Origin of the sequence: Nocardia sp. NPDC050713, assembly GCF_040654315.1 — a bacterium.
In the GTDB taxonomy this organism is placed as follows: domain Bacteria; phylum Actinomycetota; class Actinomycetes; order Mycobacteriales; family Mycobacteriaceae; genus Nocardia.
Window position 1 is genome coordinate 115,344 of the sequence record NZ_JBFAHS010000010.1, and the last position, 56,026, is coordinate 171,369.

Below are 56,026 nucleotides of genomic sequence, written 5' to 3' on the forward strand. Positions count from 1 at the left end.
CACGGCCGCCGACCCGGCAAGGTCGTATTGATCGTCGGGTGAGCCGGTTGTCACTAGGCTGGAACGATGCGACTGCCTCGGATTCGCACACCGATGCCACCGCCAGGATTGGCCAGCAGTCTCGACGTCTGGCTGGTCGGCCGGAGCGCGCGGGTCCGCCCGACGCCCGCCGACCGGGTGCTGCGCAATCTCAGCATGAGCGCCAACCACAACCGGCTCTGGATCGGGGTCGGCGCCGGGCTGGTCCTGCTCGGCAACCGGCCGCTGCGCCGCGCGGGCGCGCGCGGACTGCTCGCGCTCGGACTGGCCAGCGGTATCGCCAACGGCATCGCCAAGCCGCTGTTCCCGCGCCGCCGTCCGCCCGACGAATCGGTGCCGTTCGTCCGTCGGCTGGTCCGGCCGCCGGTGTCCTCGTCGTTTCCCTCCGGCCACGCCGCCTCGGCGGCCGCCTTCGCCGCCGGCGTCGCGCTGGAGAGCCCGGCGGCGGCCGCCGCGATTGCGCCGGTCGCCGCGGCCGTCGCCTACTCCCGGGTGCACATCGGCGTGCACTGGCCCTCCGACGTGGTCGCGGGCGCGCTGCTCGGCACGGGGGTCGCGCTGGTCACGCATCGGTGGTGGGCGGTGCGCGCCGACGAACCCGCGCTGCTCGGTCACGCCGAGCAGGTCGACCCGGTGCACCACGGGCGCGGCTTGCTGCTGGTGACCAACCCGCTCGCGGGAAGCGGCAACGGTGCGCTCGCCTCGGCGCAGCTGCGCGCCGGGCTGCCCGCGGCGCACATCGTGCGGATCGATCCCGAGCGCGACCTCGACGCCCAGCTCGGCGAACGGCTCGACCGCGCGGACGTGACCGCGCTCGGCGTCTCCGGCGGCGACGGCACGGTCTCCTCGGTGGCCGAGATCGCGGTCCGGCGCGGGGTGCCGCTGGCCGTCTTCGCCGACGGCACCCTCAACCACTTCGCCAGGGACGCGGGCGTCGACCAGGCCGAGCACACGCTCGCCGCGCTCGACCAGGGCACGGTCGTCCGGGTCGACGCCGCGGACGTGCGGTTCGACGAGGACGGGTCCCGCGTCTTCGTGAACACCGCCAGCCTCGGCGGCTACCCCGACTTCGTCCGGCTGCGGGAGCGGTGGGAGCCGCGGCTGGGCAAATGGCCCGCGGCGGGCATCGCGATGATCCGGGTCCTGCTCGGCGCGCAGCCGCTGCACACCGTGATCGACGGCGCACCGATGGCCATCTGGATGTTGTTCGTCGGCAACGGCCGCTACCACCCGGCCGACCAGATCCCGATGTCGCGGCCCGAGTTGCACCGTGGCACCCTCGACGTCCGCTACCTGCGCGCCGACGTCCACTTCTCCCGCACCCGGCTGATCTGGGCCACCCTCACCGGCACCCTCGGCAACTCGGCCACCTACGTCCGCAAAGAAGTTCCCCGCCTCGAGGTCCGCGTCACCGAGGCCTCTGTCTCCCTCGCCACGGACGGCGAAGTGGATTCGCGCGGAAAGGATTTCGTCTTCACCAGCCGCCCGGCCGCGTTGGCCCTCTTCCGTCCGCCGGAGGAGTAGCCGCGCCCCTGCGTTTGCGTGTCCCTGCCACGCGCGGTCGGTTTTTGATCTAGCGTGGGCACGGTCGACGCCGAGAGGGGCCGTGGGATGCGAACGGGGATGCTGGGGCTGGCGGAGTTGCGGGAGCGGGTCGAGTCCGGTGAGCTCGACACGGTGCTGGTCGCGATGACCGACATGCAGGGCCGGTTGCAGGGGAAACGTTGCGCGGCACGATATTTCGTGGACGAGGTGATCGACCACGCGACCGAGGCATGCAACTATCTGCTCGCGGTCGACGTCGAGATGACGACCGTGGACGGGTACGCGATGTCGTCCTGGGACAACGGCTACGGAGACTTCGTGCTGCGCCCGGACCTGAGCACGCTGCGGTTGGTGCCGTGGCTGCCGGGGACCGCGCTGGTGCTCTGCGATGTCGAGCAGGTGCATCCGGAGGGCGCGCCGGTGGCCGCCTCGCCGCGCCAAGTGCTGCGCAAGCAGCTGGACCGGCTCGCCGAACACGGGCTGCGCGCCTATGTCGGCACCGAACTCGAATTCTTGGTCTTCGACGACAGCTACGAATCCGCCTGGGAGCGCGGCTATCGCGACCTGCGCCCCGCCAACCAGTACAACGTCGACTACTCGATGCTCGGCACCTCCAGGATCGAGCCGCTGCTACGTCGCATCCGCAACGAGATGGCCGGGGCCGGAATGTATGTCGAGTCGGCCAAGGGCGAATGCAATCCGGGCCAGCACGAGATCGCCTTCCGCTTCGACGAAGCCATGGTGACCTGCGACAACCACAGCATCTACAAGACGGGCGCCAAGGAGATCGCGGCGCAGGACGGCCGCAGCCTCACCTTCATGGCGAAATACAACGAGCGCGAGGGCAACTCGTGCCACATTCACCTGAGCCTGCGGAACGAGGCGGGCGAGCCGGTGTTCGCGGGTGACGGCGAGGGCGGCGCCTCCGCGCTGATGCGGCACTTCCTGGCGGGCCAGCTCGATTGCCTGCGCGAGTTCACCTACTTCCTCGCCCCGAACATCAACTCCTACAAGCGTTTCGTCTCGGGCAGCTTCGCGCCCACCGCCCTGGCCTGGGGCAGGGACAATCGCACCTGCGCGCTACGAGTGGTCGGCACGGGCGCCTCGCTGCGGGTGGAGAACCGAATTCCCGGTGGCGACGTGAATCCCTATCTCGCCGTCGCGGCTTCGATCGCGGCCGGGTTGCACGGCATCGAGCGGCGGCTGCCGCTGGAGCCGGAGTTCCACGGCAACGCCTATCGCTCGCAGCGTCCTCGAGTGCCGACGACCCTGCGGGAGGCGGCGCGGCTGTTCGGCGAAAGCACCGTGGCCCGCACCGCGTTCGGCGCGGAAGTGGTGGAACACTATCGGAACGCGGCGCAGGTGGAGCTGGACGCCTTCGACGCCGCTGTCACCGATTGGGAGCGAACCCGTGGATTCGAACGACTCTGACCCCGCTGCCCCGCGCCCCGTCATCGGGCTGCCGACCTACGTGGAGCAGGCGCGTTTCAGCACCTGGGATACCCGAAGCGCGGTGCTGCAATACGACTACCTCGACATGGTCGACCGGGCGGGCGGCATCCCCGTGCTGCTGCCACCCGTCGGAGCCCCGCGACCCGAACTGATCGCCCGGCTCGACGGCCTGGTGCTCACCGGCGGGGCGGACATCAACCCGGCCCGCTACGGCGCGCGCCTGAACGACGCCGCCCTCGGCTACACGCGGCCGGACCGCGACGAATCCGAGTTCGGCCTGTTCACGCTGGCTCGCGCGGCAGGGGTGCCGATTCTGGCGGTGTGCCGCGGGCTGCAACTGGTGAACGTGGCGCTCGGCGGCACCTTGATCCAGCACCTGCCCGACGTGGTCGGACACGAGGGGCACTCGGGCGGGAGCGGCTCGTTCGACGTCAACGAGGTGCTGACCGAACCGGGCACCCAGCTGGCCGCGCTGGCCGGTCCGCGGCTGGAGGCGCACTGCCATCATCACCAGGCGATCGACCACCTCGCGCCCGGACTCGTGGTGAGCGCGCGCTCGGGCGACGGGTCGATCGAGGCCGCGGAACTGCCCGGCGAGCCGTTCCTGATCGGCGTGCAGTGGCATCCCGAGGCCAATCGGGCAGATGATCGTCTGATGCGGGCGCTGGTGGCCGCGGCCGCGGCCTATCGGCGGAAACGAGTCGGGTGAGAGGAGCGGACGACATGGCGGCGACCCAGGTGGTGAACCCCGCGACCGAGCAGGTCGTGGCGACGGTGGAACCGACGGACGCGGCGGCGACCGACGCCGCCATCGAGCGCGCGCGGCGGGCGGCTGAGCAGTGGCGAGAGGTCGCGCCCGGCGGCCGGGCCCGGCTGCTGCGCCGCTTCGCCGAAGCGGTCGACGCCGATCTGGAGCGGCTGGCGCGGCTGGAGGTCGACAACGCCGGGCACACCATCGGCAATGCCCGCTGGGAGGCCGGAAACGTCCGCGACGTACTGCATTTCGCGGCCGGCATGCCGGAGCGTCTGTCCGGCAAGCAGATTCCGGTGGCGGGCGGCCTGAACGTCACGTTTCAGGAGCCGCTCGGCGTGGTCGGTGTCATCGTGCCGTGGAACTTCCCGATGCCCATCGCGGCATGGGGATTCGCGCCCGCGCTCGCCGCGGGGAACGCGGTGGTGATCAAGCCCGCCGAGCTGACGCCGCTGACCGCGTTGCGGCTGGGGGAGCTGGCCAGGGAAGCGGGCCTGCCCGAGCACGTGTTCCAGGTGCTGCCCGGCAAGGGTTCGGTGGTCGGGCAGCGGTTCGTCACCCATCCGGCGGTGCGCAAGGTGGTGTTCACCGGGTCGACGGAGGTCGGCAAGCAGATCATGGCGGGCTGCGCCGAGCAGGTGAAGCGGGTGACGCTCGAGCTGGGCGGCAAGAGCGCGAACATCGTGTTCGCCGACGCCGACCTGGAGCGGGCGGCCGCCACCGCGCCGTACGGCGTGTTCGACAACGCGGGGCAGGACTGTTGCGCGCGCTCGCGAATCCTGGTGCAGCGGAGCGTGTTCGATCGGTTCCTCGAACTGCTGGAGCCCGCGGTGCGCGGCGTGCGGGTCGGCGATCCCGGTGCGGAGGACACCGAGATGGGCCCGCTCATCTCGGCCGCGCATCGCGAGCGGGTCGCCGGGTTCGTGGAGCCGTCGACGAAAGTGGCCTTCACCGGCCACCGTCCGGAGGGACCGGGGTTCTGGTATCCGCCGACGGTCGTGCTGCCCACCGCGCCGACCGATCGGGTGCTCACCGAGGAGGTGTTCGGTCCGGTGGTCGCGGTGCTTCCGTTCGACGACGAGGCCGAGGCGGTGCGCATCGCCAACGACACCGAATACGGCCTGTCCGGTTCCATCTGGACCAACGACCTCGGCAGGGCGCTGCGGGTCTCCCGTGGTGTCGAGGCCGGAAACCTGTCGGTGAACTCGCACTCCTCGGTGCGGTACTGGACACCGTTCGGCGGATTCAAGCAGTCCGGCCTCGGTCGCGAACTCGGACCGGACGCCGCGCTGGCCTTCACCGAGACCAAGAACGTCTTCATCGCCACCCAGTGATTCATCGAACCAAGTGATTCACCGCACCGAGAAGGAGATGCGTTGCAGCGCTTACAGGATCGAGTAGCCGTCGTCACCGGCGGCGGCAGCGGGATCGGACTCGCCACGGTGCGCCGGTTCGCGGCCGAGGGCGCCAAAGTCGTCGTCGCCGACATCGATGCCGCCGCGGGCGAGGCCGCCGCGGCGGAGGTCGATGGACTGTTCGTGAAGGTGGACGTCACCGACGAGACGCAGGTCCGGGACATGTTCGAGGCCGCGGTCGCGGCGTACGGCGGGCTCGACATCGCCTTCAACAACGCGGGAATCTCACCGCCGGAAGACGATTCGATCCTGACCACCGGCATCGAGGCGTGGCGCCGGGTGCAGGAGGTGAACCTGACCTCGGTGTACCTGTGCAGCAAGTACGCCATCGAGCACATGCTGGTGCGCGGCAAGGGCTCGATCATCAACACCGCCTCCTTCGTCGCGGTGCTCGGCGCGGCCACCTCGCAGATCTCCTATACCGCCTCCAAGGGCGGCGTGCTGTCCATGAGCCGGGAGCTCGGCGTGCAGTTCGCCAGGCAGGGCATCCGGGTGAACGCGCTGTGCCCGGGGCCGGTGAACACCCCGCTGCTTCAGGAGTTGTTCGCCAAGGACCCGGAGCGGGCCGCGCGCCGCCTGGTGCACATCCCGCTGGGTCGCTTCGCCGAGCCGGAGGAGATCGCGGCCGCCGTCGCCTTCCTCGCCAGCGATGACGCCTCGTTCGTCACCGCCTCGCAGTTCCTCGTCGACGGCGGCATCTCCGGGGCCTACGTCACGCCGATCTGAGGCGTTCCAGCCACCCGGACGGGTCGTGCGAGCCCGTCCGGGCAATCCGTCGATCTCGAATCTCTGTGACGACAATCACATTCGCTGATTGTCGTGCAGGTAGCCGGGTGTGCGCTGTCCCGTGGTGCGGGTCCGCCGCTGTTTGGTCGTCGTGAAACCTGGGTATCGGTTTGTTCCGTGCCCGGCCCCCGTTTTCGAGTGGGGCCGGACAGACGAATCGAGGCCCGTGGGGACGGGCCGGTGAGGAGGCGGGCGTGACCACCGATCGTGGACAGGACCCGACGCGACTACGGCGTTCGGTGGCCGCGTCGGCCATGGGCAACGCCACCGAATGGTTCGACTACGGCGTGTACGCGGCGACGGCGACCTATCTCACCGACGCGTTCTTTCCCGGCGAACTCGGCACGCTCGGCACCATGCTCGGCTTCGCCATCTCGTTCGTGCTTCGCCCGCTCGGCGGCATGGTGTGGGGTCCGCTCGGCGACCGCCTCGGCCGAAAGGTCGTGCTGGCCACCACGATCCTGCTGATGTCGGCCGCGACCGGTGCGATCGGCCTGTTGCCGACGCACGCCTCCGTCGGCGTGCTCGCTCCGGTGCTGCTCATCGCGCTCCGTGTGCTGCAAGGCTTCTCGACCGGTGGCGAATACGGCGGCGCGGCAACGTATTTGGCGGAATGCGCGACTGATCGTCGGCGTGGCTTCCTCGGCAGCTTCCTGGAGTTCGGCACGCTGGCCGGTTTCGTCGGCGGTTCGGCCGTGGTGCTCGCCTGTCAGCTGGCGCTCGGTTCGGACGCCATGCACGACTGGGGCTGGCGCATTCCGTTCCTGCTCGCCGTCCCGCTCGGTCTGACCGGCTGGTACCTGCGCGCCAGGCTCGACGAGTCGCCGGTGTTCCAGGAGGTCGCCGAGAACCCGCACCCGCCGACCGGGTTGCGCGAGCTGCTGACCGGCTACCGGCGCGAGATCCTCACCCTCGGCGGCCTGGTGATCGCGCTCAACGTGGTGAACTACACGCTGCTCACCTATCAGCCGACCTACCTGCAGAAGACCATCGGAATGTCGGAGTCGGCCACCACCGCCATGATGCTGACCGGTCAGCTGGTGATGATGCTGGTGCTGCCGCTGTTCGGCATGTTCTCCGATCGGGTCGGCAGGCGGCCGATGTGGCTGTTCTCGCTGATCGGTCTCGCGGTGCTCGCGGTGCCGATGTACTGGCTGATGGGGCAGGGCACCGCGTGGGCGATCATCGGCTTCATCGTGCTCGGCCTGCTGTACGTGCCGCAGTTGTCCACCATCAGCTCCACGTTCCCGGCGATCTTCCCGACGCACGTGCGCTACGCCGGCTTCGCCTTCGCCTACAACGTCTCCACCGCGATGTTCGGCGGCACCGCGCCGCTGGTGAACGAAGCCGTGATCGACTCGACCGGGTGGACGCTGTTTCCCGCCGCGTACATGGTCGGCGCCTCCCTCATCGGCCTGGTCGCCTGGGCCTACCTGCGCGAGACCGCGGGCACCTCGCTGCGCGGTACCAAGGTGCCCGACGCCGACGGTGCACCGCTCCCCGGGGTGGCGCAACCCGCGATCTGACTCGGCCGGTTCACGCCTTCCACGGACGCTGTCACGCGGCAGAAGCGTCCGGGGTTTGCGTCTGTGGCGCACCGCGATGGCGTCGGCTCACTGCCGCAGCGCCCGGGGGAGGTCGGTCGAAGCGGCGGTGCTCTCGGTCCGAGCGTGGCAGGGAAGACGGGAACGTCGGCTCGACGCCGGAACCCGTAGCGGGGAGCTATTCCTCCTCGAGCTCGTCTTCGGTCGGCCAGTCGTCGGCGACGATCAGCCGACCGGTGCGCAACATCTCGTCGTACTGCTCGGCGATCAGCGCGGCCGGGTAGGTCGGCCAGTACGAGACGGCTCCGGTGGCCTTGTCGATGACGCCGACCGAACCGCCGATCACCGGCGGCGGTAGTGGCGAATCGCCTTCCGGCACCGGCCCGCGGACCGCGACGACGACGAAGCCGCCATCGAATTCGGTGACCAGTTGTGCGATTCCGCCGTCGAGTTGGTCCGTGACGGACAAGTACCGCGCGGCGATCTGTTGCGCCGCAGCGAGATCCACCGGCGTGGTCGCCGAGGTGGGGTAGGCGTGGACTTCCATGGTGCGTTGGCGGGATCGACCGGCGATCGACCGCCTGCTCCTTTCGTCGTTGCTGTGCAAGAAGATACGCCGCACGCGGTGTGGTGACTGTCTCAGTCGAACTGGACCGTGGCCAGCATGGCGCGGGCCAGTTCTTCCGGGTCCGTCGTGTCGGCCAGCGCCGAATCCGTCAGCGCCCCCTCTCGCCACAGGGCAGCGAAGCCGTGCACCAGCGACCAAGCGGCCAGCTGGGTGGCGCGTTCCCGTCGGTCGGTGCGTTCGAGGCGCAGGTCGGCGACGCCGGCGCGCAGCGCGGCTCCGGAGCGCGTCCGCGCGGCGCGCAGGTCCGCGTCGTCGGCGTGCAGCAGGTCGCGACGGAACATCACGTCGAAGTGTCCGGGATGGTTCAGCGCGAAGCGGACATAGGCGACCGCGACGTCGCGGAAGTCCGGTCCCGCGCTGTCGAGTTCCGCGCCGAGCAGGTCGTAGCCCTCGATGGCCAGCGCGGTGAGGAGACCGGCGCGATCGCCGAAATGGTGGGCGGGCGCCGCGTGGGAGACGCCCGCGCGCCGCGCGAGCCCGCGCAGGGAGATCGCGTCGACGCCGTCGGCGGCGATCTGCTCGGCCGCCGCGGTCAGCATCGCGGTGCGTAGATCGCCGTGGTGGTAACCGCTCTTCGCCATGCCTCCGATAGTGGCCGAGAATCTTGTCATTGACAAGTTCGCGGGGCTGTCCCTAATCTTTCCAGTGTCAAGATTGGTTCGTGCCACACCTCGGGAGATAGTCATGGCCCCCTTCGTCATCCTCGCCGCCGTCACCGCGCTCGCCCGCCTGCTCGGCTGGTTCGTCGATCTGTCCTGGCTCGATTCGTGGTCGGACGCAATTCGTTTCGGCCTCGCCGCCATGTTCGCGTCGACCGCGAGCGCGCATTTCCTCCAACCACGACGCTCGGCGCTGATCGAGATGGTGCCGCCGCGACTGCCCGCCGCACCCGCACTGGTCGCGCTGACCGGCGTGCTCGAAGTCGCGGGCGCGGTCGGCCTGTTGATTCCGGCCACCGCGGCCCTCGCGGCGGCGGGCCTCGCCGCACTGCTCGTCGTGATGTTCCCCGCCAACGTCTGGGCGGTGCGAAAAGGCGTGGGCATCAAGACGATGCCGCTCCCGCTGCGCACCGTGTTGCAGGTGGTGTTCCTCGGCGCGACCGCCCTGGTGATCGCCGGCTAGCGCGCATGCGCTGCTGCGCCACGGCGCCGGTCGCCGCGGATTCGTCGGAACCGGCCGGACGAGGTTCGAGCGACACCGGAGAGGATGTAGCGATGTCCTTCACGGTTCCCGACGGTGTCGCCTGGGCGATCGTCGGCGCACTGTCGCTGGTGCTCGCCGGAAGATTCCTCCTCGTCCGGGAGACCGTCGTCGACTACCTGGTGAATCGGTTGCTGCTGTGCAGCCTGTTCGGACTGCTGCTGTACCGCTGGCCGGAGGCGGGCCCGTTCGCCGGTGTGGTGGAACTGCTCGCGATCGGCTGTGTGGTGCTGTCGACCACCTATTTCCTCGGCATCGCTCGCGTCGAAGGGCCGCACGAGGAGATGGGGCGGGTCCGGCGACGTGAACGGCGCCACTGCTCGATCGCACTCGCGTCGACGGCGGTGATTCTCTTCGCCGGGTGGTCGGCCGACGCGAAGGGACTGCCGTTGGATTTCGGAATCGGTTGGCAGGGCTGGCTTCTCGCTCTCGCCATCGGTGGTCCGGTCGCCGTCATCATGGCCCTGTTCGCGATGCGCGGGTTGCGGGAGCTGCGGAGCTCGAGAGCAGTCGAGAAGCTGGTCGCTTTCGGGCTGCTTGCGGTGAACCTCTTCATCTGGACGAACCAGCTGCTGTCGGCCTCGGAGCTGATGTTCGGGCGACCCGAGCTGGGGCCCCATCTGCCACGGATCGAATGGATCTTCACCGTCTGCGTCGCCGCCGACGGTCTGCTGGTGACACTGCCCCTCGCCGCCGCGTTGATCGACGCGGCCGGGTTGGATTCCGCGAGCCGCTCTTGTCGGCGGCTGCACGTGCTGTGGCGCGACTTGACCGAAGCGGTACCGGAAATCGTGATGACCCCGGACGCCGACAGCGGCAGCGACGGCCGGTTGTTCCGGATGACCGTGGAGATCCGGGATGCCATCCTTCACCTCGGGCCGTACTTGCCGCCGGTTTACGACAGGCTGGGCGAAGGTCCGGGCGAAATCGATCGATTCGCGCACCGGCTCGCACTGGCCACCGCGGCGCGCAAGGCGGGAGCGCCACCGGAAAATCGCAGGAGCGCAGAGCCGCTCGGGCTGTCCGCGCGGGACTTCGATGCCGATCTGCGGCAACTACGTGAGCTGTCTCGCGCGTGGGTGCGGATGCGGTCCGCGGTGATGCCAGCTATCGAAAGCGCCCGGCCGACCCTGTCCCCCCCTCCTGGGACAGGCCCGGCCGGGCTGAAATAAACAATGCCTTGGGGGTCTTGACAGGGGCTTAAGGAGGGCTTAAAGGCGATCAGGGGTGTGGTTTGGGGAGCTGGGTGAGGAATTCGGCGTTGGTCGCGGTCTGGCGCAAGCCCTCCAGGAGGAGTTCGGTGGCGTGCTGGGCGTCGACGGCGGTGAGGGTGCGGCGCAGGTGGTGGGTCGCGGCGAGTTCGGCGGAGGTGAGCAGGAGTTCGTCCTTGCGGGTGCTGGATTGGGCGATGTCGACGGCGGGGAAGACGCGGCGGGCGGCGGTGGCGCGGTCGAGTTTGAGTTCGGCGTTGCCGGTGCCCTTGTACTCCTCGAAGATCACCGTGTCGGCCAGCGAGCCGGTTTCGACCAGGGTGGTGGCGACGATGGTGAGCGAGCCGCCGTTCTCGAAGTTGCGCGCGGCGCCGAGGAAGCGCTTGGGCGAGGCGAGTGCCGCGGCGTCGACGCCGCCGGAGAGAACGCGGCCCGAGGTGGGCGCGGCGTTGTTGTAGGCGCGGGCGAGGCGGGTCAGCGAGTCGAGCAGGACCACCACGTCGCGGCCGGTTTCGGCCAGGCGTTTGGCGCGTTCGATGGCGAGTTCGGCGAGCGCGATCTGATCGCGCGGTGAGCGGTCGAAGGTGGCGGCGGCGACGTCGGCGGGGACACTGCGCGTCAGGTCGGTGACCTCTTCGGGGCGCTCGCCGACGAGCACGAGCATCAGCTCGCATTCGGGGTGGTTCTTGGCGATGCCGTGCGCGATGGCTTGCAGCACAGAGGTTTTGCCCGCTTTGGGTGGGGCGACGACCAGTGCACGCTGGCCCTTGCCGATCGGCATGACGAGGTCGGTGACGCGGGTGGTCAGCTCGTGCGGCTCGGTTTCCAGACGCAGGCGCTGGTTGGGGTAGAGGGGGATGAGGTTCTCGAAGATGGGTCGTTTGCCCGCGTGCTCCGGGGGCTGGCCGTTGACAGTGTCGACGCGGAGGAGCGAGTCGAGTTTCGCGCCGCGCTGGGGTGATCGCGCGTCGCGCCGGGTCGATTGGGCGTTACGCCGGGTCGATTGCGCTGTGGGTTCGGTCGATTGCGCATCTCGCTCCGTCGGTTGCGCGTCGCGCTGCGCGGATCGTGCCACGCCGGTGACGAAATCACCTCGGCGCAAATGGTTCTCGCGGACCAAGCGGGGCGCGACGTGCAGGTCGTTGTCGCCGGAAAAGTATCCATCGACGCGCAAGCTCGCGGTGTTGCCGACGATATCGAGGATGCCGGAGACCGGCCGTTCGACCTGGTCGTCGTGCGCTTCCGAATGCTGAGAATTGTTGTCTTTCATGATGTTTCCTTACTGAAGGCAGTGTGTGGGAGATGGCGAGGGCCATGCGGTAGAGATCTCGTGACCGCGACCCGGAATCGGCGCGATGCGTCGCGGGTGCGGGTGAGCGGGTCCCATTCATCGCGAATCCGATATCGCGGAAAAGGGGGGATCCGAGTCTGTCCGTGGGAGACGTCGTCTACAACCACCGACAGCACCGAGGCTACCCGCCGCGAATCGATTCGCGCAAGGGTGAAACCTGTCGAGCGTGCGCCGCGTCGCAGTTCGGGCTGGTTACTCGGCCCCTCGACGGTGCCGATCGACATCGGCTACCGTCGCAGCACGGACAACGAGCGAGCCGCAGCCGATAGACGTCGATTACTGTTGCGGCGCAATGATTTCCGCGCGGCGGACTACTGATGGCGGTGCCACAGTGCGGGAGTCGGGCTGACGCCCAGCGCGGCACGCGGCGTTTCGTCGATCGTTCCAATCGAAAGCCGTCGCCGCGGATCGGATGCTTGCAGACGATCGCCTGCCACTGCCTCAACGACCCGCGCCGGAACAATATTCCCCCCGCGCTACCCGAAGTACCCGACCGACCGTGCGACGCGGTTCCGAGGCAGGCACGCTGACGTCGTGCGACGCACGACGGGTGAAGCCGGTCTCAGAGCACGGCCTGCGTCTGGGTGACCTTCGCGACGAGCTTGTCGGCGTCGTCGCGAATCTCGGTCTCGACGACGATGAACGAGCGTCCCGCGTGCAAGGGCCGGGCGCTGGCGACGGCGTGGCCGGAGCGCACGGCGCGCAGGAAGTTGGACTTCGACTCCACCGTCGTGGTGCCCTGCTTGCCCTCGGGCAGATTGAGGAAGGCGCACACCGCGCCGGTCGCGTCGGCGAGCGACATCAGGACGCCGCCGTGCAGCATGCCGCCGAGCGTGCACAGCGACTCGTCCCAGGCGATCCGGCTGCGCACCAGCTCGGGGCCGTGCTCGAGCACCTCGACGCCGAGCCGCTCGGTGAACGGCATGGACTGGTGGAAGAGCTTGGTGCCGGTCTCGTCGATCATGCCGACCATGCTGCCGTCCGGTGGCGCGCCGGTCGATTACCCCGGAGGTAATCGGCGTCGATCAGCGTGCGGTTGGCGGGAATCCGCGCGTCACCGGGTGAGGTCGCCGCGCCCGGAGGCGGACGGCGCGAACTCGGCCCGATCGGGTGGCCACCGCGCTCCACAGACGCGGCGGCACACGGCTGATCAGAAGCCGGACGAACCGGTGGGTGGCGTCGACCCCACCATCCGCCACGCGCCGCAGTTCACGGTCTTGAAGGCGACGTCGGTCGGCTTGATCTCCACGCGGACCGGGCCGAGCCGGGTGAAGTTGTTGCCGATGATGTACTGCATGTTCGTATTGTCGCCCTCCACTTTCCACAGCCTGCGCCAGTCGCAGCCGTAAAGAGGGTCGGGAGTTCCCGGCGCTTCCCAGATACCGGGGTGGATGTCGACGCCGACCATGTAGAGGCCGTCGCCCGGCATGAAATTCGCGGGCTCGGCGGCCGCGGTTCCGCCTCCGAACAAGGTCGCGGCGGACGCCATCGCCCCCGCGATCACGAGCATGCGCATGCGCTCTGTCTCCTCGATGTTCGCGCCCATAACTGGGCGGATGACCTGCGGAGATCCCCACATCTCCGCGGCCCAGATCTACCAGAGTCGTCCGCGGAAGTGGGGGTATTCGAGAGATTTCTGTCACATGCACACCGCGTTCGCACGAATTCGCCGTTGTCGCGGGTCGGTGGTGTCATCGTCCTGAGTCGCCGCGATATCGATGGTGTGAGAGGTATTCGGCCATTGGGTGCGCTCACGGAGCAGCGGCGTACGTGTAGTGCCCACTGCGCAGGCTTGTGCACCGAAGAGGGTTTGGCCCGAGTACTGGCCGCCGATGGGGGTTTGCTGCACTGGCGCGCGCGACGCGGCCTCGGGGACGCGGGCCTGGCCGAGCACGCGGTGCAGGAGACGTTGCTACGGGCCTGGCGCTCCTGTTGCCTGTTCGACCCGCGCCGCGGCAGCGTGCGCACCTGGCTGCTCGCCATCGAGCGCAACGTCATCATCGACATCGCGCGCGCCCGCGCGGCGCGGCCGTTCGACACGGCATGGGACGAGATCGGCGACGCCGCCGACGAGAGCCCGATCGCCCACCCCGACTTCGCCGACAGGCTGATCGACGGCCTGCTGGTCGCCGAATTGCTGTCCCGGCTGCCCTCGGCCCAGCGCGAGGCGGTCGTCGAGGTGATCCTGCGCGACCGCGCCTACCGCGAGGTGGCTGCGGACTTCGGTGTCCCGGTCGGCACCGTGAAAACCCGCGTGCACTACGCGCTGCGCTCGCTGCGGCAACTGCCGTCCGGCGCCTGATCCCGGCGATCCGGTTCGCGATCGAGCGAGAGGCCCCCTTACCGTGGTCGGCAGTGTCCGAACCAAGCCGGAGTTGACCGATGCCGACCGAAGACCGCGGTGACCTGCGAATCGACCGACGGACCGCGCTGGCGGGCGCCGGGGTGGCCGCCGCTGCGGTGACGGTGGCCGCCTGCGCGTCCGCCGAACCGTCCGCGCGCGAGGTCGCGCCGGGCACCGAGGTCGCGAAGGTGGCCGACGTGCCGGTCGGCGGCGCCGTGATCGCCGGTGGCACCGTCGTGACCCAACCGCAAGCCGGTGTCTTCCAAGGCTTTTCGGCCGCCTGCACGCACCTCGGCTGCACGGTGTCGAAGATCCAGCGCGAGACCATCGTCTGCCGCTGCCACGGCAGCGCGTTCCGATTCGACGGCACGGTAGCCACCGGGCCCGCCGAACGACCGCTCGCGCCGCGGGCCGTGCGGGTCGACGGCGACCGCATCGTGACCGCCTGACGGGCGCTGCCCGCTGTAAGCCACTCCCGCTCAACGCCCCTTTCTCGTGGTGGTTTCAGTGCCTCTGACCAGCCGCTATGTCGCCGACTGTGTTGGTAACAGTTCGGTAACTGGACTTGCTTCGCCGTGCGCTGCGTTGCAAGAGTGAACCACTGGGTTTGGTGTTACTAGTGGGAAGGGAGGGGTGCTCCGTCCCGGGGCGCCGACCGAACATGAAGCCAAGCATCATCAAGGCCGGTATCTCCACCACCGTCACGGCCGCGGTGACCGCCACTCTCGCCGGGCTGTTCCCGGTCGCCGCGACGGCCGCCCCGGTCGCGCCGGAGATGGCGGGCAAGCTCGCAGGCAAAACGGTTTTCCTCGACCCCGGCCACCAGGGGTCGAACCACTCCGAGAACCTGGGCAGACAGGTGAACAACGGCCGGGGCGGCACCAAGGACTGCCAGACCACCGGCATGACCTCCGTCAACGGCGTACCCGAACACACCATCAACTGGAACGTCGCCCAGCTGATCAAGACCTCGCTGGAAAGCATCGGCGCGCGGGTCGTGCTCAGTCGCCAGGACGACAGCGGCTGGGGCGGCTGCGTCGACGAACGGGCGCGAGCGGCCAACGAATCCGGCGCCGACGTGGCGGTGAGCATCCACGCCGACAGCGCGCCGCCCAATCTCCGCGGCTTCCACCTGATCGTCCCGGCGCTGCCCGTGTCCGACGCCAAGGTCGGCCAGGTCCAGTCCGGGCCCGGCCTGACCGTGACGAAGGCGGTGCGCGACGCATACCTGCAAGCCGGATTCCCGGCCGCCACGTACGCCGGGGTGCAGGACGGTTTGCAGACGCGCTCCGACATCGCGGGCCCCGCGCTGACCGCGGTGCCGAACGTGTTCCTCGAGATGGGCAACGGCGCCAACGCGGAGGACGCCGCGCTGCTGGAGAGTCCCGAAGGTCAGCTGAAACACGCCATCGCGGTCACCACTGGACTGGTGAGCTACCTGCTCGGCACTTCGCCCGCGACGAACGGATCGGCCACCGACCTACCCGCCTCGGCGCCCGCGCAGTCAGAGCAGGCGATTCCAGCGGAGGCGCCCGCGCAGGCGGTGCCAGCGCAATCGGTCCCCGCGCAGTTCGATCCGAACGGCTCGACACCGGCCAACGGTGCGACGCAGGACGGCGCGGCGCCGCAGTCGCAGACCCTGCCGGGCACGACGCCGGGCAGCCAGCCGATCCCGGGCTCCGGCCAGGACACCATCCAGACGAACCCCAGCCGGTTGACACCGAACAGCCCGTCGACACCCGGAACCTACGCACTGCCCGGTAGCCCGTCGACCCCCGGCAGCCAGTCGACACCCGGCACTCAGTCGACGCCGGACTACCGGTCGAATTCGGAAACCGGCACCCTCGGCATCCTCGCGAACGACGTGCTGGAGCTGCTCATGCCACTGGCACGGACGCTCGGCATGGACGACACGATGATCACCGCGGAGCTGATCAACCTGGCCTACACCCTGGCCAGCACCCTGTTCGGACCCGCGAAGTAATCGCATCCGCCACCGAACGCCACCCGATCCGTCGGGTGGCGTTCGGCCGTTCCGACGGCCTTCGCGCGCCGACTATGGTGGTCCGGGTGGCTGACCGGATTCCTGTGCTGATCGTCGCCGGCTTTCTCGGCTCGGGGAAGACCACCCTGCTCAACCACCTGCTACGCAACAATCGGGGCACCCGAATCGGCGTGGTCGTCAACGACTTCGGGGCGATCAACATCGATTCCATGCTGGTCGCCGGGCAGGTGGACGCGATGGTCTCGCTCGGCAACGGCTGCGTCTGCTGCGCGGTCGACGTCACCGAGCTGGACGACCTGTTCACCCGGCTGGCGCAGCCGAGGGCGAACATCGATGTGATCGTGGTGGAGGCCAGCGGTCTCGCCGAGCCGCGCAATCTCATCCGCATGGTGGTCGGCAGCGACAACCCGCGCATCCGCTACGGCGGTCTGGTGGAAGTGGTCGACGCAGAACAGTTCCCGGCCACCCGCGAGCGCCACCCCGAACTGCTGACCCACCTGCGGCTGGCGGATCTGGTGGTGGTCAACAAGGCCGACCGGGTCGGTGCGGACGAACTGGAGACGCTGCGCGGCGAGATCGCCGACCTGGTCGGCACGGTCCCGGTCTACGCGACCACCCGCGGACGCATCGATCCAGGCCTGCTGTTCGACGAGCCGCTGCGGGCGACCCGGCGCGTCGCCGAGCAGCTCAGTTTCGACGAACTGCTCGCCGAGCACGACCACGAGCACCACGACGACCACCGGCACCTGCACGACGACTACACCAGCGTCTCCTTCACCAGCGAACGAGAACTGGATCCGCGCAGGCTGATCGACTTCCTGGAGGACCCGCCGCCCGGGCTGTTCCGCGCCAAGGGCTTCGCGGCGTTCGGCGTCGCGGCCGAGCGCCGGAAGTTCTTGCTGCACATGGTCGGCAGGCACATCGTCTTCGAGCCCGGCGCGTGGCGGCGCGGCGAACCGCGCACCAGCCAGCTGGTGCTGATCGGTGCGGGCATGCCGTCCGAGCCCACGCTCTCCCGCTTGCGCGAAACCGTGCACAACGCCGACGATTTCCTGGACGAGCAAGCGATGCTCGGCGTGTGGCGCTACACCCCGCACTGAGCGCGTCAGGGATTGGCGCGTTTTACCGCGAGCTGGCGCGTTCGGCGCTTCCCACGCGGCCGAGTTGTGGTGACACTGGCTGCACGCCCGCCGTGTTCGGGGACGGCGCTCTGCGCCGCGCGCGGCGTCGGTCGATGACCGTGATCGACCGTATCGATGTTGTGCGACCGATGGGAGAGTTCGGTGTCCGAGACGTGGGAGAGCGCCACCGCTTACGTGATCAACGCGCTGGAGGCCAAGGGGACCGCCACCCGCGATGATTTCGACGTACCCGCGATCGTCGCCGCCACCAGAGACATCGCCGAAGGCTGGGATTTCCGGGCCATCGAGGACGCCACCTTCTGGCGCATCGCGGCCAGCTTCCTGCGGGTGTGAGGTGTCAGTCGAACCGCTCACATCGGTGCGCGTGTTCGGCGATGCTCCAGCGCCGCGCCGCACGGCGCATCGAACCGGCGTCGGCGTAACCGAGCAGCTGCGCCTGCCGTGCCCGGGTCAGCGAGCCCGCCGACGCCGCCTGCCGCAAACGGGCATCGCGCGCCCGGTCCAGTTCCTTGCGCCACGTCGTGCCCGCCTCCATCAGCCTGCGCTGCAAGGTGCGCGGGCTGGTCGTCAATCGCCGGGCGACGCGGTGCAGCGAGGCGTCGCCCGCGTCCAGCGCCTCCGCCAGCGCCTCGGCGACGCGCCGCGGCCACGCCGAGGGCAGCGGCGGTGGCGGCGGCAGAGCGTCGGCCAAGGGGCGCAAGATCTTCGCCAGCACCGGGTCGGCGGTGGTCAGCGGGATATCCATATCGGTGGCGCGGAAGGTCATCGAGTCGGCCGACGCGCCGAATTCGATGGCGGCCGTGCCGAACACCTCGACGAAGGCGCGGTGATCGGCGGGCGCCTGCTGGCGCAGCGTGACACGGAGCGGCACGAGCGGTTCGCTGACCACGCGTCGGGCCCGGCTCAGCACCGCGCTCAATCCCCAGAGCTGGGTCAGGTCCCGTCCCACGCCCTCGCCGTCGATGATCTCGAGGTAGAGCGTCGTCTCCCGTTCGTTCTCGGCGATCAGGTCGAAGCGGTGATTGGTGGTGACCGCGGCGACATACGGTCCGCAGGTCGCCAAACCGGCGCCGAGGGTGGGCGCGGTCGAGAACAGGTAGTCGTACAACCCGAGACTCGTCAGCTCGTAGCGGCTGGCCACCTGCAACGCGACGGCGGGGTCGCCGAGCGCGTGCGCGCCGATTTCCCAGAGCCGGGAGAAAGTGTGGCTCGGCAGGTGCATGTCGTCGCCCGCCATCGTCCACTCCGGTAACCCGGTCTCCCGTATCAGCTTGTCCCGATCCGCTCCCGCAGCGGTGAGCTGCGAGATGACGAAACGGTGCAGCAAAACCTGGTCGGTACCCACGCGTCCTCCCTGCCCCACATCCGGATGAACACTCTGGGCGAGAACGCTAACGGCGCGGTGATTGATCCGTCATCCGATTCACATCACGAGATGGTCAACCGCAGGCGTTGACCCACTCCGACATGCCGTCGGCGAAGAGCTGCCGTTTCCAGATCGGCACCTCGTGTTTGATCCGGTCCACCAATTCCGCGCAGGCAGTGAAGGCTTCGGCTCGGTGCGGGGCGGCCACCGCGACCACGATGGCGAGATCGCCGATGGTCAGCGCGCCGATCCGGTGCACCGCTGCCACCGGAAGCCCGGTTGACGCGGTGGCTGCGGCGCAGCACTCGCGCAGGAAGCGTTCGGCCTGCGGATGGGCCGAGTACTCCAGCGCGGAAACGGCCTGACCGCCGTCGTGGTTGCGGACTTTGCCGGTGAAGACCACCACCGCGCCGTGTTCGGGACCGGTGACCGCTGCCTCTACTTCGGCGGGGTCGAGCGGTTGGTCGCTGATGCGGGCTACCCGCACCGTGGTCTCAGGTGTTGTCATGAGCGCCGCCTCCGGCTACTTGCGCGAGCAGATGATCGAGGAGCGGTTCGAGCACCGCGATACCGTCCTTCACCCCGCCCGGCGAACCGGGCAGGTTCACGATGACCGACCGACCGGCGAGTCCGGCGACCCCGCGGCTGAGCACCGCCAGCGGGAACTTCGCGGTGCCGCGCTGCCGGATCGCCTCGGCCACGCCGGGCAGCTCGCGGTCCAACACGGCCAGCGTCGCCTCGGGCGTGGCGTCGGTGGGTGACGCGCCGGTGCCGCCGGTGCTGATCACCAGCGCGGGCGCGAACCGCAGGGCGTCGGCCAAGCCGACAGCGATCTCGGCGTCGGCGTAGACGAGCGGGCCGCGCACCGAGAAGCCGAGTCCGGCCAGCCATTCGACGAGCACGGGACCGGTGGTGTCCACCCTGGTGCCCGCGGCCACGCCCGTCGAGGCGACGAGCACGACCGCGGATCGATCCGCGTCATCGGGGTTTTCGTCCTGTTCCACCACGGGAACGGTGGTCTCGGCGTCCGCTGTCGATTCGCCGGGCCGCTGCCAGTGACCGCGTTTGCCGCCCTCCTTGGTGAGCAGCCGGACACCGTCGAGCGTGGCCGCCGGGTCGACCGCCTTGACCATGTCGTGCAGGGTGAGTCCGGCGACGGCGACCGCGGTAAGCGCCTCCATCTCCACACCCGTCGGTCCCTTCGTCTTGGCGGTCGCCTCGATGGTGATGGCCGTTTCGGTGAAGCCGAATTCGACCTTCACCGAGGACAGCGCCAGCTGATGGCACAGCGGAATCAGCTCGGAGGTCTTCTTGGCGCCCGCGATCCCGGCGATCCGCGCGGTGGACAGCACATCGGCCTTGGGCAGGTCGTCGGCGCGGACCAGCGCGACGACCTCCGCGGTGGTGTGCAGCGCACCGGCCGCCACGGCGACGCGGGTGGTGTCGGCCTTCGCGCTCACATCGACCATGCGGGCGCGACCTTCCTGGTCGACATGGGACAACTCGGTCATGAGAACCAGCCTGGCACAGTGTCGCGGCGCGGCGCGCATCCGCTCACAGTTCGTGGACGAGCACCGGTGTGCCCGCGGTCAGCTCGGTCGTGTCGGCGGGAATGTCGATCAGCACGTCGGCCCACGCCATCCCCGCGATCAGGTGCGAACCCGCACCGGAGAACGGTTCGACGCCGTTCTCGGTGAGTCGTCCGCGCAGGAACTGCCGCCGCCCCGCGGGGGACCGCACCGCCTCGAGCAACGGAACCTCGCTGGTGCGCACCGGCGGCAACCCGGACAGGTGGCGCAGGATCGGCCTGGCGAACACCTCGAACGACACCATCGTGCTCACCGGGTTGCCCGGGAAGCTGAGCACCGGGACGCCGTCCAGCACCGTCAGCCCCTGCGGCCCGCCGGGCTGCACCGCGACCGAGCCGAACACCCCGCCCTGCGCGGCGAGCACGTCCTTGACCACCTCGAAATCGCCCTTGGACACGCCGCCGGAGGTGAACACCAGATCCGCCGAACGCGTTGCGGAGGAGAGCAGTCGGCGGAACACCGCGGGATCGTCGGTGCTGTGCTCGACCGAGACGACCGTCGCGCCGTTGGCCGCCAGCGCGGCCGCGAGGGCGATGCCGTTGGAGTTGTAGATCTGTCCGGGGCGCAGCGGTCGGCCCGCGGGGACCAGTTCGTCGCCGGTGGTGATCACCGCCGCCCGCACCGGGTGGAAGACCGGCACCGTCGGCACCCCGACGGCAGCGAGCGCGGCGATGTGCCGCGGCGTCAGCGCGACGCCCGCGGGCACGAGCAGCGCGCCCGCGCGCACGTCGGTGCCCGGCTCGCGCACGAATTCGCCTGCGGCACGGCCGCGTTCGACGATCACGGCGCGGCCGTCGGCGCGCGTGTCCTCCACCGGGACGACGCAGTCCGCGCCCGGCGGGATCGGCGCGCCGGTCATCACCTTCAGCGCCGCTCCGACGGGCAAGGGGGCCCGGCCCGGCTGTCCCGCGGCGACCACACCGGCCAGCGGCAGCGTCACCGGGGCGACCGCCACATCGTCGGCGCGCACCGCGTAGCCGTCCATCGCCGAGTTGCGGAACACCGGCAGATCGATCGGCGAGCGGACGTCGGCGGCCAGCTTGCGGCCCAGCGCGGCGGGCACCGCGACGGACTCGACCGGGCGTGCCGCGAGGGGGCGCAGCAGCTGTTCGATGCTGTCGCGGTAGTCGTCGACGGTCCTGGCCGTAGCGCCGGCTGGCCGAGAATTCATAGCGGAAAGCATAGTGGTCGAGCCTGATCTCACGGCCTGACATGGGTGTTTGTGAGATCGACCGAACCGGGCGCTGCCCGTGATGCGGGGTAGACGACGCGTCATACTGGAAGGGTGACGTTGGTCGAGATGGGCATACCCGCCGTGCGATCAGGGCGCCCCTCGCTCGACGGACGCCCCGACACGCCTCTGCTGGTCGACCGCTTCGGGCGGGTGGCCCGCGATCTGCGGGTCTCGATCACCGAGAAGTGTTCGCTGCGCTGCACGTACTGCATGCCGGAAGAGGGGCTGCCGCCGATTCCGAAGGACGAGCTGCTGACCGTCGCCGAGATCGTGCGGCTGGTGGCGCTCGCCGTCGAGCAGCTCGGTGTGCGCGAGGTCCGGTTCACCGGCGGCGAACCGCTGATGCGCCGGGACCTGGAGCAGATCATCGCGGGCTGCCACGAACGACTGCCCGGCATTCCGCTGGCCATGACCACCAACGGCGTCGGCCTCGAGCATCGCGCCCGCGGGCTCGCCGCCGCCGGGCTGAGCCGGGTGAACGTCTCGCTGGACACCGTGGACCGCAACGGTTTCGCCAAGCTCACCCGCCGCGACCGCCTCGAATCGGTGCTCGCCGGTATCCGCGCCGCCCGCGCCGCGGGCCTGGCGCCGCTCAAGGTGAACGCGGTGCTGATGCGCGAAACCCTCTCCGGCGCGGCTGATCTGCTCCAGTGGTGCCTCGCCGAGGAGTGCGAGCTGCGGTTCATCGAGGAGATGCCGCTGGACGCCGACCACGAGTGGGCGCGCGCCAACATGGTGACCGCCGCCGAACTGCTCGACGTGCTCGGCGCCCGGTTCACCCTCACCGAAGCCGGTCGCTCCGACCCGTCCGCGCCCGCCGAGAAGTGGCTCGTCGACGGTGGCCCGGCCACGGTCGGCATCATCGCCACGGTGACGCGCAAGTTCTGCGACACCTGCGACCGCACCCGGCTGACCGCCGACGGCATGCTGCGCTCTTGCCTGTTCAGCGATCAGGAGTTCGATCTGCGCCAGGCCATCCGATCCGGCGCCGACGACGACGAACTGGCCACCATCTGGCGCGGCGCGATGTGGAACAAGTGGGCGGGACACGGCATCGACGCCGCGGACTTCGTGCCGCCGGAACGCACGATGGGAGCCATCGGTGGTTGAGGTCCGCTATTTCGCCGCCATCGCGGACGCCGTCGGCAAGGACTCCGAGCGCCTCGACCTGCCCGCCGACGCCACGGTCGCTGATCTGCGCACCAGCCTGGCCGCCGCGTACGGTCCCGACCTGGACAAGATGCTGGCGGTCTGCGCCTACCTCATCGGTGACGAACTCACCCGCGACCCGTCCGCGGCACTCAGCGGGCGCGTCGACGTGCTTCCGCCGTTCGCGGGGGGATAGGCGCCGCCGCTCCGGTCGTGCGCGGGGCTGTGGACGGACTACCTCAGGCGGCGCCGCCCGACGCCGTGTCCGGCTACAGTCGAGCCGTGGTGCGGAGCAAGGCGAGCGATGTGGACGGCTACCTGGCCGAGGTGCCGGAGGCCCGCCGCGCGGCGGTGACCCGGATGCGCGACCTGTGCCGGGCGGAATTGACGGGTTTCACCGAGGTCATGGCCTACGGTATGCCCTGCTACGAACGCGACGGCGTCGGCGAGATCGCGTTCGCCAACCAGAAGCAGTACATCTCCTTCTATCTACTGCGCACCGACGTGCGCGCGGCGTTCGCCGAGCGGCTGGCGGACCACGACATGGGCAAGGGCTGCCTGCGCTTCCGCAAGCCGGAGCTGATCGACTTCGACTTGGTCCGCGATCTGCTGCGGGCGACGGCGGCCACGGAAGGCGGACTCGTCTACTGAGCGCGCCGAAAGATCTCGCCGCGGCGATGTAGAGAAACCGGCGCGCCGTTCGTCGTCCGAGTAGCAGGGGTATCGGGCCCCTCGAGACGAGGAAGGATGACGCGATGCACTATCTGGCGACATTGGTGGGACGCGAGGAGCCGGGCGTCGATCCCGGGACGCCCGAGTTCGACGCCGAAGTGGCGAAGTACGCGGCGTTCGAGGAGCGGGCGGCCGACGCGGTGGCGGGCGGGGTCGCGCTGTTCCCCTCCGCCGAGGCGATGCACGTCCGGCGTGATGGCGGACGGACTCTGGTCACCGACGGCCCGTTCGCCGAGCAGGCGGAGGTCGTCGGCGGGTTCTACGTGTTCGACGCGCCCGATCTGGACGCGGCGATCGAGCTCGCGCGCCAGCTGCCCGCCGCGCAGGACGGCACGATCGAACTGCGGCCGATGGTCATGTGGTCGCCGCACGAGACGCCACGCGCGGACTGGTGGCTCGCGCTGTTGTGGGAAGCGCCGGACGCGGTGATCGCGCCTGGCACGCCCGAGTGGGACGCGGGGCTGGCCGAGCACGAGCGCTTCGGCGCGAAGTACGCGTCGGCTATCCGGGGCGGCGGCGCGCTGCAACCGCCGTCGTCGGCGACCACGCTGCGGGTCCGTGACGGCGAACTGCTGCTCACCGACGGACCGTTCACGGAGTTCGCGGAGGTGGTCGACGGTTTGTACCTGTTCGCGGCGGCGAGCCGGGCGGAGGCGGCGGAGATCGCGGCCGCGATTCCCCTCGGCGAGCGCGGGCGCACCGAGGTGCGTCAGGTCGTCGACCTGGGCGCCTGACGGTGACCACCGGCCCGGCCGCGGGAATCGACGCTGTCTATCGCGCCGAGTTCGGCCGGGCCGTCGCGACCGTGGCCGGGATGGTCGGCGACATCGCCCTCGCCGAGGACGCGGTGCAGGAGGCGTTCGCCGACGCGTTGCGCACTTGGCCCGAGCGCGGCGAGCCCGCGAATCCGGGCGCCTGGATCACCACCGCGGCCCGGCACCGGGCCCTGGACCGGCTGCGGCGCGAATCGGCAAGAGCGGTCAAGGAATACGACGCCGTCGTGGCGCGTGCGCCGATCGAGGAGGTCGAGGTGTCGCCGGTGGCGGACGACCAGCTGCGGATGATCTTCACCTGCTGCCACCCGGCGCTGTCGCCGCAGTCGCAGGTCGCGTTGACGCTGCGGCTGGTGTGCGGCATGCGAACGGTGGAGATCGCCAGAGCCTTTCTGCAACCGGAACACACCGTGGCGCAACGTCTCTCCCGCGCCAAGGCGAAGATCCGGCAGGCCGGTATTCCGTTGCGGGTGCCTCCGGCGCACCTGCTGCCGGAGCGGTTGCCGGTCGTGCTGGCGTGTGTGTATCTGGTGTTCACCGAAGGGTATTTCGCGACCTCCGGACCGTCGGCCATGCGGGACGAGTTGTGCGACGAGGCGATTCGGCTCGGTCGGCTGCTGTGCGGGTTGCTGCCGGAGGAGCCGGAGGCGCGGGCGCTGCTGGCGTTGATGCTGTTGCAGGACAGCAGGCGCGGGCAACGGCGCGGCGCCGCAAGGAGTTCCGATGCGGAAGGGACGCACGGCGCCGAACGGGGCCGGTCTGCCGAAGGCGACTTGATTCCGTTGGAGGAGCAGGACCGGTCGGCCTGGAATCGCGAGGCCATCCGGGCCGGTCTGGCGTGCCTCGAGTCCGCTGCGGCCGACGGCGACGGGCCGTATCTGGCGCAGGCCCGCATCGCAGCGGCGCACGCGACGGCCCCTAGTTGGGACGAGACCGATTGGCATGCCATCGTCGCGAGCTACGACGAGCTGCTGCGCTACTCCGCCTCGCCCGCTGTCCGAGTGAATCGTGCCGTCGCCGTGGGCTTCTCGCGCGGATTCGACGCCGGGCTCGCCGCACTGGACGAGGTGGCCGACGAGCCGCGCTTGGCCGGGACCCACCTGGTCCCGGCCACCCGCGCCGATCTCTTGCGCCGAGCCGGACGGAAACCCGAGGCCGCCGAGAGCTACCGGGCCGCCCTCGACATCGCGGAAAACGAGCAGGTCCGGCGGTTTCTGGCGCGGCGGCTCGCCGAAGTCGAGGCGGCCGAGTAAACCCCGGCCGCGTGACCCGTATCTTCAGCGCCACCAAGTATCGAGCGGCGTCACCGGGACGGTGCGCTTGTGCCTGGTGTTGCGGAAGATGCTCTCCACTCGGTCGGCCACCTCGGGTGTGACGTCCTTGCCCTCGAGGTAGTCGTCGATCTCGCTGTAGCGCAGGCCGAGCGCCTCTTCGTCGGGCAGCGCGGGCCGGTCGTCCTCGAGATCCGCGGTCGGTACCTTCGACCAGACGCTGGCGGGCGCGCCGAGTTCCTGGAGCAGCGCCGCGCCTTGGCGCTTGGTGAGACCGGTGAGCGGGGTCATGTCGACGCCGCCGTCGCCGTACTTGGTGAAGAACCCGGTGACCGCCTCGGCGGCATGGTCGGTGCCGACCACGAGCAGGTTCTCCTGACCGGCGATGGCGTACTGGATCACCATGCGCTCGCGGGCCTTGATGTTGCCGCGGACGAAATCGCTCAGCTTGCTCACCTTCAGCCCGGACGCGGTCTCGGCGGCCACCGCGTTGGCGCCGGGGCGTACGTTGACCACGACGGAACGGTCCGGTGCGACGAAGGTCATCGAGATCCTGGCGTCGGCCTCGTCGGACTGCACGCCGTAGGGGAGACGCACCGCGACGAAGATCGCTTCGAAGCCCTCCGCCCGCAGCTCCTCCGCGGCGAGCTGGCACAACCGCCCCGCCAGCGCGCTGTCCTGGCCGCCGCTGATGCCGAGCACGAAACCCTTTGCGGGCGTTGCGCGCAGATACTCCTTGAGGAAATCGACCCGGCGGCGCACCTCGAGCTTCGGCTCGATCGTCGGCTGGACACCCAATTCGCTGATGATCTGTTCGCGCAGACTAGCCATGGCTCCTCACTCTACTGGCGCGGTGGCCGGGACCACCCGGCGAACGAAGGCTTCCCAGTTGTCCCCGATCCGCTTCCCGTCGTATCGGAGGACATTCAGCTGGTACATCACCAGGGGCGCGGCGAGTGCGGCGAGCAGACCGTCGGCGAGCAAGGGAATCTCGCCCGGCGTGCCCGCCTGCCGCAACAGCATCGCCACGTGCGTCTTGAGCAGGCTGTACGGCCTGCCGGTATAGCGATTCTCGGCTTCGCTGACCTCGGCGGCCCGGTACAGCTCGCCCTCGACCTCGATGTCGAGTATCCGTGCGCGCCCGAACGCGACGAGCCGGTCCACCGGAGGCGCGCCGGGTCCGAGCGGTGGCGGCCCGAACATGAAGGCCCCTTGATACTTCTGCTCGGAGTGGTCGAGCAGCGCGCGCATCAGGCCGGAGCGGTTGCCGAAGCGGCGGAACACGGTGCCTTTGCCGACGCCGGCCCGCTTGGCGAGTTCGTCCATCGTCAGGCTGTCGACGCCGTGTTCGCGGACCAGATCCTGCGCCGCGTCCAGCAGCAGCTGTCGATTGCGCGCCGCGTCGGCGCGCTCGGTGGGCTCGGCGATGCCGGGCAGAGAGGCGCCGATGCGCAGCACGGGTCGCTCGCGCGGCGGTTCGCCTGCCGGCGGTGTGGGGTAGTTCACAGCCCTCTCACGGTCTCGTGGGAAGTAATCGGACCGCAGTCCGGTTAGTGTCTTGTGTCAGTCGGACACCATCTTCAGTACACCAGGGAGTTGCCATGAGCGAGCGTAGTGAGCGAATCATCAACACAGTGCCCCTGGCGAATGCCGAAGGCAGGAGCCAGACCCAGATCCTCGCTCTCGTGGGAAGCCTGCGTGTTGCCTCGATCAACCGCCAGCTCGCCGAAGCGGCTGTGCAGACCGCGCCGGACGGTGTCGAGGTGACCATTTACGAGGGCCTCGCCGACATCCCGTTCTACAACGAGGACATCGACGTCCCCGGCGCCGTGCCCGCCGCCGCGCAGCGGTTGCGCGACGCTGTCGCCGCCGCCGACGGTGTCCTCCTGGTGACCCCGGAATACAACGGCACCCTGTCCGCCGTGCTGAAGAACGCCATCGACTGGACCTCGCGGCCCTACGGTGCGGGCGCGTTGAAGGACAAGTCCGTCGCCGTCATCAGCGCCTCGATCAGCCCGAACGCGGCGCGGTGGGCGCACGGCGACGCGGTCAAGGCCATTGGCGTCGCGGGCGGCAAGGTCGTCGAGGCGGCGCACGCGCACTTCGGTGTGATCGGCGAGCGCTTCGGCGCCGCGCATCCGCGCCAGGACGCCGAGGCGCTCACCCAGCTCGGCGCGACGCTGCACGAGCTGGTGGACGCCGCGCGCGGTCAGCTGGTATCCGCCTGAGCCGTCCGGCGTCCGACGCAGCGCCGGCCCTCGGTGCCGCCCCCGCTCTCTTCGAGGCGGGGGCGGACTTGTGTTTCCGATGTGTCGGGGTAGTGCACAAGGGGTAGACGATGCGGCGGTGACAGGTGTGACACAAGAGTTTGCTGAGAGAGCGCTACGGTACGGAATTGTGATCTGCACCACGGACGTGTCGGGTTGCGAATCGAGCGTCCTGGTACTTCTCGCGGTGGAATTACACCTATGCGACTCGCAACATGTCGTGTCGTTTCTTTCTGTCGGCCACTAGGTGTAGTGTCTTCGGTGCTGGAAGGCGGTGCGAGACCCACCGCGAGGAGCTATCGTCCGCAGCGGCGCTAGCAGGGGTTTCGAGACCGGATCCAGGAGTTTGCGCAGCGTACGTCGGATCACGCACTGCATACGGATCACCGGCTGTGGATCAGGCTCGCGATGTGAGCTCGGGCCCGGAGGCGGAAGCCCGCGTAACCAGGCCGCGAACATCGCGGATTAGGCACAGGAGAGAGGGACATCAATGACCATCACCGTGTACACCAAGCCCGCTTGCGTCCAGTGCAATGCCACCTACAAGGCCCTCGACAAGGCCGGGGTGGACTACGAGGTCATCGACATCTCCGAGAACGACGAGGCGCGTGACTACGTCATGGCCCTCGGTTACCTCCAGGCTCCGGTCGTCGTCGCGGGTGAGGACCACTGGTCCGGCTTCCGCCCCGACCGCATCAAGGCCCTGGCGGTCGCGGCGGCCTGATCGGCGCCACATCTTCGGCGTTCGTCCGATGGGAGAGGAGAAGCGATGTCCACGGGGACCGCGCTGGTCTACTTCTCCAGTGCCTCGGAGAACACACATCGTTTCGTCGAGAAGCTGGGACTCCCAGCCACTCGCATACCACTGCACACCGCCGATTCGCTGCGCGTCGACGAACCCTACGTGCTGATCGTCCCCACCTACGGGGGCGGTCGGCACGTTCTGGGGGGTAACAGGTCCGACAAGGACTTCGTGCCGCGGCAGGTCGCCAAGTTCCTCAACGATCCGCACAACCGCGCCCTGCTGCGCGGCGTCGTCGCGGCGGGAAACACGAACTTCGGCGATACCTATTGCTTTGCGGGAGAGGTGATCTCGCGCAAGTGCGGGGTGCCGTATCTGTATCGCTTCGAACTCATGGGAACCGCTGAGGACGTCGACCGCGTCCGAGAGGGATTGGGATTGTTTTGGCAACAGCAACGACAGCGCCCGCCGGAAAGACAGCTCGCTTAGAGCAGCCCCCGGTGCGCGGCGCCGACGCCGCGGGCGAGGTACTCGACTACCACGCCCTCAACGCGATGCTGAACTTGTACGGACCGAATGGCGAGATTCAGTTCGACAAGGACCGCGAGGCCGCCCACCAGTACTTCCTGCAGCACGTCAACCAGAACACCGTCTTCTTCCACAACCTGGACGAGAAGCTGGACTACCTGGTCGACGAGAACTACTACGAGGCAGAGGTTCTCGACCAGTACAGCAGGGCGTTCATCAAGAGTCTGTTCAAGCAGGCCTACGCGCACAAGTTCCGGTTCCCGACCTTCCTCGGCGCGTTCAAGTACTACACCTCGTACACGCTCAAGACCTTCGACGGAAAGCGCTACCTGGAGCGCTTCGAGGACCGTGTGTGCATGGTGGCGCTCACCCTGGCCGCCGGCGACGAGACCCTGGCGCGTCAGCTGGTCGACGAGATCATCGGCGGCCGCTTCCAGCCGGCCACCCCGACCTTCCTGAACTCGGGCAAGAAGCAGCGCGGCGAGCCGGTGTCGTGCTTCCTGCTGCGCATCGAGGACAACATGGAGTCCATCGGGCGCTCCATCAACTCGGCGCTGCAACTGTCCAAGCGCGGCGGCGGTGTCGCCCTGCTGCTCAGTAACATTCGCGAGCACGGCGCGCCGATCAAGAAGATCGAGAACCAGAGCTCCGGCGTCATCCCGATCATGAAGCTGCTCGAGGACTCGTTCTCCTACGCCAACCAGCTCGGCGCGCGGCAGGGCGCGGGCGCGGTGTACCTGCACGCGCACCACCCGGACATCTACCGCTTCCTGGACACCAAGCGGGAGAACGCGGACGAGAAGATCCGCATCAAGACGCTCTCGCTCGGCGTGGTGATCCCCGACATCACCTTCGAACTGGCGAAGAAGAACGAGGACATGTACCTGTTCTCGCCGTACGACGTGGAGCGCATCTACGGCAAGCCGTTCGCCGACATCGACGTCACCGAGAAGTACTACGAGATGGTCGACGACAAGCGGATCCGCAAGTCGAAGATCAAGGCGCGCGAGTTCTTCCAGACCATCGCCGAGCTGCAGTTCGAATCGGGCTACCCGTACATCATGTTCGAGGACACGGTGAACAGGGCCAACCCGATCGCGGGCAAGATCACCCACTCCAACCTGTGCTCGGAGATTCTGCAGGTCTCCACCGCGTCGGAGTTCAACGACGACCTGTCCTACAAGAAGGTCGGCAAGGACATCTCCTGCAACCTGGGTTCGCTGAACATCGCCAAGGCGATGGACTCGCCGGACTTCGCGCAGACCATCGAGGTGGCCATCCGCGCGTTGACCGCGGTGTCGGACCAGACGCACATCTACTCGGTGCCGTCGATCGAGCAGGGCAACAACGAGTCCCACGCGATCGGGCTCGGGCAGATGAACCTGCACGGGTACCTGGCGCGCGAGCGGGTCCACTACGGATCCGAAGAGGGCATCGATTTCACCAACATCTACTTCTACACCGTGGTCTACCACGCGATCCGGGCGTCGAACCGGATCGCCATCGAGCGCGGCGCCTGGTTCGGCGGCTTCCCGGAATCCAAGTACGCCAGCGGCGAGTACTTCGACAAGTACACCGACCAGGCGTGGGAGCCGAAGACCGACCGGGTGCGTCAGCTGTTCGACGACGCGGGCGTGCACATCCCGACCCAGGACGACTGGCGCGAGCTGAAGGCCTCGGTCATGGAGCACGGCATCTACAACCAGAACCTGCAGGCGGTGCCGCCGACCGGCTCGATCTCCTACATCAACCACTCCACCAGCTCGATCCACCCGGTGGCGTCGAAGATCGAGATCCGCAAGGAAGGCAAGATCGGGCGCGTCTACTACCCGGCGCCCTACATGGACAACGACAACCTCGAGTACTACGAGGACGCCTACGAGATCGGCTACGAGAAGATCATCGACACCTACGCCGCGGCCACCCAGCATGTGGACCAGGGCCTGTCGCTGACCCTCTTCTTCAAGGACACGGCCACCACTCGTGACCTGAACAAGGCGCAGATCTACGCCTGGCGCAAGGGAATCAAGACGCTGTACTACATCCGGCTGCGGCAGATGGCGCTGGAGGGGACAGAGGTCGAGGGCTGCGTGAGCTGCATGTTGTGAGGCTTATGGCTCGATGAAAGGGGCGGCTTCCGTTGGGAGGCCGCCCCTTTCGTGTGCGGGTTGCGCTGGGGGCCGGGTGAGCCGACGTCGTGACGGGACTCGGTCCGCAGTCGAATCAGGACAGCGCCGGGATGACCTCGCGCTCGAAGAGCTCGATGCCCGAGGTGTCGTAGGCGGACTCGGGGAAGTTGAGGATCGTGTAGCCCAAGCCGAGATCGCGGATCTTGGAGAGGTTTTCGACGATCTGCTCCGGGGTGCCGACGGCGGCGGTGCCGCGGAACAGGTCGTCGACCTGCTTGGCGGCCTGTTCGGCGCCCACGAACGGGATCAGCCGATCGCGCAGGGCGGCGAGGCGGTCCTCCACCTCGGACTCGGTGGCGCCGATCGCGACGTTGAAGTTCGAGGAGCGGACGATGGCGTCGAAGTCGGTGCCGACCTCGGCGCAGTGTCCGCGCAGGATCTCCGACTTGCGCGCGAACTCGTCGGGATTGCCGCTGAAGTTGGTGTAGTTCGCGAACTTCGCCGCGATGCGCAGCGTCTTCTGCTCACCGCCGCCCGCGATCCACAGCGGAATCCCGCCCTCCTGCAACGGAAGCGGACGGACGATCGCGCCGTCGACCTGGTAGTGCTTGCCGTCCAGGGTGGCCTTGCCCGCGGTCCACGCCTGCCGGAAGATCTGCACGCCCTCGTCGAGGCGGCCAAGGCGCACGCCCGCCGAGGGGAAGCCGTAGCCGTAGGCGCGCCACTCGTGCTCGTACCACCCGCCGCCGATGCCCATCTCGACCCGGCCGCCCGAGATCACGTCCACCGTCGCGGCGACCTTCGCCAGGTAGGCCGGATTGCGGTAGCTGATCGCGGTACACATCTGGCCGAGCCGCACCCGCGAGGTGCTCGCCGCGAACGCCGACATCAGTGTCCACGCCTCGTGCGTGGCCTCCTCGGTGGGGACCGGGACCGTGTGGAAATGGTCGTAGACCCAGATCGACTCCCACGCGTCGTTCGCGTCGGCGCGCTGCGCCAGATTCCGCATCACCTCCCACTGCGCGGCGGGCTCGATCCTCACCAGATCCAACCGCCAGCCCTGTGGGACGAACAATCCGAAGCGCACAGACTTCTCCTTCGCATATCCGAGCGAGACCTGTCCCGGCCATCCTGCCGCGAACCCGCCCCACCCTGCCCACTCCCCACCTCGACATCAACCATTCCACGCGCCCCGCGCCGAACTCCCGCCGAGCGGGAGCCGAGGTCCGCCGATTCGCGGCGCGTTCTACCGGCTCAGCCGGTCTGCTTGGGATGGCCCGAGCGGGCCGGCACCACCCAGACGATTCGTCGTTCCGAGTCGGGGCAGTACCAGATGCGGCCGCTCGCGCTCACTTCGTACTGCCACTGCCGCGGTGGGGCGACTATCTGGGGAGGAGGCCGAGGGTGGCTAGCTCGCCGGTGAGGTCGGTGGGGGAGGAGGTGACGGTGCGGGCGCCTGCGGCGATGGCCTGGTCGCTGGTGTCGCAGCAGGCGGTGTGGGCGCTGGTGAAGACGAGGACGGGGGTGGTGAGGCCGCGGGCACGGACGGTTTCGGTGAGGCGCAGGCCCGCGTCGGGGACGGCGGAGCCATTTTCGGTGCGGTTCATGTCGGTGATGATCGCGCCGTAGCGGCGGGTGGACAGCAGGTCGGTGGCGGCGGCGGTGGTCAGTGCGGTGTCGACGCGAATTCCGTTGCGTTCCAATCGGTCGATGAGGAAGGCGTTGTTGGAAGGGTGGTCGTCCACCCACAGGATCGCGCTCGCGACAGGGGACTCCGGATGAGGCGGGGCCGTGCCGAGGTCCAAGGAGCTGCCGACGTCCTCCGCGGCGCCGGATCGGGTGTCGTCTCCGGTGCCGGGCAGGCCGCGGACCTGTCCCGCGCCGGGGTCGAGCGCACGTTCGGCGGTGAGCTGATCGACCTGCTCGCGCAGTCTGCGGACCTGGACCTGAAGATCCTCGATCATGTTTTCCTGCTGCTCGCTGACCTGCTTCATGTCCAGCTCTTGCCCGCCGATGCGCAAGGTGAACTGCCTGCGCGCCGCCGAGCTGATCACCCGCGCCAACGGACCGCGGAACATACACAGCGCGGCCGCCGCGAGCAACGGCCACAGCAGCGCCGCGACAGCATCGATCGTCTCGTTCACAGCTCCCCCTTGTGACGTGTCCCCAACGAGCACAACGTGTTTCGCCAGAACCCCGCCCGACTATAAGGTCCCCCCGGGTCCCCCACAACCCGGACCACCGCGAATACCACTGTCCACGGCGCGGAAATTCGGCCTACGATTCGAAGAGGGGCCGATTTGTGGGAGGTGCGCATGTCGCAGACATCGATCGATGTGGATGATGCCGCCCTGGCGGTGGTCGGTGTGCTGCTCGGCACGACGGACACCGAGGAAACGGTGAACGCGGCACTGCACGAGGTGATCGCGCAACGTAAGCGGCTGGCGATGCTGGAGCGGATGATGGTCCGTTCCCGCGAGAAGGTCGACCAGGCGCCTGACCCGTGGCGCAAGACCGTCTCCTGGTAACGGGGAACGTGGGAAAGCCCGGCGCTGGAACGAAATTCGGTGGCCGGTCAGCTCGGCCGAGGTCATGCTTGGTGCGATGAACAACGAACGACAGTATCGACTCGGCGTGGACTTCGGCCGGGTCATCCAGGGCGCCGCGCTGCCTTCCGGCGACGCCGACACCGTCTTCCTCGGCGGCGGCGACACGGACGCCATGCGAACTCCACCGAGCCCCAACGCTTTCGAGGTCCTCGCGCGCTTGGTCGCGCTGTTCGAGCGGCGCGCCTGGATCATCTCCAAATGCGGTCCGCGCGTGGAAGAACGCACCCAGCGGTGGCTCGACCACCACGACTTCTACGAGCGGACCGGACTTCCGCGCGGCAACCTCCGCTTCTGCCGGGAACGCGCCGACAAGGCGATTCACTGCGCCGAGCTCGGCATCACGCACATGATCGACGACCGTCTGGACGTGCACCGGGCGCTGCGCGGTCTGGTGCCGCATCTCTATCTTTTCGGCGTGCAATCCGGCCCGATCCCGGAGTGGGTCGAACATGTGCTGACCTGGGACGATGCGGAACCCGCTGTGGTGGCTTCGATCACGCCGCGACCCGCGGAAGGGTGACGACACGCCGCTCGCCGTGAAACATGGGGTTGAAACATGTATCCTTCACGGGGACGCATTCGCGTTCGAATTCTGTTGACCAGGTAAACGGCGCGCGACCGATCGGTCGCGGCGGGGACGATCAGGAGGTGGGTTGCCATGCGCAGTGAACCTCCCAGTCGAAGGCCGCGCGGCGCCGCCCCTTCGCATACCTGGTAGGTCTGCGTCGCCCGGGTGGGCGCCTCGCGGTGTGAAACTTCGTGCACTTTTCACCCCACGCTGTGCTGAGGACCTCCCATGTCGCAGATCGATCTCATCGAAGCACGCCCGGTTACGACCGAGTCCCTGCCGGACTTCGTCGCCGAGCACCGTGTCGACGCCGCCCTCGACTGGCTCGACAACCACCCGCCGCACTTCATCGCCGACCAGCTGGCCAGGATGGACGCCGTCCAGGCTGGCATGGCGTTCCGGCTGCTGGACAAGGATCTGGCGCTGGCCGTCTTCGAGGAGCTCGAGCCGGTCGACCAGCAGCAGATCCTGCAGGGCCTGCGTGATCAGAGCTTCCGTGAGCTGGTCGAGGGCATGGCCCCGGACGACCGTGCGCGCATGTTGCGCGAGGCGCCCGCCAAGGTCGCCAAGAAGGTGCTCGCCGGTCTGAGCCCGCGCGAGCGGCGGATGACCGCCGCCCTGCTCGGCTATCCCGAGGGCTCCGCGGGCCAGTACATGACGCCCGAGGTGGTCGCGTTGCCGCGCAACCTGACCGTCGCGGAGGCGCTGGCCACGGTGCGCGCCAAGGGCACGGGCGCGGAAACGGTGTACACGCTGCCCGTCGTCGACGCGGGCCGTCGGCTCACCGGCGTCGTCGAGCTGCGGGAACTGGTGCTGGCCCGACCCGACACCATGGTGTCCGAGCTGGTCGTCACCGAGCCCGCGTTCGCCCGCGCGACCGACTCCGCCGAGAAGGCCGCCCGCCTGATGCGCGAGACCAACGACATCAACCTGCCGGTGGTGGACAGCGAGGACCGCCTCGTCGGCCTGCTCACCATCGACGACGCAGTGGAGGTCATCGAGGCCGCCGACAGCGAGGACGTCGCCCGCCAGGCCGGTTCGGCGCCGTGGGAGGGCCACTACATGGCGGCGGGCGTCTTCCAGCTGGCCCGCTACCGCGCGCTGTGGCTGATGCTGCTGCTCTTCGCGGCGACGCTCACGGTCAGCGTCACCGATTTCTTCGAGGGCACCCTGGAGCAGGCCGCGCACCTCGCGCTGTTCATTCCGCTGCTGATCGGCGCGGGCGGCAACGCGGGCGCCCAGGCGGCCACCGCGTGTGTGCGCGCGCTCGCCGTCGGCGAGGTGCGGGTCTCGGACCTGTTCAAGGTGATCTGGCGCGAATGCCGGGTCGGTCTGGTGCTCGGATCCCTTTTGGCCACCGCGGGTTTGGTGATCGGCGGGCTGTTCGTCGGTCCGCGCATCGCGGTGGTGGTGGCGATCACCCTGGTGCTGATCTGCGCGTGGGCCGCCACCATAGGGGGCACCATGCCGTTGCTGGCCAAGAAGCTGCGCATCGACCCGGCGGTGGTGTCGGCGCCGATGGTGACGACGCTGGTGGACGCCACCGGTCTGATCATCTACTTCACGACGGCGAAGCTGGTCCTCGGCATCTAAGCCGCTACCGCTCGGGGAACAGGGCGAGCACCTGGGCCGCGACCTCGGCGGCCACCTCGTCGGACGCCGAGGTGACCTCGACGACAGGTACCCGCGGACCGTGGGCGGTGCTTCCCGAGGGCAGCTCGGGGCCGACTTGGGCGGTGAAGATCGGAATGGTGTTGTCGTACACCGAGACCGAACGACGGACGGGGCGCCCGTCGATGCGCACCTCGGTGCCCTGCTCGGCGAGGTAGTCGGGGATCCGGTATTCGTAGCCGACGGTGACGACCTCGTCCCGGTAGCGGAACCGGCACGCGGTCAGGCGCGGTTCGCCGGTATCGGCGGTGCCGGACAGCCGGGCGCGCACCGCGCAGGGGTCGGCGCCGAGCAGGACGGTGCGCACGGTGTCGGGTGACGTGCCCTGGACCGGACCCGCACGCCACCTGTCCAGCACCCCGGGGGTGAGCCGCTCGGCGAGCGCGCAGGGATCGTTCGCGGTGACGCCGAGATAGATGGCCGCGCCCGCCGGAAATCGGGAGGTGGTTCCGCACGCTGTCGCCGGTCCGGTCTCGCGGTCGGGAACGACGCGCACGCTCACGTCGCCGATCGGCTTGGTCGCGCCGGTCAGTTCGGCCAGTAGCGTCGGTGACCAGTACGCGATGACGACGTCCGCCTGCTCTTCGCGCTCGACCTCGGCGGTGCAGGAGTACAGGTCGGTCGTCACCCTGCGCACCTCGCCCAGATCGGCGAGGACGTCGCGGGGAAGCAGAGCGCACACGTCGATCTGACGGGCGCCCGAGGCGACCTCCTGGCGTTGCTGTTCGGTGTGCGCGGGCTGTGACCAGAATTCCGGGGGATGCGCGGGCTGGACCGGGGCGGCTTCCTCGCTCGAACCGCCGCAGCCCGCCGCGACGAGCAGCGCGGCGGCGGTCAGGACGAGTATGCGGTGCATCGGATCCTCCGTCCGCGATGGCCGTGCCCGATCGAGTGCTCGCCTATCGAGTCTGCCGTTCGAGCAATCCCCGCGCAAACATCACCGTCGTCACCGGGATCAGGCGGCCGCCACTGACTCGTCACCTTCTGGGCGACCTCGTCGGTGTCCGCGCGGATGTCGGCGCCGGGATCCACCGTGGCCGGTTCAGGAGAAGAGCGAAAGCGCTTGCCGCACGACTTCTTTCGCGACATCGTCGGATTCGGCATGGACGCTGACGATCGGCACGGACGGGCCGAACGTCTCCGACGGCTCGGCCTGCGGCAGGTCGGGGCCGACCGGCGCGTTGTAGGTGCGGATCGGGTCGTTGTCGCCGGACAGGTTGGACCGGTAGACGTCGTGACCGTCGATCGTGACAGCCGTGGCGGCGGCGGTGAGCACACGCCGGTATCTGTTCTCGTAGGTCAGGATCACCTCCTCGTCCCGGTAGGTGAAACCGCAGCCGTTCAGCGTTCGTTTGACGCCGAACTCGACGGTGCCGGTCAACTTGCCGCGCACCGCGCATGGGTCGGCGCCGTGCAGGACGGTGGGCGCGGTGTCGGGCGAGGTGCCTTGCTGCGGCCCCGAGCGCCACCTGTCGAGCATCCCCGGGACCAAGCCTTCGATCGTCGCGCACAGATCGGTCGACGTTTTGGTCTCGATGTCGAGATACACGCCGACGCCCGCCGGGAACCTGGCGGTCACGCTGCACCGCCGCTCCGAAGCGACGGTCCAGGTCGTGATGTCGCCGAGCTGGCGCACCGTACCGCGGTCCTGCGGAAACTGATCCGGCAGCGCGTTCGTCGACCACTTCAGCTTGGTGCCCTCGAGGTAGCCCGCAGGGCCCAGCGATGCCTTGCACGAGGTCGGCTGATCGTTCTCCACGGCGCGCACCGCGCCGAATTCGCTGAGTTGGCCGAGCGTCTCGCGCGGAAGCAGCGCGCACACATCGATCCGGCGGGTGTGCCGCAGCACCTCGTCACGCTGCTGGTCGTTCTCCGGGATCTTGGACCAGAACTCCGCTGCCACAACGGATTCCGTGGCCGACGCCGAGTTCGTCGCCGGTTCGGACTGACATCCGGCGGCGGTCAGGGCGATCGCGCCTGCCAGTAGTAGTCGACGCAGCATCGAGTCCCCCTTCATCGCAACGGATCCGAGATGGCTCGAACTCCCGCGAACCATCGCCGCCGAGTCTGCCCGTAGTGCCGCCGTCTCGCAAAACGGGGATTGCATTGGCCGGGAGCGAGATGCGTACATTCCCCAGGCCAGGGCGGATCGTCGTCCTCGCGGGTTCTCCCGGCTGGGTGGAGACAGCCCCCGCGTGTCAGGCGGCGGGGAACAGCGCGGTCGCCCGGCGCAGGACCTCTTCCACCACGGCCCCGTCGCGGCCGTACACGTTCACGACCGGGAGCTTTGGTCCCAGGAAGGACTCGGGTTGGGCCGACGGCACTACCGGTCCCACTATCGCGTTGTACGAATGGAGCTCGGTGGCGTCCGGATCGCCGTATCCGAGATGCCCATTTATGGTGAAGATCGGTTCGCCCTTGACGACCAGCGCTTCCTTGTCATAGGTGTACTGAACCTCGATGTCGTCGCCGCGGTACGGGAAGGAGCACTTCCACTCGCGCTGGTCCGCTACCGCCAGAGGGACGCCGAGTTCGTTCGCGACCGCGCAGGGATCGCGGCCGAGCAGGGCGGTCAGCGGTGTATCCGGCGAGGTGCCGTGCGCGGGTTCCTTGTCGAGCTGGGCGAGGATGGTCGGTATTACGGCTTCGGCGACCGGGCACGGTTCCGTGCCGAGGGGGGTCGTGACGAAGATCATCACGGCCGCGGTCGAGGGGAAGCTCGCGCTCGCGGTGCAATTGCGCTGGACCAGCTGGTCCTGGAGGTCGGGGTTGGCGTCGAGATCGCTCAACGTGCCGACCGTGACAGCGCCGATCGTCGTTGTGCGACCGGGTTCCGACTGTTTGATGCCGTTCGGTGCGACCAACAGCGACCAGCTCAGCTCGGTTCCTTTCCCGGCTTCGGTCGACCCCATCCGCGCTTCGCACCAATCGGGCCTGCGGACATCCACCCAGCGCACGGTATCGATCTTCGTCAGTTCACTGCGTGGGATGAGCGCGCACGGGTCGATCGCGCGAATCTTGCGCAGCAGTTCCCAACGCTGTTCGTCGGTCTGCGGGGCGGTGGACCAGTATCCGCTGGAACCGGTGGGTGTGGGTGGCAGGTCGTCTTGACAGGACGTGACACCCAGCAGGACAACAGCGGCTGCGGCGACCATCGCGAATCTGCGTAGCACAGTGACCCCCCTTGTGCGGCGCGCCGAGTGCGCGCGTTCCTGGTGCAGCAGTCTGCCCGCTCGTCGGCGCGCGTCGCAAACAGCCGCGGCGTGGCGCCGGTGAGTGGTCGGGTATTCCGTCGGTCGATGCACGTTCGACTGCCGTCGCCGCTGACCCGAGGCGGCCGCTCACGCCGCGGGGAAGTACGAGGCTACTTGGCGCACAACCTCTTCCACTGTGGCGGCGTCCTTGCCCAGGACGGTGACGACCGGAAAGCGAGGTCCCATGAAGGCGGGCTCCGCGGTGAATATTTCCGGGCCGACGAGCGCCGTGGATGCCCGGGCCTCGTCCAGATCCTTGCGATAGACGCGACGCCCGTTCACGATGAGCGGCTCGCCCTCGGCGAAAAGCTTCTCCTGGTCATAGGTGTATTCGACCAGGACGGTGTCGCCACGGTAGGTGAAGACGCACTTCCATACTTGCTGCGCCTCGATGGACGGCGTGGCGCCGAAACCGCGCGCCACCCGGCACGGATCGGTGCCGTGCAGAACGGTCTTCGGGGTATCGGGTGAGGTGCCCTGCCCGGGGGCACGGTTCAGATTGGCCAGCAGCGCGGGCACCACCTCCTCGACGACGGAGCAGGGTTCGGTGCCCAGGGGGGTAGTGACGAAAAGCATGACCGCTACGGTCGAGGGCAAGGTGACCGTGGCGGTGCATTTCCGCTCGACGAGTTCGTCCTTCTTGCTGGGATCGGCATCGACGTCGGCGAGCATGGTGACCTTTGCTGCGCCCACGGTGGTCGCCCGGGCGCCCTCTCCGATGTGGAGTCCGTTGGGTGCGAACAACAGCGACCAGTCGATCTTGGTGCGTCCGGTCGCTTCCATGACGGTGCTGCACCATTCCGGCCTGCGCGCCTCGACCCGCACCACCGACCCGAATCGGCTCAGGTCCGCGCGGGGAATCAACGCACACGGATCGACCGCGCGAACCCGCCGCAACACCTCCCAGCGCTGTTCGTCGGTCTCGGGCACCGTGGACCAGAACATGTCGCTTTTCGGCGAGGCAGGCATTTCCTCCAGGCATCCCGCCGATATCGCGACGAGGGCGAGGGCAACTACGGCCTGCGCGAACCTGCGCAATACAGCGAACCCCCCTTGTGCGGCGCATCGAGTGCGCGACTTCTGGTACAGCACTCTGCCCCAACTATGCGGTGCGGGCCAAACGGTCCAGGTGGCGGCGGCGGGGTTCCACCTGAGGTGTGTGGAGTCGGTGATTGGGGTGTTTCCCGGCCGTCTCGGCGGGTCGCGGGACCGATTCGGTCCCGGCAAACGGCCGCCGATGGGTGGACCACGGACCGGACGCGGGCGAGTTCTTCCGGCTAACTGCTGGCGATGGCTAACTGCTGGCGATCGATCCCCGCTGGCCGAGGACCGCTGCGGTCGCGCGCGGACGGGTACCGCAGAATGGGTGCCGCGCGCGGTGGTCCCACGGCGAAACGGTTGTCCGTGACGTGCGCCGCAGCGACACAAGGTGTTGTGCTGCATGGAGTTCTGAGCCACTAGGAGTAGTGTTCGGTGGTAGGAACTCTGTGACGGCAGCGTGCTCGGGAAAGGTGTGGAGGCAGGATGAAGCTGATCGATCGGGTAAGCGCCATCAATTGGAATCGGGTGCCCGACGAGAAGGATGCCGAGGTCTGGGACCGGCTGACCGGCAACTTCTGGCTGCCGGAGAAGGTTCCGGTGTCCAACGACATCCCCTCGTGGAACACGCTGACCGCCGACGAGAAGCAGCTGACCATGCGGGTCTTCACCGGCCTGACCCTGCTCGACACCATCCAGGGCACCGTCGGCGCGGTGAGCCTGATCCCGGACGCGCTGACCCCGCACGAGGAGGCGGTGCTCACCAACATCGCGTTCATGGAGTCGGTGCACGCGAAGAGCTACAGCTCCATCTTCTCCACGCTGTGCTCCACCAAGGAGATCGACGAGGCGTTCCGCTGGTCCGAGGAGAACCGGAACCTGCAGCGCAAGGCCGAGATCGTGCTGGCCTACTACAACGGTGAGGATCCGCTCAAGCGCAAGGTGGCCTCCACGCTGCTGGAGAGCTTCCTGTTCTACTCCGGCTTCTACCTGCCGATGCACTGGTCCTCGCGGGCCAAGCTGACCAACACCGCCGACATGATCCGCCTGATCATCCGCGACGAGGCCGTGCACGGGTACTACATCGGCTACAAGTACCAGAAGGGCCTCGAGCTGGTCTCCCAGGCCGAGCGCGACGAGCTGAAGAACTACACCTTCGAGCTGCTCTTCGAGCTCTACGACAACGAGGTCGAATACACCCAGGACCTCTACGACGAGGTCGGCCTCACCGAGGACGTCAAGAAGTTCCTGCGCTACAACGCCAACAAGGCGCTGATGAACCTCGGCTACGAGGGGCTGTTCCCGAAGGACGAGACCGACGTGAATCCGGCCATCCTCTCGGCGCTTTCGCCGAACGCGGACGAGAACCACGACTTCTTCTCCGGCTCCGGATCGTCGTACGTGATCGGCAAGGCGGTCAACACCGAGGACGAGGACTGGGAGTTCTGAGCGTCCACGCGTGAAGCCGGGGCCCCGCCGATGCGGGGCCCCGTCTTTATGCCGCTCAGGTTTTTCGGGTTTGCCGCTCAGCGGGTTCCGGTCTCACACGGCTGAGCGGGTTTCCCGAGTTCAGCGGCCGGGTGGCGGACCGCCGGGGCGGCCGGACGGCGGGCCGCCGGGTTTACCGAAACCCTCTTCGGGAGAGGAGTTCTCGGATCTCGCGGCGACGCCGATGGTCAGCGCGACCGTGAGGCCGGAGGCGGGTGTTCCGGTGACGGTGGCCAGCTCGGCGTCCCAGCCGTCGCCGAACACGTTGTCCGAGGCGAGCGAGACGTCGGACATGTTGCGGATGCTCTGTGCGTAACCGGAGTCCTGCGCGAAGACCGCCTCGCACGCGTCCTGGGGGAGCGCGATCTGCGAGGTGAGGCGGGCGTTGCTGCCCGCGACCGCGGTTTCCAAGGAGTCGTAGACCTCGAAGTGGATGTGCGGCCAGCGGCCCGAATAGCAGGCAGGGAAGATCGAGGTGAACGTCACCGCGCCGGTCTCGTCGGCGACTTGCACGCCGCGCAGGTAGTTCTGGTCGGTCACGCCCGGGCTGTAGAGCGAGTACGCGCCGGATCGGTCGCAATGCCAGACGTAGACGGCCATGCCCGCGCCCGCGGCGCCGTTCGCGAGATCGCGCAGCGAGAGCCGCAGTGTCATCGGCACGCCTTCCGCCACACCGGAATACGAGCCGAAGCTGGTGGTGATGTCGGAGCGGACCACCCCGGATTCGATGAGCACATTGGGCCCGTTGGAGCCGTCACCCGGGTACGGTCCCGCCGTCTCCTGCGGCGCCGCGCTCACCGCGCCCGTGTCGCTCGCCGCCGCGCTCGTGGTCGTGCTCGTAGCGCTCGACGTGCCGGTGGTCGTGGCCGTCGCGCAAGCGGTCGCCGCCGTCGCCGCCCCGGCGATCCCGAGAAAGGTCAGCGCTCGCCGCCGCGACATGACCCGCAGGTCGTGCGCCAGACCGAGATCGTGCTCGTGCACCCCACCATTCCTGTCCACCACATTCCTCCTCCGCTCGTTCCGCGTCGACAGCGAAGGTATGAGGCCCTGCTCGGACCCGACTGGGACATCGCTGGGAGTTCGCTGTGAGGGTGTGGACTTCGCGGTTCCGCGCGCGGTGAGTTCAGGGGAGCGGCTGTGCGATCAGTCGGTGACGTATCCGTTCAGCGTCTTCTGCAGATCGCTGAGCAGTGCGCGGGCGGCGGTGAGTCCGTCGCCGTGCCACACGCTGTCCTCGACGGCGAAGACGCGACGGTCGCTCGCGGCGCCCAGTTCCTTCCATTCGTCGCCGCGCATCACCTTCTCGCCCTGCGCTTTACCGGATTCACCGGCGAGCACGACGTAGATGATGTCGCCTTCGACCTTGGTGTCGAGGTCGCCGGTGGAAACGTCGAAGGACGCGCCGCGCTGGGCGGTGGGGCGCTGGACGCCCGCGTCCGCCAAGACCCTGCCCGCGAAACTGTCACCGCCCTGAACTTGGACGGCGTCGCCGGTGAACCGGACGACCGAGGCTTGACTCTGGTTGGCGGCGATGGCGTTTCCGATGTCGGCGGCTTCGGTGCGGTAGTTCTCCACGGCCGTGTTCGCCGCGCCGCTTCGGTCCAAACCCGCTGCGAAGGCGCTGAATTCGGCCTGCCAGCTGTTCGATGTTCCGACCAGCACGGTCGGTGCGATGGCTCGCAACGCGTCGAAAGTGGCCGCGCCCGAGGGCTGTTCGCCGATGATGACGTCGGGACGCAGTTCCGCGATCTTGGCCAGGTCGGGTGCGGCGGCGGTGCCGACGCTCGGGATCTTCAGTACGCCGGTGCCGAGGAATTCGGGCTGCGGACGTTCGCCGTCCACGGTCACCGCGCCGACGACACGCTCCCACAGGCCGAGGGCGCAGGTGGCGTCCAGCGCGGAGGTGGTCAGCACGACGATGCGCTGCGGATCGGCGGGCACCTCCGAGACCCCGGCGGCGTGCGTGACGCTGCGGGTGCCCGAGGCCTGATCGGGCGCGCTGGGCAGGGCGCAGGCCTTGGTCGTGTCGCGCTCCAGGCCGACGACGCCCGCGCCCGCGATGTTGGTGGTGGTGCGGATGATCGAACTCGCGTCGTCGGTCTGGTTACCGCAGCCGACCAGCACCGCGGCGCAGACGGCCGCGACGGCGACAGTGCCGTTACGGACGACAGCGCCGTAACGGGCGGCGACAACGCGATTTCGGGTGCGTACGAGTGCGCTCACCGGCATGCCGGAGAGGGTACAGGCGTCCGGCGACGCGACCGAGGCGCGGGGGCGGCCCGCGCCTCGGCGAGCGAGCTCTCAGGCGACGTCACCGCCGAGGTTGAAGATCGCGCCGGTCGGATCGGCGACGGTGGCCATCCGCCCGTACGGGGAGTCCTGCGCGGCCGAGACGACCTTGCCGCCGAGCGCGACGACCTGGGCGACCGCCTTGTCCACGTCGTCGGCGCCGAAGTACACGGTCCATCCCGCGGGCGCGCCGGGCGGCAGGAAGTCCGAGGCGTCCATCACGCCGCCGAGCATCGGACTGGTCGAGTGGATGGTGGTGTAGCGGAACTCCGGTGCGCCGGGCATCTCGAAGGTGTCGGACCAGCCGAACACCTCGCGGTAGAACGCCAGCGAGTTCTCGTAGGAGCGGGTGTGCAGCTCGAACCAGGACGGTGCGCCCGCGTGGTCGCGCCACTTGCCGCCCTCGACGATGGCCGCGGTCTCGAATCCGCCGAACGAGCCCGCCTGCCAGACGCCGACGCCCGCGCCGCCCGGATCACCGAGCACCGCCATCGCGCCGAGATCGCCGACGTCCATCGGCTCGACGATCACGGACCCGCCGTGCGCGCTCGCGGCCTCGGCGGCGGCCCTGGCGTCCGGCGCCGACAGATAGACGGTCCACCGATCCGGTCCGGTGTCGCCGTCGTCGTCCGTCCGGCCCATCCCGCCCGCGACGGCCTTGCCGTCCTTGCGGAAGGTCAGGTAGCCGCCGAATTCCGCGTCGGCGCGGTCGACGGTCCAGCCGAACAGGTCGCCGTAGAAGGCGATGCTGCGCTCGGGATCGGCGGTGTAGAGGTCGACCCAGACAGGGTCGCCCGGCTTCGGGGTGGTCATCAGCGGTCTCCTCGCAGGTGACGAAGGGTTGTCATGGATAGAGACGACCGCGGCGTCGCGAACTCATCGGCGTAGGCCGTGGGACATCCCGCGGACGACCGGCGAACAACGAAATACGACGCAGAGTAGGACCCGTGCTGTCGGCCGTGACGGCACCGTTTACGATCTCAGGAGCGCAAGCGAACTGTCCGCTGTCTCGGGAACGGGATGAAGGCGAGCAGCGGAGCTCGCGGAGCGACCTAAAGGCATCTTCAGGAGGATCAGTGACTGCGGTAGAGCCCAGACCAGTCCCTCAGTTGGAAGCGACTCGACCGTATCCGGCTCGGACCGGACCCAAGGGTTCTTTCCTCTACAAGATGGTCACCACCACGGACCCCAAGGTGCTCGGCACCATGTACCTGGTGACGGCGATCAGCTTCTTCATGGTCGGCGGTCTGATGGCGCTGCTGATGCGTGCCGAGCTGGCGCGCCCCGGCCTGCAGTTCCTCTCGCCGGAACAGTTCAACCAGCTGTTCACCATGCACGGCACGATCATGCTGCTGTTCTACGCGACCGCGATCGTGTTCGGCTTCGCCAACATCATCCTGCCGTTGCAGATCGGCGCCCCTGACGTCGCCTTCCCGCGTCTGAACGCGTTCAGCTACTGGCTGTACCTGTTCGGCGGCTCGATGGCGACCGCGGGCTTCGTCACCCCGGGCGGCGCCGCCGACTTCGGCTGGACCGCGTACGTCCCGCTGACCGACATCCTGCACTCGCCCGGCGTCGGCACCGACCTGTGGATCCTCGGCCTCGCCGTCTCCGGCCTCGGCACCATCCTCGGTGGCGTGAACATGCTGACCACCGTGGTCTGCCTGCGCGCCCCCGGCATGACCATGTTCCGGATGCCGATCTTCACCTGGAACATCGCCGTCACCAGCGTCCTGGTGCTGCTCGCCTTCCCGCTGCTCACCGCGGCGCTGTTCGGCCTGGCCTACGACCGCCACCTGGGTGGCCACATCTACGACCCGGCCACCGGCGGCATCCTGCTCTACCAGCACCTGTTCTGGTTCTTCGGCCATCCCGAGGTGTACATCATCGCGCTGCCGTTCTTCGGCATCGTCTCGGAGATCTTCCCGGTCTTCAGCCGCAAGCCGATCTTCGGTTACACCACGCTGGTCTACGCGACGCTCGGCATCGCCGCGCTGTCCATCGCGGTGTGGGCGCACCACATGTACGCGACCGGCGCCGTGCTGCTGCCGTACTTCTCCTTCATGACCTTCCTCATCGCGGTGCCCACCGGCGTGAAGTTCTTCAACTGGATCGGCACCATGTGGCGCGGTCAGCTGACCTTCGAATCGCCGATGCTGTGGTCGCTCGGCTTCCTCGTGACCTTCCTCTTCGGTGGTCTCTCGGGTGTCATCCTGGCCTCGCCGCCCATGGACTTCCACGTGTCCGACACCTACTTCGTGGTCGCGCACTTCCACTACGTGCTCTTCGGCACCATCGTGTTCGCCACCTTCGCGGGCATCTACTTCTGGTTCCCGAAGATGACCGGCCGCATGGTGGACGAGCGCCTGGCCAAGTGGCACTTCTGGGCGACCTTCGTCGGCTTCCACACCACCTTCCTCGTGCAGCACTGGCTCGGTAACGAGGGCATGCCGCGTCGTTACGCCGACTACCTGCCGACGGACGGTTTCACCACGCTGAACACCATCTCGACCATCGGCGCGTTCGTCCTCGGCGCCTCGATGCTGCCGTTCATCTGGAACATCTTCAAGAGCTACCGCTACGGCGAGGTCGTGACGGTGGACGACCCGTGGGGCTACGGCAACTCGCTGGAGTGGGCCACCACCTGCCCGCCGCCGCGGCACAACTTCTACGAACTGCCGCGCATCCGTTCCGAGCGTCCCGCGTTCGAGCTGCACTACCCGCACATGGTCGAGCGCATGCGCGCCGAGGCGCACGTGGGCTGGGGCTCGGGCAAGCACGCCACCGCCGTCCACGAGGGCGAGCTGGCGAAGCACTAGTTCGCAACACAACGCGCATGCACCCGCTGGTTCCAGCGGGTGCATGTGTGTTTACCCGGTGTAGTGCGTCGACGGCTCCCGGCTGACGGGCCGTTGCGCACGCTGCCGCTGCCGCGGGGCGTCGGCGTCCAATACGGTAGAGCTCAGCGGCAATCGAACACAGACTTGGAGCACACAGACTTGGCCGACACCACCGTTCTCGTCACCGTCACCGGACCCGACCGCCCCGGTGTGACGTCCGTGCTGCTCGCGGCGATGTCGCGGCACCAGGTGAGCCTGCTGGATGTGGAGCAGGTCGTCATCCGCGGCCGACTCACCCTCGGTGTGCTGGTCACCTGTCCGAACGACCCGGAAGAGCTCCAGGAAGAGCTCGAAGAAGCGATGAACACCGTCGGCATGAGTGTCGACGTGGAGGTGGGCGCCGCCATCGGGCGTGCGCCGATGTCCACGCACGCGGTGGTCATCCTCGGCGCGCCGGTCACCGCGCGGGCGTTCAGCGCGGTGTCGCGGGAGCTCGCCGTGCTCGGCGCGAACATCGACACCATCCGCGGCATCGCCGACTACCCCGTCACCGGGATGGAGCTGCTGGTCACCGCGACGGATACCGGCGCGGACACCGACTCCAGGCTGCGCACGGCGCTGGCCGAGGTCGCGGTCGCCGAGGAGGTCGACGTCGCGGTGGAGCGGGCCGGGCTGGCGCGTCGGGCCAAGCGGCTCATCGTGTTCGACGTCGACTCGACCCTGATCCAGGGCGAGGTCATCGAGATGCTCGCCGCGCACGCCGGTGTCGAGGAGCAGGTCCGCCAGGTCACCGAGGCCGCCATGCGCGGCGAGATCGACTTCGCCGAATCGCTGCGCCAGCGCGTCGCGACCCTGGAGGGGCTCGACGAATCGGTCATCGAGGAGGTCGCCGACCGGATCGAGCTGACCCCCGGCGCGCGCACCACCATCCGAACCCTGCGCCGCATCGGCTTCCGCTGCGGCGTGGTGTCCGGCGGTTTCCGCCAGGTCATCGAACCGCTCGCGCACGAGCTCGAACTCGACTTCGTGCAGGCGAACACGCTGGAGATCAAGAACGGCAAGCTGACCGGCCGGGTCGTCGGCGACATCGTCGACCGCGCCGCCAAGGCGACCGCGCTGCGCAAGTTCGCCGCCGAGGCCGGGGTGCCCATGGAGCAGACCGTCGCGGTCGGCGACGGCGCCAACGACATCGACATGCTCAACGCCGCCGGGCTCGGTGTCGCGTTCAACGCCAAGCCCGCGCTGCGCGAGGTCGCCGATACGGCGCTGTCGCACCCGTATCTGGACGCGGTGCTGTTCATCCTCGGCGTCACCCGGCACGAGGTGGAGGCCGCCGACGCGCGCGACGGGTTGATGCGCCGGGTGCCGCTGGTTCGGTGAGCGGGCCTGCGCCTTCGCTCCGGTCGGGTGCGGCCGGCAGGCACGTACGCTGATTGCGGACGGTGATCATTCGGCGATCGGAGAATGCGGTGCGGAAGTGCCTGGTTGTGCTGCTGTTCGGCGTCGTGCTCGCCGGGTGCGGCACCGATGATCACGAAGGGCACACGCCCGCGACGTCCACCGCGTCCGCGACCACCCAGCGTTCGGGAGATGCCATGGACGTGACCGAGGCCGACAGCGGGCAGAATCGCGAGCTGCGCACCGGGCAGCGGTTGGTCGTGACATTGCCCGCCAACCCGTCGACCGGGTACGGCTGGCGGCTCGCCGCGCTGGACCAGAACGTGCTGCGTCCCGAAGGCGAGCCGGATTACCGGCCGGATGCCGACCGGCCGATCGCGCCGGGTTCCGGCGGCACCGCGGTGTGGACGTTCGTCGGGAATGCCGCGGGTGTCACCGAGCTTGCACTGGAGTACGCGCGCCCGTGGGAGCACGGTGTCGAGCCCGCGCAGAAGTTCACGTTGAGGGTCGAGGTGGAGTGAATGAGCAGTCCGGAGAGCGGCATCGTGGACGAATTGTCCACGGGGGAAGAGGGATTCCGCATCCGGCACGCGGAACTCGCGCTCGGCTACGGCGGCGCGGGCGATCCCGACGACCCCGATCAGGTGCAGGCGATGCAGATGGTGCTGCACCTGCCCAAAGCCGATCCGCCCGCGCGCAGCGCGTTGCTCGCCGCCGCCGCGGCCTCGGCGGTCGCGCTGTGCCTGGACGAACGGGTCGGACCGGACGGCCCTTGGGCGCAGCGGTATCTCGCGTGGAAGCGCTCCCGCATCCGCAAGGTGGCGCGTCGCGCCCGCGGTGCGCAGTGGCTGGCGGCGAACGAGGTCGACGGCGTCACCGTGGAGATCGGCGGCGCGCAGGCGCGGGCCTTCGTGCCGAGCGCGGTCGGCGAGGTGGACCCGCGGATCAAGAAGCTCCAGATCGGCGGCACCGACCTCGATCACGACGACCCGGGGATCGCGGACCCGAATCTTCCTGTGCTGTGGGTGAACTCGGCGCTCCGCATGACGCTCGGCAAGAGCGCGGCGCAGGTCGGCCATGCCAGTATGCTGCTGGCGGCCGCGCTGCGTCCCGAGGACGCCTACCGGTGGTCTCGGCGCGAATACCATTGCGCGGTGCGCGAAGCCGACCCCGCGCGATGGCAGGCGCTGAGCGACCTGGTGCGCGCGGGCGGCGCGGTGGCCGTGCGAGACGCGGGCTTCACCGAGATCGCTCCGGGTTCGCTGACGGTGATCGCGGTGCCGCCCGAGGCCTGGTGATCCGCTCGCCGGACCGGCCGCTGCCGCCGCACTCAGGTGTGAGCGGTGGGTATTTGGGTATCAGTGACGGAACAGGACCGCGCCCCCGCTGTCTCCGGAGGTTGTCATGACGACGCTGCTGTGGATTCTCGCCGGATGGGTGCTGCTTTCGTTACCGCTGGCCCTCATCGTCGCCAGGATGTTCCGGCCGATCGGTGGGCCGCCGTCGGATCGACCGCGCCCCGCCCGAGCCAGGCGGCGCGCCTTGGTGGCTCGCGTGGCCGACCGGATGCCCGGTTCCGTGCGAGCGTTGTGGGTCGGTCGGACAAACCCGGCGCATGTGGGCCAAGATGGAGCGCGTGCCGCAACCGGATCCCGATCTGCTCATTGATTTCACCGACGTGACCGTCCGACGCTCGGGGCACACCCTCGTCGGTCCGGTCACCTGGCAGGTCGAGCTCGACGAACGCTGGGTCGTGCTCGGCCCGAACGGCGCGGGCAAGACCTCCCTGCTGCGCATGGCCGCCGCCGAAATGCACCCGACCTCGGGCATCGCCCACCTGCTCGGTGAGGTGATCGGCAAGGTCGACGTCAACGAGCTGCGGCCGCGCATCGGCCTCTCCTCGGCGGCGCTGGCCAATCGCGTGCCGCTGGACGAGAAGGTCAGCGACCTCGTGGTGTCCGCGGGGTACGCCGTGCTCGGCCGCTGGCGTGAACGCTACGACGACGTCGACACCGACCGCGCCATCGACATGCTGGAAAGCCTGGGCGCCGAACACCTTTCCGACCGCACCTACGGCACCCTGTCCGAAGGCGAGCGCAAGCGGGTGCTCATCGCCCGCGCCCTGATGCCCGACCCGGAACTGCTGCTGCTCGACGAACCGGCGGCCGGTCTCGACCTGGGCGGTCGCGAGGAACTCGTCGAGCGCCTCGGCGATCTCGCCGCGGACCCCGAGGCGCCCGCCATGGTGCTGGTCACCCACCACGTGGAGGAGATCCCGCCCGGCTTCACCCACGGCCTGCTGCTCAACGAGGGCGAGGTGGTCGCGCAGGGCCTGCTCACCGACGTGCTCACCTCGGAGAACCTCAGCGACGCCTTCCGCCAATCCATCGCCCTCGACCGCGTCGACGGCCGCTACTTCGCCCGCCGCGCCCGCCGCGCGGGAAAACACCGCTCCCGCTAGGCAGCACACGAGCGCAGCTGGCCTCGCGACGGGCCGGTGGACAGCGCACGTGCGGCCTGCGTGTGCCCGGTCGCAGACCGCGCGCCGACTGGGGTCTGGAAAGCCAAACGCGCCTCGAGCCCCCTCAGCCTGCGCTGCGGTCATGCGGCGCGGCGGGAGCGCACGTCGGCGTAGCGTGGTCGCTGGTCCTGCGGCGGCTGTGGCGGTAGACGCGAACCAAGCGCGCGTTAGGGTGCAGGTGTGAGTGAGACAACGACGTCGGCTGACGCGCAGCCGCAGGAACCCCCGGCCCCGAAGGACGCGTCCACGGTGATGCTGGTGCGCGACGGGGCGAACGGTCCCGAGGTGTTCCTGCAGCGACGAGTCGGGGCGATGGCTTTCGCCGCGGGCATGACGGTGTTCCCGGGCGGGGGCGTCGATCCCGCCGACAGCACCATCGAGATCGACTGGGCGGGTCCGGATCCGGCCTGGTGGGCCGAGCGGTTCGCGAGCACCGAGCCCCGCGCGAAGGCGCTGGTGTGCGCGGCGGTCCGGGAGACCTTCGAGGAATGCGGCGTGTTGCTCGCGGGCCCGACTGCCGACACCGTCGTCGAGGACACCGCCCCGTACCGCGAGGCCCGCGGCAAGCTCGAGCGCCGCGAACTCTCCCTCGCCACCTTCCTCGCCGAGGAGAAGCTGGTGCTGCGCGCGGATCTGCTGCGCCCGTGGGCGAATTGGATCACCCCGGTCATCGAGCCGCGCCGCTACGACACCCACTTCTTCGTCGCTGTCCTGCCGCAGGGCCAGCTGGCCGACGGCGCGACCTCCGAGGCCGCCGAGGTCCAGTGGAGCACCCCGGCCGAGGCGCTGGACCGCTGGCGCGCGGGCACCGACATCCTGCTCCCGCCGACCTGGTCCCAGCTGGACGCCCTCGGCCGGTTCGGTTCCACGGCGGAGATCTTCGCGGCCGAGCCGGTTATCGACGCGATCATGCCGGAGTTCACCGATACCAACGGCACCAAGATGCTGAGCTTCCCCGGCAACGACCGCTACTTCGCGGACCTTCCCGAAGCGGGCAAGCTCAAAGGTTCCGCCCGTCGGTAGCCGAGCGAGGCCCGCGGAGATGCGGGGTGCGGCAGGGGTGGAAGGTAGCGTGCGTGCCATGGCCGAATTCGTGACCTTGGAGCTGCCGGAAGGGGATGGCGCGCGGGGCGTCGCCGTCCTGCGGATCGCTCGTCCGCCGATGAACCTGCTCAACGTTCAGGTGGTGCGGGAGGTGGCCGAGGCCGCGGCGGCGGTGGCGGCGCATCCGCGGGTCGCGGCCCTCGTGGTGTACGGGGACGAGCGGGTGTTCTCCGCGGGTGACGACGTGGCGGAGCTGGCCGCCCTGGACGCCGACCAGGCCGAGGCGATGGCCGCCGACGTGCAGTCCGCGCTGGGGTGCCTGGCCAAGGTTCCGCAGCCGACCGTCGCCGCGATCAGCGGGTATTGCCTCGGCGCCGGGCTGGAGCTCGCCCTCGGCGCCGATCGTCGCGTCATCGGCGACAACGTCAAGCTCGGCCTGCCGCAGATCCACGCGGGACTCATCCCGCTCGCGGGTATCCGGCGGCTCTCGCTGCTGATCGGTCCCGGGCCGGCCAAGGACCTCGTCTACACCGGGCGTTTCGTGGAGCCGGACGAGGCGCGCGCGCTCGGCTTGGTCGACGAAGTCGTCGCGCCCGACGACGTCTTCGCCGCCGCGCTGCGCTGGGCCGAACGCTTCACCGACGGCCCCGGCCGCGCGCTGGCCGCGGCCAAGGCGGTATTCGAGGCCGGTCCGCACGGTTTGGACCGCGCGCGGGGCGAGTGGACCGGTCTGTTCGCCACAGAGGACCGCCGGATCGGCACGGAGTCCTACGTCGCCGACGGGCCGGGTTCCGCGGCCTTCGTCGGTCGCTGAAGGCAGCCGCCCGCACACATACCGATCGGTCCGAAAGGGGTGTGCCAGGGGATTGCCCTGATGGGAACAGGTTCTCCTTCGACCCTCGGTCCAGCACTCCGCAAGAAGCCCGGGCCGATAGCGGGCTTCATCTGGGGATTTATGTAGGCTAGGCGACCATGACGGTACGTCCCGACGACCCCGCGCCGAACCCGCATGCCACCGAGGCCGAGGTCGAAGCAGCGCTCAAGGATACGAAGCTCGCCCAGGTGCTCTACCACGACTGGGAAGCGGAGACCTACGACGACAAATGGTCCATCTCCTATGACGAGCGCTGCATCGAATACGCCCGCGGCCGCTTCGACGCCGCGGTGGGCCCCGCGCCGCTGCCCTACGGGAAGGCGCTCGAGCTCGGCTGCGGCACCGGGTTCTTCCTGCTGAACCTGATGCAGGGCGGCGTCGCCGAGTCCGGCTCGGTCACCGACCTCTCGCCCGGCATGGTGAAGGTGGCGCTGCGCAACGCGGAGAACCTGGGTCTGGACGTGGACGGCCGAGTCGCCGACGCCGAGACCATCCCCTACGACGACGACACCTTCGACCTGGTCGTCGGTCACGCTGTGCTGCACCACATCCCGGATGTGGAGTTGGCGCTGAAGGAGTGCCTGCGGGTGCTCAAGCCCGGTGGTCGCTTCGTCTTCGCCGGTGAGCCGACCACCGTGGGCAACTTCTACGCCCGCTGGCTCGGCCGCATCACCTGGAAGGCCACCACCTCGGTCACCAAGCTGCCCGCGCTGGCGGGCTGGCGGCGTCCGCAGGAGGAGCTCGACGAGTCCTCGCGCGCCGCGGCGCTGGAGGCGGTCGTCGACCTGCACACCTTCGATCCCCGCGACCTCGAGTCGATGGCGCGGTCCGCGGGCGCGGTCGAGGTCAAGGCGAGCACCGAGGAATTCGCCGCCGCGCTGTGGGGCTGGCCGGTGCGCACCTTCGAGGCGGCCGTGCCCGCCGAGAAGCTCGGTATGGGCTACCGGATGGCGATGTACCGCGCCTGGCTCGGACTGAGCTGGGTGGACGAGAACATCATGCGCCGCGTGGTGCCGCGCCAGTTCTTCTACAACGCCATGATCACCGGCGTGAAGCCGGGCGCGTCCGCCAAGTAGTGGGCTACCGCTTCGGTCGCGCGGACATCGCCTTCCTCGCCTCCGCGACAGGGCGTGCCGCGCTGGCCGAGGCGGACCGGCTGGAACTGTCTCCCGCGACGCACCTGCGCGATCTGGAGCGGGTGCGTCGCGACCACGGGGAGAACGCCGCCGCTCTCGTGGAGACCGTGCGGCTGCGCCGGAAGGCCGCCGCCAAACTGCACGGCGCGGGGGAGTGGCTCTTCACCGACGACGCGCTCCAGCAGGCGACGCCGACCACGGTCGCCCGGCACCGGGCGGCCCGGCTGGCGGGGCGGGCCGTGCACGACGTCACCTGTTCCATCGGCGCCGAACTCGTCGAGCTGGCCGAGGTGTGCCCCGCCGTCGTCGGCAGCGACCTGGACGAGGTGCGGCTGGCGATCGCCGCGCACAACCTCGGCGCCCGCTGGTGGCCGCTCTCCGGTACCGGAAATGTGTTGCTGGCCAAGGCCGATGCCGTCGTGCCGAGCAGTACCGGCACGGTGGTCATCGCCGATCCGGCACGCCGCTCGGACGGTCGCCGCACCCACGACCCGGCCAAGCTGCAACCTCCGCTGCCCGATCTGCTCGACGCCTACGCGGGTCGCGACATCGCCGTGAAGTGCGCGCCCGGACTGGATTTCGACCGGCTCGACTGGTCCGGCGAGATCGAGGTGGTCTCGCTGGACGGCGCGGTGCGCGAGGCGTGCCTGTGGTCGGCGGGCCTGGCCGAATCCGGCGTCACCCGCCGCGCCACGGTGCTGAGCTCACGCCGCGCGCCGGAGGTCGTCACCGACGCCGAGCCGGACGAACTACCCGATCGACCGCCCGGCGAGTGGATCATCGACCCAGACGGCGCGATCGTCCGCGCCGGGCTGGTACGGCACTACGCCGCGAGACACGGTCTGTGGCAGCTGGATCCACACATCGCCTACCTCACGGGCGAAACTGTCCCCGCGGGTGTCCGCGGCTTCCGTATCGAGGACCGGCTCGAACTGCGTGAGAAGACACTGCGCCGAGAGCTGGCCCGCCGCGACTGCGGAGCGCTGGAAATTCTGGTGCGCGGCGTGGACGTCGACCCGGACGCGCTGCGCAAACGTCTCAAGCTCGAGGGCAGCGTGTCCTATACCTTGGTGATCACCCGAATCGGTCGCGCCGCCACGGTGTTCCTGTGTACGGCGCACGCCGCAACCTGACGAGCGGGAATTCCGTAGTCCTACGACTCCAGTTTCTTCACGATCCGCTGCACCGTCAGCCAGGTGCGGGTGGTGATGTCCTTGCCGTAGGTCTTGTCCAGCCAGGCCATGAAGTCCGGGGTCTTCGGCGTGCTGTTGTCGATGACCGTGAGGAACGCGCGCGCCTCGGCGTCGTAGCCGATGATTCGGGTCAGCGCGTCGCCGGTGTCGGGGTGCTCGACTTTCGGGCTCTGGTCCTTGAAGAAAGTCACCGTGAGGTACGAGCCCCGCTCGTGGGTGAGGCCCTCGAACGGGTCGCGATCGAGCAACTCGCGCAGTTCCTCGTAGCTGCGCACGATGGTCCCGCCCGGAATCCCCAGTTCCCGGTTCAAGGCTTCTTGGATCCGGTCCTCCAGCGCCGCCGCGTCGGTGTCGGCGCAGCGGAACACCACGTTGCCGCTGGAGAGGATCGTCGCGACCTTCTCGAAGCCGAGTCCTTCGAACACCGCGCGCAACTTCTCGTTGCGCATGTTCGGGTTGGTCGGCATGATCCCGCGCAGCAGCGCCGCGTACCTGTTCATGCCGACGACCGTACTCGAGCGGACCGACGACTCGCGTCGAACTACACCTGCTGGGTGGCGCCGTTCTTCTTGCGTTCGATGTCCTCCAGCGCGGCGATGTACTTCGCCCGCTCCTCGGCACCCGCCTCCCAGGTGGCCTTGCGGTTCTTGACCACCTTGGCCGGTGCGCCGACGGCGATGCTGTAGTCCGGGATCTCGCCCTTGACCACCGCGTGCGCGCCGAGCACGCAGCCGCGGCCGACCCGGGTCTCGCGCAGCACGGTCACCTTGGCGGCGATCCAGGTGTCGGGGCCGATGCGGACGGGGCTCTTCACGATGCCCTGGTCCTTGATGGGCAGCGTGATGTCGTCCATCTTGTGGTCGAAGTCGCAGATGTAGCACCAGTCGGCGACCAGGGTCGATTCGCCGAT

58 protein-coding genes (2 of these 58 only partly in view) are annotated in these 56,026 nt (G+C 68.9%); 36 read left to right on the top strand and 22 right to left on the bottom strand.

What is annotated here, in order from left to right; translation table 11 throughout:
- From AB0H49_RS19580 to AB0H49_RS19610, 7 genes are all read left to right on the top strand, one after another.
- Positions 1-42, top strand: partial view of an NADP-dependent oxidoreductase gene (locus AB0H49_RS19580; RefSeq protein WP_357253477.1) — the 3' portion only. 864 nt of this gene lie to the left of the window's left edge; only the last 42 of its 906 coding nucleotides appear in the window; its start codon lies off the left edge, out of view; its stop codon occupies positions 40-42.
- Positions 43-66: 24 nt separating this feature from the next.
- Positions 67-1,563 carry a phosphatase PAP2 family protein gene (locus AB0H49_RS19585; protein ID WP_354999122.1) on the top strand — a complete coding sequence of 499 codons (1,497 nt, stop codon included), beginning with the start codon at positions 67-69 and terminating at the stop codon, positions 1,561-1,563.
- Positions 1,564-1,650: 87 nt separating this feature from the next.
- Positions 1,651-3,015: a glutamine synthetase family protein gene (locus AB0H49_RS19590; protein ID WP_357253276.1), complete on the top strand. Its 1,365-nt coding sequence runs from the start codon at positions 1,651-1,653 to the stop codon at positions 3,013-3,015.
- Positions 2,996-3,745: a gamma-glutamyl-gamma-aminobutyrate hydrolase family protein gene (locus tag AB0H49_RS19595; protein ID WP_357253278.1), complete on the top strand. Its 750-nt coding sequence runs from the start codon at positions 2,996-2,998 to the stop codon at positions 3,743-3,745. The genes AB0H49_RS19590 and AB0H49_RS19595 overlap by 20 nt, the downstream gene beginning before the upstream one ends.
- 14 nt (positions 3,746-3,759) lie before the next feature.
- Positions 3,760-5,121: an aldehyde dehydrogenase family protein gene (locus AB0H49_RS19600; RefSeq protein WP_357253280.1), complete on the top strand. Its 1,362-nt coding sequence runs from the start codon at positions 3,760-3,762 to the stop codon at positions 5,119-5,121.
- Positions 5,122-5,163: 42 nt separating this feature from the next.
- Positions 5,164-5,928 carry a 3-oxoacyl-ACP reductase gene (locus AB0H49_RS19605; RefSeq protein ID WP_354999126.1) on the top strand — a complete coding sequence of 255 codons (765 nt, stop codon included), beginning with the start codon at positions 5,164-5,166 and terminating at the stop codon, positions 5,926-5,928.
- Between the two features lie 314 nt (positions 5,929-6,242).
- Positions 6,243-7,514 carry an MFS transporter gene (locus tag AB0H49_RS19610; RefSeq protein WP_354999821.1) on the top strand — a complete coding sequence of 424 codons (1,272 nt, stop codon included), beginning with the start codon at positions 6,243-6,245 and terminating at the stop codon, positions 7,512-7,514.
- A 196-nt stretch (positions 7,515-7,710) separates the two neighbouring features.
- Here the strand turns inward: AB0H49_RS19610 and AB0H49_RS19615 are convergent, their stop codons facing one another.
- Together AB0H49_RS19615 and AB0H49_RS19620 are read right to left on the bottom strand one after the other, a co-directional pair.
- A complete protein-coding gene (locus AB0H49_RS19615; protein WP_357253282.1) occupies positions 7,711-8,079 on the bottom strand; it encodes a hypothetical protein in 369 nt (122 codons plus the stop codon).
- A 92-nt stretch (positions 8,080-8,171) separates the two neighbouring features.
- Complete coding sequence (locus AB0H49_RS19620; protein ID WP_354999128.1) at positions 8,172-8,741, bottom strand: TetR/AcrR family transcriptional regulator; 570 nt, start codon at positions 8,739-8,741, stop codon at positions 8,172-8,174.
- Positions 8,742-8,844: 103 nt separating this feature from the next.
- On the opposite strand from AB0H49_RS19620, the gene AB0H49_RS19625 reads away from it, so the two are divergent.
- Together AB0H49_RS19625 and AB0H49_RS19630 are read left to right on the top strand one after the other, a co-directional pair.
- On the top strand, positions 8,845-9,282 hold the full coding sequence (locus tag AB0H49_RS19625; RefSeq protein WP_357253285.1) for a hypothetical protein: 438 nt from the start codon (positions 8,845-8,847) through the stop codon (positions 9,280-9,282).
- A gap of 92 nt (positions 9,283-9,374) precedes the next feature.
- The gene (locus AB0H49_RS19630; RefSeq protein WP_357253287.1) at positions 9,375-10,532 is read left to right on the top strand and encodes a DUF6545 domain-containing protein; all 1,158 of its coding nucleotides are present in this window, start codon (positions 9,375-9,377) and stop codon (positions 10,530-10,532) included.
- Positions 10,533-10,581: 49 nt separating this feature from the next.
- Here the strand turns inward: AB0H49_RS19630 and rho are convergent, their stop codons facing one another.
- The 3 genes from rho to AB0H49_RS19645 all read right to left on the bottom strand — a co-directional run bounded on the left by rho (position 10,582) and on the right by AB0H49_RS19645 (position 13,438).
- Positions 10,582-11,841, bottom strand: coding sequence for a transcription termination factor Rho (gene rho, locus AB0H49_RS19635; protein WP_357253289.1), 1,260 nt, complete (start codon positions 11,839-11,841; stop codon positions 10,582-10,584).
- Between the two features lie 643 nt (positions 11,842-12,484).
- Complete coding sequence (locus tag AB0H49_RS19640; protein WP_067781745.1) at positions 12,485-12,886, bottom strand: PaaI family thioesterase; 402 nt, start codon at positions 12,884-12,886, stop codon at positions 12,485-12,487.
- Positions 12,887-13,072: 186 nt separating this feature from the next.
- On the bottom strand, positions 13,073-13,438 hold the full coding sequence (locus tag AB0H49_RS19645; protein ID WP_354999133.1) for a hypothetical protein: 366 nt from the start codon (positions 13,436-13,438) through the stop codon (positions 13,073-13,075).
- A gap of 276 nt (positions 13,439-13,714) precedes the next feature.
- Here AB0H49_RS19645 and AB0H49_RS19650 point away from each other — a divergent pair, with 276 nt between their 5' ends.
- The 5 genes from AB0H49_RS19650 (at position 13,715) to AB0H49_RS19670 (ending at position 17,746) form a co-directional block, all read left to right on the top strand.
- On the top strand, positions 13,715-14,224 hold the full coding sequence (locus AB0H49_RS19650; RefSeq protein WP_357253291.1) for a sigma-70 family RNA polymerase sigma factor: 510 nt from the start codon (positions 13,715-13,717) through the stop codon (positions 14,222-14,224).
- Positions 14,225-14,304: 80 nt separating this feature from the next.
- Positions 14,305-14,715 (top strand): Rieske (2Fe-2S) protein, encoded by a 411-nt coding sequence (locus AB0H49_RS19655; RefSeq protein WP_354999135.1) that lies wholly within the window; start codon positions 14,305-14,307, stop codon positions 14,713-14,715.
- Between the two features lie 212 nt (positions 14,716-14,927).
- Complete coding sequence (locus tag AB0H49_RS19660) at positions 14,928-16,250, top strand: N-acetylmuramoyl-L-alanine amidase (RefSeq protein ID WP_357253294.1); 1,323 nt, start codon at positions 14,928-14,930, stop codon at positions 16,248-16,250.
- Positions 16,251-16,324: 74 nt separating this feature from the next.
- Positions 16,325-17,371 carry a CobW family GTP-binding protein gene (locus AB0H49_RS19665; protein ID WP_357253480.1) on the top strand — a complete coding sequence of 349 codons (1,047 nt, stop codon included), beginning with the start codon at positions 16,325-16,327 and terminating at the stop codon, positions 17,369-17,371.
- 183 nt (positions 17,372-17,554) lie between these two features.
- Positions 17,555-17,746, top strand: coding sequence for a hypothetical protein (locus AB0H49_RS19670; RefSeq protein WP_354999137.1), 192 nt, complete (start codon positions 17,555-17,557; stop codon positions 17,744-17,746).
- Between the two features lie 4 nt (positions 17,747-17,750).
- On the opposite strand, the gene AB0H49_RS19675 is transcribed toward AB0H49_RS19670, so the two are convergent.
- The 4 genes from AB0H49_RS19675 to glp all read right to left on the bottom strand — a co-directional run bounded on the left by AB0H49_RS19675 (position 17,751) and on the right by glp (position 21,539).
- Positions 17,751-18,758 (bottom strand): AraC family transcriptional regulator ligand-binding domain-containing protein, encoded by a 1,008-nt coding sequence (locus AB0H49_RS19675; protein WP_357253296.1) that lies wholly within the window; start codon positions 18,756-18,758, stop codon positions 17,751-17,753.
- A 94-nt stretch (positions 18,759-18,852) separates the two neighbouring features.
- The gene (locus AB0H49_RS19680) at positions 18,853-19,287 is read right to left on the bottom strand and encodes a molybdenum cofactor biosynthesis protein MoaE (protein ID WP_357253298.1); all 435 of its coding nucleotides are present in this window, start codon (positions 19,285-19,287) and stop codon (positions 18,853-18,855) included.
- Positions 19,274-20,290: a bifunctional molybdenum cofactor biosynthesis protein MoaC/MoaB gene (moaCB, locus tag AB0H49_RS19685; RefSeq protein ID WP_357253300.1), complete on the bottom strand. Its 1,017-nt coding sequence runs from the start codon at positions 20,288-20,290 to the stop codon at positions 19,274-19,276. The genes AB0H49_RS19680 and moaCB overlap by 14 nt, the downstream gene beginning before the upstream one ends.
- Before the next feature lie 43 nt (positions 20,291-20,333).
- A complete protein-coding gene (glp, locus tag AB0H49_RS19690; RefSeq protein ID WP_357253302.1) occupies positions 20,334-21,539 on the bottom strand; it encodes a gephyrin-like molybdotransferase Glp in 1,206 nt (401 codons plus the stop codon).
- 114 nt (positions 21,540-21,653) lie between these two features.
- Between glp and moaA the strand changes: the two genes are divergently transcribed.
- From moaA to AB0H49_RS19715, 5 genes are all read left to right on the top strand, one after another.
- A complete protein-coding gene (gene moaA / locus AB0H49_RS19695; protein ID WP_357253304.1) occupies positions 21,654-22,712 on the top strand; it encodes a GTP 3',8-cyclase MoaA in 1,059 nt (352 codons plus the stop codon).
- Positions 22,705-22,947: a MoaD/ThiS family protein gene (locus tag AB0H49_RS19700; RefSeq protein WP_354999143.1), complete on the top strand. Its 243-nt coding sequence runs from the start codon at positions 22,705-22,707 to the stop codon at positions 22,945-22,947. The genes moaA and AB0H49_RS19700 overlap by 8 nt, the downstream gene beginning before the upstream one ends.
- A gap of 86 nt (positions 22,948-23,033) precedes the next feature.
- Positions 23,034-23,402 (top strand): DUF1801 domain-containing protein, encoded by a 369-nt coding sequence (locus AB0H49_RS19705; RefSeq protein ID WP_357253306.1) that lies wholly within the window; start codon positions 23,034-23,036, stop codon positions 23,400-23,402.
- A 104-nt stretch (positions 23,403-23,506) separates the two neighbouring features.
- On the top strand, positions 23,507-24,217 hold the full coding sequence (locus AB0H49_RS19710) for a YciI family protein (protein ID WP_357253308.1): 711 nt from the start codon (positions 23,507-23,509) through the stop codon (positions 24,215-24,217).
- A 2-nt stretch (positions 24,218-24,219) separates the two neighbouring features.
- Positions 24,220-25,509 (top strand): sigma-70 family RNA polymerase sigma factor, encoded by a 1,290-nt coding sequence (locus AB0H49_RS19715; protein WP_357253310.1) that lies wholly within the window; start codon positions 24,220-24,222, stop codon positions 25,507-25,509.
- A gap of 24 nt (positions 25,510-25,533) precedes the next feature.
- On the opposite strand, the gene nadE is transcribed toward AB0H49_RS19715, so the two are convergent.
- Positions 25,534-26,358 (bottom strand): ammonia-dependent NAD(+) synthetase, encoded by an 825-nt coding sequence (nadE, locus tag AB0H49_RS19720; RefSeq protein ID WP_354999147.1) that lies wholly within the window; start codon positions 26,356-26,358, stop codon positions 25,534-25,536.
- Positions 26,359-26,364: 6 nt separating this feature from the next.
- Positions 26,365-26,985: a helix-turn-helix domain-containing protein gene (locus tag AB0H49_RS19725; RefSeq protein ID WP_354999823.1), complete on the bottom strand. Its 621-nt coding sequence runs from the start codon at positions 26,983-26,985 to the stop codon at positions 26,365-26,367.
- Positions 26,986-27,128: 143 nt separating this feature from the next.
- On the opposite strand from AB0H49_RS19725, the gene AB0H49_RS19730 reads away from it, so the two are divergent.
- From AB0H49_RS19730 to nrdE, 4 genes are all read left to right on the top strand, one after another.
- Complete coding sequence (locus AB0H49_RS19730; protein WP_354999148.1) at positions 27,129-27,755, top strand: NAD(P)H-dependent oxidoreductase; 627 nt, start codon at positions 27,129-27,131, stop codon at positions 27,753-27,755.
- Between the two features lie 529 nt (positions 27,756-28,284).
- Positions 28,285-28,518 carry a redoxin NrdH gene (locus AB0H49_RS19735; RefSeq protein ID WP_067781531.1) on the top strand — a complete coding sequence of 78 codons (234 nt, stop codon included), beginning with the start codon at positions 28,285-28,287 and terminating at the stop codon, positions 28,516-28,518.
- 45 nt (positions 28,519-28,563) lie between these two features.
- Positions 28,564-29,025 (top strand): class Ib ribonucleoside-diphosphate reductase assembly flavoprotein NrdI, encoded by a 462-nt coding sequence (nrdI, locus tag AB0H49_RS19740; protein WP_354999149.1) that lies wholly within the window; start codon positions 28,564-28,566, stop codon positions 29,023-29,025.
- Positions 29,026-29,090: 65 nt separating this feature from the next.
- Positions 29,091-31,172: a class 1b ribonucleoside-diphosphate reductase subunit alpha gene (nrdE, locus tag AB0H49_RS19745; RefSeq protein ID WP_354999824.1), complete on the top strand. Its 2,082-nt coding sequence runs from the start codon at positions 29,091-29,093 to the stop codon at positions 31,170-31,172.
- Between the two features lie 115 nt (positions 31,173-31,287).
- Here nrdE and AB0H49_RS19750 read toward each other — a convergent pair whose 3' ends face one another.
- Both AB0H49_RS19750 and AB0H49_RS19755 read right to left on the bottom strand, forming a co-directional pair.
- Positions 31,288-32,280 carry an LLM class F420-dependent oxidoreductase gene (locus AB0H49_RS19750; RefSeq protein WP_357253314.1) on the bottom strand — a complete coding sequence of 331 codons (993 nt, stop codon included), beginning with the start codon at positions 32,278-32,280 and terminating at the stop codon, positions 31,288-31,290.
- A gap of 295 nt (positions 32,281-32,575) precedes the next feature.
- Complete coding sequence (locus AB0H49_RS19755) at positions 32,576-33,337, bottom strand: response regulator (protein WP_357253316.1); 762 nt, start codon at positions 33,335-33,337, stop codon at positions 32,576-32,578.
- Between the two features lie 171 nt (positions 33,338-33,508).
- On the opposite strand from AB0H49_RS19755, the gene AB0H49_RS19760 reads away from it, so the two are divergent.
- The 3 genes from AB0H49_RS19760 to mgtE all read left to right on the top strand — a co-directional run bounded on the left by AB0H49_RS19760 (position 33,509) and on the right by mgtE (position 35,963).
- Positions 33,509-33,721 (top strand): type II toxin-antitoxin system VapB family antitoxin, encoded by a 213-nt coding sequence (locus AB0H49_RS19760; RefSeq protein ID WP_354999152.1) that lies wholly within the window; start codon positions 33,509-33,511, stop codon positions 33,719-33,721.
- A gap of 76 nt (positions 33,722-33,797) precedes the next feature.
- Positions 33,798-34,322: a hypothetical protein gene (locus AB0H49_RS19765; protein WP_357253318.1), complete on the top strand. Its 525-nt coding sequence runs from the start codon at positions 33,798-33,800 to the stop codon at positions 34,320-34,322.
- Between the two features lie 276 nt (positions 34,323-34,598).
- A complete protein-coding gene (gene mgtE / locus AB0H49_RS19770) occupies positions 34,599-35,963 on the top strand; it encodes a magnesium transporter (protein WP_357253320.1) in 1,365 nt (454 codons plus the stop codon).
- A 4-nt stretch (positions 35,964-35,967) separates the two neighbouring features.
- On the opposite strand, the gene AB0H49_RS19775 is transcribed toward mgtE, so the two are convergent.
- The 4 genes from AB0H49_RS19775 to AB0H49_RS19790 all read right to left on the bottom strand — a co-directional run bounded on the left by AB0H49_RS19775 (position 35,968) and on the right by AB0H49_RS19790 (position 40,333).
- The gene (locus AB0H49_RS19775) at positions 35,968-36,897 is read right to left on the bottom strand and encodes a peptidase (RefSeq protein ID WP_357253322.1); all 930 of its coding nucleotides are present in this window, start codon (positions 36,895-36,897) and stop codon (positions 35,968-35,970) included.
- A 186-nt stretch (positions 36,898-37,083) separates the two neighbouring features.
- Positions 37,084-38,058, bottom strand: coding sequence for a peptidase (locus AB0H49_RS19780; RefSeq protein WP_357253324.1), 975 nt, complete (start codon positions 38,056-38,058; stop codon positions 37,084-37,086).
- 181 nt (positions 38,059-38,239) lie between these two features.
- Positions 38,240-39,196: a hypothetical protein gene (locus AB0H49_RS19785; RefSeq protein ID WP_357253326.1), complete on the bottom strand. Its 957-nt coding sequence runs from the start codon at positions 39,194-39,196 to the stop codon at positions 38,240-38,242.
- Positions 39,197-39,382: 186 nt separating this feature from the next.
- On the bottom strand, positions 39,383-40,333 hold the full coding sequence (locus tag AB0H49_RS19790; RefSeq protein ID WP_357253328.1) for a hypothetical protein: 951 nt from the start codon (positions 40,331-40,333) through the stop codon (positions 39,383-39,385).
- Between the two features lie 486 nt (positions 40,334-40,819).
- Between AB0H49_RS19790 and nrdF the strand changes: the two genes are divergently transcribed.
- Positions 40,820-41,782: a class 1b ribonucleoside-diphosphate reductase subunit beta gene (gene nrdF / locus AB0H49_RS19795; RefSeq protein WP_067781560.1), complete on the top strand. Its 963-nt coding sequence runs from the start codon at positions 40,820-40,822 to the stop codon at positions 41,780-41,782.
- A 120-nt stretch (positions 41,783-41,902) separates the two neighbouring features.
- Here the strand turns inward: nrdF and AB0H49_RS19800 are convergent, their stop codons facing one another.
- The 3 genes from AB0H49_RS19800 to AB0H49_RS19810 all read right to left on the bottom strand — a co-directional run bounded on the left by AB0H49_RS19800 (position 41,903) and on the right by AB0H49_RS19810 (position 44,923).
- Positions 41,903-42,760, bottom strand: a complete 858-nt coding sequence (locus AB0H49_RS19800; protein ID WP_357253482.1) for a dioxygenase — start codon at positions 42,758-42,760, stop codon at positions 41,903-41,905.
- 204 nt (positions 42,761-42,964) lie between these two features.
- A complete protein-coding gene (locus AB0H49_RS19805) occupies positions 42,965-44,050 on the bottom strand; it encodes an ABC transporter substrate-binding protein (protein WP_357253331.1) in 1,086 nt (361 codons plus the stop codon).
- 72 nt (positions 44,051-44,122) lie between these two features.
- A complete protein-coding gene (locus AB0H49_RS19810) occupies positions 44,123-44,923 on the bottom strand; it encodes a VOC family protein (RefSeq protein ID WP_354999160.1) in 801 nt (266 codons plus the stop codon).
- 263 nt (positions 44,924-45,186) lie between these two features.
- On the opposite strand from AB0H49_RS19810, the gene ctaD reads away from it, so the two are divergent.
- From ctaD to AB0H49_RS19855, 9 genes are all read left to right on the top strand, one after another.
- On the top strand, positions 45,187-46,929 hold the full coding sequence (gene ctaD, locus AB0H49_RS19815) for a cytochrome c oxidase subunit I (RefSeq protein ID WP_354999161.1): 1,743 nt from the start codon (positions 45,187-45,189) through the stop codon (positions 46,927-46,929).
- Between the two features lie 180 nt (positions 46,930-47,109).
- Positions 47,110-48,330: a phosphoserine phosphatase SerB gene (gene serB / locus AB0H49_RS19820; protein ID WP_354999826.1), complete on the top strand. Its 1,221-nt coding sequence runs from the start codon at positions 47,110-47,112 to the stop codon at positions 48,328-48,330.
- Between the two features lie 89 nt (positions 48,331-48,419).
- Positions 48,420-48,869, top strand: coding sequence for a protease inhibitor I42 family protein (locus AB0H49_RS19825; RefSeq protein ID WP_357253333.1), 450 nt, complete (start codon positions 48,420-48,422; stop codon positions 48,867-48,869).
- A complete protein-coding gene (locus AB0H49_RS19830) occupies positions 48,870-49,646 on the top strand; it encodes an aminoacyl-tRNA hydrolase (RefSeq protein WP_354999163.1) in 777 nt (258 codons plus the stop codon). It abuts the gene before it with no gap.
- Positions 49,647-49,975: 329 nt separating this feature from the next.
- Positions 49,976-50,809 (top strand): ABC transporter ATP-binding protein, encoded by an 834-nt coding sequence (locus AB0H49_RS19835; RefSeq protein WP_357253484.1) that lies wholly within the window; start codon positions 49,976-49,978, stop codon positions 50,807-50,809.
- A 312-nt stretch (positions 50,810-51,121) separates the two neighbouring features.
- Positions 51,122-51,892, top strand: a complete 771-nt coding sequence (locus tag AB0H49_RS19840) for an NUDIX hydrolase (RefSeq protein WP_354999828.1) — start codon at positions 51,122-51,124, stop codon at positions 51,890-51,892.
- Between the two features lie 58 nt (positions 51,893-51,950).
- A complete protein-coding gene (locus tag AB0H49_RS19845; protein ID WP_357253336.1) occupies positions 51,951-52,727 on the top strand; it encodes an enoyl-CoA hydratase-related protein in 777 nt (258 codons plus the stop codon).
- Positions 52,728-52,885: 158 nt separating this feature from the next.
- Entirely contained in the window at positions 52,886-53,863 is a 978-nt protein-coding gene (locus tag AB0H49_RS19850; RefSeq protein ID WP_354999165.1) for a class I SAM-dependent methyltransferase, read from the top strand.
- Complete coding sequence (locus AB0H49_RS19855) at positions 53,863-55,056, top strand: class I SAM-dependent methyltransferase (protein WP_357253338.1); 1,194 nt, start codon at positions 53,863-53,865, stop codon at positions 55,054-55,056. Before AB0H49_RS19850 ends, AB0H49_RS19855 begins: the two co-directional genes overlap by 1 nt.
- A 20-nt stretch (positions 55,057-55,076) precedes the next feature.
- On the opposite strand, the gene AB0H49_RS19860 is transcribed toward AB0H49_RS19855, so the two are convergent.
- Entirely contained in the window at positions 55,077-55,616 is a 540-nt protein-coding gene (locus tag AB0H49_RS19860; RefSeq protein WP_357253340.1) for a DUF1697 domain-containing protein, read from the bottom strand.
- 41 nt (positions 55,617-55,657) lie between these two features.
- Positions 55,658-56,026, bottom strand: partial view of an acyltransferase gene (locus AB0H49_RS19865; RefSeq protein ID WP_354999168.1) — the 3' end only. It continues 381 nt past the right edge of the window; 369 of the gene's 750 nt are visible here — the last part of the coding sequence; its start codon lies beyond the right edge, outside the window; the stop codon is at positions 55,658-55,660.

Bases quoted from the DNA above. Each gene is read 5' to 3' on its own strand.
- nrdI (WP_354999149.1), top strand. From the start codon at position 28,564: ATGTCCACGGGGACCGCGCTGGTCTACTTCTCCAGTGCCTCGGAGAAC.
- moaCB (WP_357253300.1), bottom strand. From the start codon at position 20,290: ATGACCGAGTTGTCCCATGTCGACCAGGAAGGTCGCGCCCGCATGGTC.
- AB0H49_RS19680 (WP_357253298.1), bottom strand. From the start codon at position 19,287: ATGACAACACCTGAGACCACGGTGCGGGTAGCCCGCATCAGCGACCAA.
- AB0H49_RS19655 (WP_354999135.1), top strand. From the start codon at position 14,305: ATGCCGACCGAAGACCGCGGTGACCTGCGAATCGACCGACGGACCGCG.
- AB0H49_RS19625 (WP_357253285.1), top strand. From the start codon at position 8,845: ATGGCCCCCTTCGTCATCCTCGCCGCCGTCACCGCGCTCGCCCGCCTG.
- AB0H49_RS19710 (WP_357253308.1), top strand. From the start codon at position 23,507: ATGCACTATCTGGCGACATTGGTGGGACGCGAGGAGCCGGGCGTCGAT.
- AB0H49_RS19620 (WP_354999128.1), bottom strand. From the start codon at position 8,741: ATGGCGAAGAGCGGTTACCACCACGGCGATCTACGCACCGCGATGCTG.
- AB0H49_RS19645 (WP_354999133.1), bottom strand. From the start codon at position 13,438: ATGCGCATGCTCGTGATCGCGGGGGCGATGGCGTCCGCCGCGACCTTG.
- AB0H49_RS19640 (WP_067781745.1), bottom strand. From the start codon at position 12,886: ATGATCGACGAGACCGGCACCAAGCTCTTCCACCAGTCCATGCCGTTC.
- AB0H49_RS19775 (WP_357253322.1), bottom strand. From the start codon at position 36,897: ATGCACCGCATACTCGTCCTGACCGCCGCCGCGCTGCTCGTCGCGGCG.
- AB0H49_RS19850 (WP_354999165.1), top strand. From the start codon at position 52,886: ATGACGGTACGTCCCGACGACCCCGCGCCGAACCCGCATGCCACCGAG.
- AB0H49_RS19585 (WP_354999122.1), top strand. From the start codon at position 67: ATGCGACTGCCTCGGATTCGCACACCGATGCCACCGCCAGGATTGGCC.
- AB0H49_RS19845 (WP_357253336.1), top strand. From the start codon at position 51,951: ATGGCCGAATTCGTGACCTTGGAGCTGCCGGAAGGGGATGGCGCGCGG.
- nadE (WP_354999147.1), bottom strand. From the start codon at position 26,358: ATGGCTAGTCTGCGCGAACAGATCATCAGCGAATTGGGTGTCCAGCCG.
- AB0H49_RS19665 (WP_357253480.1), top strand. From the start codon at position 16,325: ATGGTGGTCCGGGTGGCTGACCGGATTCCTGTGCTGATCGTCGCCGGC.
- AB0H49_RS19615 (WP_357253282.1), bottom strand. From the start codon at position 8,079: ATGGAAGTCCACGCCTACCCCACCTCGGCGACCACGCCGGTGGATCTC.
- AB0H49_RS19780 (WP_357253324.1), bottom strand. From the start codon at position 38,058: ATGAAGGGGGACTCGATGCTGCGTCGACTACTACTGGCAGGCGCGATC.
- mgtE (WP_357253320.1), top strand. From the start codon at position 34,599: ATGTCGCAGATCGATCTCATCGAAGCACGCCCGGTTACGACCGAGTCC.
- AB0H49_RS19600 (WP_357253280.1), top strand. From the start codon at position 3,760: ATGGCGGCGACCCAGGTGGTGAACCCCGCGACCGAGCAGGTCGTGGCG.
- AB0H49_RS19800 (WP_357253482.1), bottom strand. From the start codon at position 42,760: ATGTCGCGGCGGCGAGCGCTGACCTTTCTCGGGATCGCCGGGGCGGCG.
- AB0H49_RS19835 (WP_357253484.1), top strand. From the start codon at position 49,976: ATGGAGCGCGTGCCGCAACCGGATCCCGATCTGCTCATTGATTTCACC.
- rho (WP_357253289.1), bottom strand. From the start codon at position 11,841: ATGAAAGACAACAATTCTCAGCATTCGGAAGCGCACGACGACCAGGTC.
- AB0H49_RS19760 (WP_354999152.1), top strand. From the start codon at position 33,509: ATGTCGCAGACATCGATCGATGTGGATGATGCCGCCCTGGCGGTGGTC.
- AB0H49_RS19735 (WP_067781531.1), top strand. From the start codon at position 28,285: ATGACCATCACCGTGTACACCAAGCCCGCTTGCGTCCAGTGCAATGCC.
- AB0H49_RS19805 (WP_357253331.1), bottom strand. From the start codon at position 44,050: ATGCCGGTGAGCGCACTCGTACGCACCCGAAATCGCGTTGTCGCCGCC.
- AB0H49_RS19765 (WP_357253318.1), top strand. From the start codon at position 33,798: ATGAACAACGAACGACAGTATCGACTCGGCGTGGACTTCGGCCGGGTC.
- AB0H49_RS19840 (WP_354999828.1), top strand. From the start codon at position 51,122: ATGCTGGTGCGCGACGGGGCGAACGGTCCCGAGGTGTTCCTGCAGCGA.
- AB0H49_RS19830 (WP_354999163.1), top strand. From the start codon at position 48,870: ATGAGCAGTCCGGAGAGCGGCATCGTGGACGAATTGTCCACGGGGGAA.
- nrdE (WP_354999824.1), top strand. From the start codon at position 29,091: ATGCTGAACTTGTACGGACCGAATGGCGAGATTCAGTTCGACAAGGAC.
- AB0H49_RS19590 (WP_357253276.1), top strand. From the start codon at position 1,651: ATGCGAACGGGGATGCTGGGGCTGGCGGAGTTGCGGGAGCGGGTCGAG.
- AB0H49_RS19810 (WP_354999160.1), bottom strand. From the start codon at position 44,923: ATGACCACCCCGAAGCCGGGCGACCCTGTCTGGGTCGACCTCTACACC.
- AB0H49_RS19660 (WP_357253294.1), top strand. From the start codon at position 14,928: ATGAAGCCAAGCATCATCAAGGCCGGTATCTCCACCACCGTCACGGCC.
- AB0H49_RS19610 (WP_354999821.1), top strand. From the start codon at position 6,243: ATGGGCAACGCCACCGAATGGTTCGACTACGGCGTGTACGCGGCGACG.
- AB0H49_RS19785 (WP_357253326.1), bottom strand. From the start codon at position 39,196: ATGGTCGCCGCAGCCGCTGTTGTCCTGCTGGGTGTCACGTCCTGTCAA.
- AB0H49_RS19630 (WP_357253287.1), top strand. From the start codon at position 9,375: ATGTCCTTCACGGTTCCCGACGGTGTCGCCTGGGCGATCGTCGGCGCA.
- glp (WP_357253302.1), bottom strand. From the start codon at position 21,539: ATGAATTCTCGGCCAGCCGGCGCTACGGCCAGGACCGTCGACGACTAC.
- AB0H49_RS19860 (WP_357253340.1), bottom strand. From the start codon at position 55,616: ATGAACAGGTACGCGGCGCTGCTGCGCGGGATCATGCCGACCAACCCG.
- AB0H49_RS19730 (WP_354999148.1), top strand. From the start codon at position 27,129: ATGAGCGAGCGTAGTGAGCGAATCATCAACACAGTGCCCCTGGCGAAT.
- nrdF (WP_067781560.1), top strand. From the start codon at position 40,820: ATGAAGCTGATCGATCGGGTAAGCGCCATCAATTGGAATCGGGTGCCC.